Source organism: Clostridium sp. DJ247, from assembly GCF_014231265.1.
Map to the genome: position 1 here is coordinate 1 of NZ_JABAIW010000036.1, position 56,091 is coordinate 56,091.

Annotated in this window: 54 protein-coding genes, 1 tRNA gene, 2 pseudogenes, 1 riboswitch and 1 other annotated feature; of the genes and pseudogenes, 16 read left to right on the forward strand and 41 right to left on the reverse strand. The window is 30.5% G+C overall.

The genetic code is table 11. The features are described from left to right. Positions 1-95: 95 nt before the first annotated feature. The 12 genes from HGI79_RS14495 to HGI79_RS14550 all read right to left on the reverse strand — a co-directional run bounded on the left by HGI79_RS14495 (position 96) and on the right by HGI79_RS14550 (position 11,723). Positions 96-992, reverse strand: a complete 897-nt coding sequence (locus HGI79_RS14495; RefSeq protein ID WP_185651413.1) for an MBL fold metallo-hydrolase — start codon at positions 990-992, stop codon at positions 96-98. Positions 993-1,017: 25 nt separating this feature from the next. Then, positions 1,018-1,977 carry a CehA/McbA family metallohydrolase gene (locus tag HGI79_RS14500; protein WP_185651414.1) on the reverse strand — a complete coding sequence of 320 codons (960 nt, stop codon included), beginning with the start codon at positions 1,975-1,977 and terminating at the stop codon, positions 1,018-1,020. A 31-nt stretch (positions 1,978-2,008) separates the two neighbouring features. Further along, positions 2,009-2,464, reverse strand: coding sequence for a hypothetical protein (locus HGI79_RS14505; RefSeq protein WP_185651415.1), 456 nt, complete (start codon positions 2,462-2,464; stop codon positions 2,009-2,011). 241 nt (positions 2,465-2,705) lie between these two features. After that, complete coding sequence (locus tag HGI79_RS14510; RefSeq protein ID WP_185651416.1) at positions 2,706-3,548, reverse strand: ABC transporter permease; 843 nt, start codon at positions 3,546-3,548, stop codon at positions 2,706-2,708. A 42-nt stretch (positions 3,549-3,590) separates the two neighbouring features. Continuing rightward, complete coding sequence (locus HGI79_RS14515) at positions 3,591-4,745, reverse strand: extracellular solute-binding protein (RefSeq protein ID WP_185651417.1); 1,155 nt, start codon at positions 4,743-4,745, stop codon at positions 3,591-3,593. 47 nt (positions 4,746-4,792) lie between these two features. Then, positions 4,793-5,776, reverse strand: coding sequence for an ABC transporter ATP-binding protein (locus HGI79_RS14520; protein WP_185651418.1), 984 nt, complete (start codon positions 5,774-5,776; stop codon positions 4,793-4,795). 71 nt (positions 5,777-5,847) lie between these two features. Next, positions 5,848-6,681, reverse strand: coding sequence for an ABC transporter permease (locus tag HGI79_RS14525; RefSeq protein WP_185651419.1), 834 nt, complete (start codon positions 6,679-6,681; stop codon positions 5,848-5,850). 14 nt (positions 6,682-6,695) lie between these two features. Beyond that, on the reverse strand, positions 6,696-7,376 hold the full coding sequence (locus HGI79_RS14530; protein WP_185651420.1) for a glycerophosphodiester phosphodiesterase: 681 nt from the start codon (positions 7,374-7,376) through the stop codon (positions 6,696-6,698). A gap of 506 nt (positions 7,377-7,882) precedes the next feature. Then, complete coding sequence (locus tag HGI79_RS14535; RefSeq protein WP_185651421.1) at positions 7,883-8,902, reverse strand: ABC transporter ATP-binding protein; 1,020 nt, start codon at positions 8,900-8,902, stop codon at positions 7,883-7,885. Between the two features lie 26 nt (positions 8,903-8,928). Further along, positions 8,929-9,723, reverse strand: a complete 795-nt coding sequence (locus HGI79_RS14540; RefSeq protein ID WP_185651422.1) for an ABC transporter permease — start codon at positions 9,721-9,723, stop codon at positions 8,929-8,931. Next, a complete protein-coding gene (locus HGI79_RS14545) occupies positions 9,704-10,561 on the reverse strand; it encodes an ABC transporter permease (RefSeq protein ID WP_185651423.1) in 858 nt (285 codons plus the stop codon). Before HGI79_RS14545 ends, HGI79_RS14540 begins: the two co-directional genes overlap by 20 nt. Continuing rightward, a complete protein-coding gene (locus HGI79_RS14550) occupies positions 10,548-11,723 on the reverse strand; it encodes an extracellular solute-binding protein (RefSeq protein ID WP_185651424.1) in 1,176 nt (391 codons plus the stop codon). The genes HGI79_RS14545 and HGI79_RS14550 overlap by 14 nt, the downstream gene beginning before the upstream one ends. 297 nt (positions 11,724-12,020) lie before the next feature. Here HGI79_RS14550 and HGI79_RS23310 point away from each other — a divergent pair, with 297 nt between their 5' ends. After that, positions 12,021-12,260 carry a SelT/SelW/SelH family (seleno)protein gene (locus tag HGI79_RS23310; protein WP_185651425.1) on the forward strand — a complete coding sequence of 80 codons (240 nt, stop codon included), beginning with the start codon at positions 12,021-12,023 and terminating at the stop codon, positions 12,258-12,260. A gap of 155 nt (positions 12,261-12,415) precedes the next feature. On the opposite strand, the gene HGI79_RS14560 is transcribed toward HGI79_RS23310, so the two are convergent. The 3 genes from HGI79_RS14560 to HGI79_RS14570 form a co-directional block, all read right to left on the reverse strand. Beyond that, positions 12,416-12,502 (reverse strand) — tRNA-Leu (locus HGI79_RS14560). A 179-nt stretch (positions 12,503-12,681) separates the two neighbouring features. Further along, positions 12,682-14,055: a VanW family protein gene (locus HGI79_RS14565; RefSeq protein WP_185651426.1), complete on the reverse strand. Its 1,374-nt coding sequence runs from the start codon at positions 14,053-14,055 to the stop codon at positions 12,682-12,684. 59 nt (positions 14,056-14,114) lie between these two features. Continuing rightward, positions 14,115-15,254, reverse strand: a complete 1,140-nt coding sequence (locus HGI79_RS14570) for a VanW family protein (RefSeq protein WP_185651427.1) — start codon at positions 15,252-15,254, stop codon at positions 14,115-14,117. A gap of 304 nt (positions 15,255-15,558) precedes the next feature. Between HGI79_RS14570 and HGI79_RS14575 the strand changes: the two genes are divergently transcribed. Beyond that, complete coding sequence (locus tag HGI79_RS14575) at positions 15,559-16,539, forward strand: alpha/beta hydrolase (protein WP_185651428.1); 981 nt, start codon at positions 15,559-15,561, stop codon at positions 16,537-16,539. A 45-nt stretch (positions 16,540-16,584) separates the two neighbouring features. Further along, entirely contained in the window at positions 16,585-17,826 is a 1,242-nt protein-coding gene (locus HGI79_RS14580) for a competence/damage-inducible protein A (RefSeq protein ID WP_185651429.1), read from the forward strand. Positions 17,827-18,520: 694 nt separating this feature from the next. Here the strand turns inward: HGI79_RS14580 and HGI79_RS14585 are convergent. The 9 genes from HGI79_RS14585 to HGI79_RS14625 all read right to left on the reverse strand — a co-directional run bounded on the left by HGI79_RS14585 (position 18,521) and on the right by HGI79_RS14625 (position 28,846). Next, positions 18,521-19,693 carry an NADP-dependent malic enzyme gene (locus HGI79_RS14585; protein WP_185651430.1) on the reverse strand — a complete coding sequence of 391 codons (1,173 nt, stop codon included), beginning with the start codon at positions 19,691-19,693 and terminating at the stop codon, positions 18,521-18,523. Between the two features lie 112 nt (positions 19,694-19,805). Next, on the reverse strand, positions 19,806-20,453 hold the full coding sequence (gene nth, locus HGI79_RS14590) for an endonuclease III (protein ID WP_185651431.1): 648 nt from the start codon (positions 20,451-20,453) through the stop codon (positions 19,806-19,808). A gap of 444 nt (positions 20,454-20,897) precedes the next feature. Then, positions 20,898-21,596, reverse strand: coding sequence for a 1-acyl-sn-glycerol-3-phosphate acyltransferase (locus tag HGI79_RS14595; RefSeq protein WP_185651432.1), 699 nt, complete (start codon positions 21,594-21,596; stop codon positions 20,898-20,900). Positions 21,597-21,659: 63 nt separating this feature from the next. Continuing rightward, entirely contained in the window at positions 21,660-22,631 is a 972-nt protein-coding gene (gene queG / locus HGI79_RS14600) for a tRNA epoxyqueuosine(34) reductase QueG (protein ID WP_185651433.1), read from the reverse strand. Between the two features lie 61 nt (positions 22,632-22,692). Next, positions 22,693-23,283, reverse strand: a complete 591-nt coding sequence (epsC, locus tag HGI79_RS14605; protein WP_185651434.1) for a serine O-acetyltransferase EpsC — start codon at positions 23,281-23,283, stop codon at positions 22,693-22,695. A gap of 91 nt (positions 23,284-23,374) precedes the next feature. Continuing rightward, positions 23,375-24,286 (reverse strand): cysteine synthase A, encoded by a 912-nt coding sequence (gene cysK / locus HGI79_RS14610; protein ID WP_185651435.1) that lies wholly within the window; start codon positions 24,284-24,286, stop codon positions 23,375-23,377. Positions 24,287-24,450: 164 nt separating this feature from the next. Then, positions 24,451-24,697 (reverse strand) — a binding site (T-box leader). 246 nt (positions 24,698-24,943) lie between these two features. Next, on the reverse strand, positions 24,944-25,657 hold the full coding sequence (gene sleB / locus HGI79_RS14615; RefSeq protein WP_395939550.1) for a spore cortex-lytic enzyme: 714 nt from the start codon (positions 25,655-25,657) through the stop codon (positions 24,944-24,946). A gap of 685 nt (positions 25,658-26,342) precedes the next feature. After that, positions 26,343-27,566 (reverse strand): NRAMP family divalent metal transporter, encoded by a 1,224-nt coding sequence (locus tag HGI79_RS14620; RefSeq protein WP_185651437.1) that lies wholly within the window; start codon positions 27,564-27,566, stop codon positions 26,343-26,345. A 17-nt stretch (positions 27,567-27,583) separates the two neighbouring features. After that, a complete protein-coding gene (locus tag HGI79_RS14625) occupies positions 27,584-28,846 on the reverse strand; it encodes a magnesium transporter (protein ID WP_185651438.1) in 1,263 nt (420 codons plus the stop codon). A 257-nt stretch (positions 28,847-29,103) separates the two neighbouring features. Beyond that, positions 29,104-29,272, reverse strand: a riboswitch (M-box (ykoK) riboswitch). Between the two features lie 377 nt (positions 29,273-29,649). Between HGI79_RS14625 and HGI79_RS14630 the strand changes: the two genes are divergently transcribed. Further along, on the forward strand, positions 29,650-31,497 hold the full coding sequence (locus tag HGI79_RS14630) for a YgiQ family radical SAM protein (protein WP_185651463.1): 1,848 nt from the start codon (positions 29,650-29,652) through the stop codon (positions 31,495-31,497). A 789-nt stretch (positions 31,498-32,286) separates the two neighbouring features. Here HGI79_RS14630 and HGI79_RS14635 read toward each other — a convergent pair. Further along, positions 32,287-32,472, reverse strand: a complete 186-nt coding sequence (locus tag HGI79_RS14635) for a Chromate resistance protein ChrB (protein WP_185651439.1) — start codon at positions 32,470-32,472, stop codon at positions 32,287-32,289. Between the two features lie 404 nt (positions 32,473-32,876). Between HGI79_RS14635 and HGI79_RS14640 the strand changes: the two genes are divergently transcribed. The 3 genes and pseudogenes from HGI79_RS14640 to HGI79_RS22870 form a co-directional block, all read left to right on the forward strand. Next, the gene (locus HGI79_RS14640) at positions 32,877-33,734 is read left to right on the forward strand and encodes a DUF6345 domain-containing protein (RefSeq protein ID WP_185651440.1); all 858 of its coding nucleotides are present in this window, start codon (positions 32,877-32,879) and stop codon (positions 33,732-33,734) included. Positions 33,735-33,764: 30 nt separating this feature from the next. Then, a complete protein-coding gene (locus tag HGI79_RS14645) occupies positions 33,765-34,829 on the forward strand; it encodes a hypothetical protein (RefSeq protein ID WP_185651441.1) in 1,065 nt (354 codons plus the stop codon). 286 nt (positions 34,830-35,115) lie between these two features. After that, a pseudogene (locus HGI79_RS22870) lies at positions 35,116-35,564 on the forward strand (hypothetical protein); the annotation flags it as partial. Between the two features lie 395 nt (positions 35,565-35,959). On the opposite strand, the gene HGI79_RS14650 reads toward HGI79_RS22870, so the two are convergent. The 4 genes from HGI79_RS14650 to HGI79_RS14665 form a co-directional block, all read right to left on the reverse strand. After that, positions 35,960-36,565, reverse strand: coding sequence for a hypothetical protein (locus HGI79_RS14650; RefSeq protein ID WP_185651442.1), 606 nt, complete (start codon positions 36,563-36,565; stop codon positions 35,960-35,962). A gap of 173 nt (positions 36,566-36,738) precedes the next feature. Further along, the gene (locus HGI79_RS14655) at positions 36,739-37,638 is read right to left on the reverse strand and encodes a YegS/Rv2252/BmrU family lipid kinase (RefSeq protein WP_185651443.1); all 900 of its coding nucleotides are present in this window, start codon (positions 37,636-37,638) and stop codon (positions 36,739-36,741) included. A gap of 129 nt (positions 37,639-37,767) precedes the next feature. Further along, entirely contained in the window at positions 37,768-38,199 is a 432-nt protein-coding gene (locus HGI79_RS14660; protein WP_185651444.1) for a CBS domain-containing protein, read from the reverse strand. 65 nt (positions 38,200-38,264) lie between these two features. Then, a complete protein-coding gene (locus tag HGI79_RS14665; protein WP_185651445.1) occupies positions 38,265-38,942 on the reverse strand; it encodes a TVP38/TMEM64 family protein in 678 nt (225 codons plus the stop codon). Between the two features lie 199 nt (positions 38,943-39,141). Here HGI79_RS14665 and pssA point away from each other — a divergent pair, with 199 nt between their 5' ends. Further along, positions 39,142-39,663, forward strand: a complete 522-nt coding sequence (gene pssA / locus HGI79_RS14670) for a CDP-diacylglycerol--serine O-phosphatidyltransferase (protein ID WP_185651446.1) — start codon at positions 39,142-39,144, stop codon at positions 39,661-39,663. 19 nt (positions 39,664-39,682) lie between these two features. Here the strand turns inward: pssA and HGI79_RS14675 are convergent, their stop codons facing one another. The 4 genes from HGI79_RS14675 to HGI79_RS14690 all read right to left on the reverse strand — a co-directional run bounded on the left by HGI79_RS14675 (position 39,683) and on the right by HGI79_RS14690 (position 43,924). After that, positions 39,683-40,021 carry a hypothetical protein gene (locus HGI79_RS14675; RefSeq protein WP_185651447.1) on the reverse strand — a complete coding sequence of 113 codons (339 nt, stop codon included), beginning with the start codon at positions 40,019-40,021 and terminating at the stop codon, positions 39,683-39,685. 70 nt (positions 40,022-40,091) lie between these two features. Then, positions 40,092-40,964 (reverse strand): L-serine ammonia-lyase, iron-sulfur-dependent, subunit alpha, encoded by an 873-nt coding sequence (gene sdaAA, locus HGI79_RS14680; RefSeq protein WP_185651448.1) that lies wholly within the window; start codon positions 40,962-40,964, stop codon positions 40,092-40,094. Positions 40,965-40,966: 2 nt separating this feature from the next. Beyond that, positions 40,967-41,650 carry an L-serine ammonia-lyase, iron-sulfur-dependent subunit beta gene (gene sdaAB, locus HGI79_RS14685; protein WP_185651464.1) on the reverse strand — a complete coding sequence of 228 codons (684 nt, stop codon included), beginning with the start codon at positions 41,648-41,650 and terminating at the stop codon, positions 40,967-40,969. A 618-nt stretch (positions 41,651-42,268) separates the two neighbouring features. Beyond that, positions 42,269-43,924 carry a nucleoside kinase gene (locus tag HGI79_RS14690; protein WP_185651449.1) on the reverse strand — a complete coding sequence of 552 codons (1,656 nt, stop codon included), beginning with the start codon at positions 43,922-43,924 and terminating at the stop codon, positions 42,269-42,271. Between the two features lie 157 nt (positions 43,925-44,081). On the opposite strand from HGI79_RS14690, the gene HGI79_RS14695 reads away from it, so the two are divergent. Together HGI79_RS14695 and HGI79_RS14700 are read left to right on the forward strand one after the other, a co-directional pair. After that, positions 44,082-44,753: a DUF421 domain-containing protein gene (locus HGI79_RS14695; RefSeq protein ID WP_185651450.1), complete on the forward strand. Its 672-nt coding sequence runs from the start codon at positions 44,082-44,084 to the stop codon at positions 44,751-44,753. A 22-nt stretch (positions 44,754-44,775) separates the two neighbouring features. Beyond that, positions 44,776-45,156: a DUF4363 family protein gene (locus HGI79_RS14700; RefSeq protein ID WP_313885218.1), complete on the forward strand. Its 381-nt coding sequence runs from the start codon at positions 44,776-44,778 to the stop codon at positions 45,154-45,156. A gap of 157 nt (positions 45,157-45,313) precedes the next feature. On the opposite strand, the gene fba (HGI79_RS14705) is transcribed toward HGI79_RS14700, so the two are convergent. Together fba (HGI79_RS14705) and HGI79_RS14710 are read right to left on the reverse strand one after the other, a co-directional pair. Beyond that, positions 45,314-46,177: a class II fructose-1,6-bisphosphate aldolase gene (fba, locus tag HGI79_RS14705; protein ID WP_185651451.1), complete on the reverse strand. Its 864-nt coding sequence runs from the start codon at positions 46,175-46,177 to the stop codon at positions 45,314-45,316. Positions 46,178-46,347: 170 nt separating this feature from the next. Next, positions 46,348-46,523: pseudogene (locus HGI79_RS14710) on the reverse strand (nucleoid-associated protein); the annotation flags it as partial. Positions 46,524-46,773: 250 nt separating this feature from the next. Between HGI79_RS14710 and fba (HGI79_RS14715) the strand changes: the two are divergent. Continuing rightward, on the forward strand, positions 46,774-47,706 hold the full coding sequence (fba, locus tag HGI79_RS14715) for a class II fructose-1,6-bisphosphate aldolase (RefSeq protein WP_185651452.1): 933 nt from the start codon (positions 46,774-46,776) through the stop codon (positions 47,704-47,706). A gap of 36 nt (positions 47,707-47,742) precedes the next feature. Here the strand turns inward: fba (HGI79_RS14715) and HGI79_RS14720 are convergent, their stop codons facing one another. The 5 genes from HGI79_RS14720 to HGI79_RS14735 form a co-directional block, all read right to left on the reverse strand. Then, the gene (locus tag HGI79_RS14720) at positions 47,743-48,780 is read right to left on the reverse strand and encodes a nucleoid-associated protein (protein WP_185651453.1); all 1,038 of its coding nucleotides are present in this window, start codon (positions 48,778-48,780) and stop codon (positions 47,743-47,745) included. Positions 48,781-48,805: 25 nt separating this feature from the next. Continuing rightward, the gene (locus HGI79_RS14725; RefSeq protein WP_185651454.1) at positions 48,806-49,303 is read right to left on the reverse strand and encodes a hypothetical protein; all 498 of its coding nucleotides are present in this window, start codon (positions 49,301-49,303) and stop codon (positions 48,806-48,808) included. 294 nt (positions 49,304-49,597) lie between these two features. Then, positions 49,598-49,729: a hypothetical protein gene (locus HGI79_RS23315; protein ID WP_278046718.1), complete on the reverse strand. Its 132-nt coding sequence runs from the start codon at positions 49,727-49,729 to the stop codon at positions 49,598-49,600. Positions 49,730-50,076: 347 nt separating this feature from the next. Beyond that, the gene (locus tag HGI79_RS14730; RefSeq protein WP_185651455.1) at positions 50,077-50,712 is read right to left on the reverse strand and encodes a hypothetical protein; all 636 of its coding nucleotides are present in this window, start codon (positions 50,710-50,712) and stop codon (positions 50,077-50,079) included. A gap of 2 nt (positions 50,713-50,714) precedes the next feature. Then, positions 50,715-51,890, reverse strand: coding sequence for a hypothetical protein (locus HGI79_RS14735; RefSeq protein ID WP_185651456.1), 1,176 nt, complete (start codon positions 51,888-51,890; stop codon positions 50,715-50,717). 405 nt (positions 51,891-52,295) lie between these two features. Between HGI79_RS14735 and HGI79_RS14740 the strand changes: the two genes are divergently transcribed. Continuing rightward, on the forward strand, positions 52,296-52,463 hold the full coding sequence (locus tag HGI79_RS14740; protein ID WP_185651457.1) for a hypothetical protein: 168 nt from the start codon (positions 52,296-52,298) through the stop codon (positions 52,461-52,463). Here HGI79_RS14740 and HGI79_RS14745 read toward each other — a convergent pair. After that, complete coding sequence (locus tag HGI79_RS14745) at positions 52,451-53,188, reverse strand: LytTR family DNA-binding domain-containing protein (RefSeq protein ID WP_185651458.1); 738 nt, start codon at positions 53,186-53,188, stop codon at positions 52,451-52,453. The genes HGI79_RS14740 and HGI79_RS14745 overlap by 13 nt on opposite strands. Before the next feature lie 227 nt (positions 53,189-53,415). On the opposite strand from HGI79_RS14745, the gene HGI79_RS14750 reads away from it, so the two are divergent. Genes HGI79_RS14750 through HGI79_RS14765 form a run of 4 tightly spaced genes read left to right on the forward strand, consistent with a single transcriptional unit; the run spans position 53,416 to position 56,005 of the window. Beyond that, the gene (locus HGI79_RS14750; protein ID WP_185651459.1) at positions 53,416-53,979 is read left to right on the forward strand and encodes a class IV adenylate cyclase; all 564 of its coding nucleotides are present in this window, start codon (positions 53,416-53,418) and stop codon (positions 53,977-53,979) included. Between the two features lie 22 nt (positions 53,980-54,001). Further along, complete coding sequence (locus tag HGI79_RS14755) at positions 54,002-54,880, forward strand: DUF5685 family protein (RefSeq protein ID WP_185651460.1); 879 nt, start codon at positions 54,002-54,004, stop codon at positions 54,878-54,880. Further along, on the forward strand, positions 54,864-55,472 hold the full coding sequence (locus HGI79_RS14760; RefSeq protein WP_185651461.1) for a DnaJ domain-containing protein: 609 nt from the start codon (positions 54,864-54,866) through the stop codon (positions 55,470-55,472). Before HGI79_RS14755 ends, HGI79_RS14760 begins: the two co-directional genes overlap by 17 nt. 17 nt (positions 55,473-55,489) lie before the next feature. Beyond that, positions 55,490-56,005 (forward strand): hypothetical protein, encoded by a 516-nt coding sequence (locus tag HGI79_RS14765; RefSeq protein WP_185651462.1) that lies wholly within the window; start codon positions 55,490-55,492, stop codon positions 56,003-56,005. Positions 56,006-56,091 lie beyond the last annotated feature (86 nt).

Below are 56,091 nucleotides of genomic sequence, written 5' to 3' on the forward strand. Positions count from 1 at the left end.
CTTTAGACTGATTAAAAGTTTTTAACGTGCCGAAGTTTGGCAGCATATTCGGTCGTATAAGTTAAATTTCGGGCGTGGTTATCTATAGCTTATCCCTAATCTATAATTAAGCCATCATAAGCCACTATTATTTGAAATTTACTGTATTTTTTTACTTCTTGTTCTAACAATGCATGTGTTAGATGATGTTTGTGATTAATATGAGTCAAATATACTTTTGTGTTTTTATCTATTGTGCCATTAGCATTAAATACTTCTAGAACTCTTATTACACTTATAAGATCTAAATGACCAAAAGGTTTTTCCTCTTTTCTTCTTTCCCCTGCAAAAGTACATTCTATAATTAATAAATCTATGTGTTTTTCTTTTAAATATTCTATTGTCTCATCTAATGGATATCCTGTATCAACCCCATAGAATAGAGTCCTGCCATCCTCTAAGGTTATTAAATAATTATTAGAATTTTCATTAATTCCAAAACTATAATGAGCACCCTTTAATGGAACAACCTTCATGTTTTCTATTTCATAAACTTTATAATATTCTAATGGTATGAATTCTATGATCTTGTCTTTTATAACAGGTGAGTTAGCAAAATTACTCTCACCCATTCTAAAGGATTTTAATTGTTCCATAACCCATTGATATGCTCTTTGACTTACATATATATTTATTTTGTGATCGTTATCTCCATTTACCATTTCCTTTAACAACAGCTCAGATAAACATAAATGATCACTATGTGTATGTGTTATTAGTATATGCTTAAGTTCAGTCATGTCTATGTTATGTTTCATTGATGCTGCCATTACATCAGGCCCAAAATCAATTTGAACCATTTCATTTATTCTAAACAAACTTCTAAGCTTTAACTCTTTGCCACCAACTTTTCTTGCATTATTGCAAATTTCACAGCCACATAAAGGATTTGGTATACCCTCTGCAGCTCCAGTGCCTAAAAACATTAAATTACTATTTATGATTTTATTCATAATTTCCCCCGAAATAAAAAGATTCTTATTTAAAATATATTGGATTGCTAATTGCTAATACATGCTTATTTATATCATCAAGGATTTCTGCTCTTATCCATTTTCTTTCGTTATTTTCATGGATTTCAATGTTAACTTTATTATTTTTACTGTATTTAACTTCCTTTACTTTTCCACAATTATCAACTAAATTTATTATTATATTTTCTTTAATGGTTGTCCAGTTTATATCAAATAAAATATTATATGGATTATCATTTCCTTCTGACTCAATGGTTTCACCAATATTATATATTTGCATATGTTTTTGAATTTTCATATTAAAACAAGGTCCCTTTGACATAACCACTCTTCCTGCTTTTATTGCTTCCTTAATTGCATCTTCAATATGCTTTGATGTATCTATTAATAACCAATTAAAAGCATTACTTTCTTCAAAATGTTCTTTTTTATGAAAATCTCCGCCATAAACAGCTGTAATTTTTCTTCCTTCATCAAGTCTATTTATCCATAAATTTTTATTTTTTTCCCATTCATTAAACTTATCAGTTACACCATGCCATACTTCTATGAAATCTATTTTGCTAAAATCCACATCTATAAAGCTGTAACTGCCACCAGTACAGGCAGGATCACCAAGCCCTCTTGGGTGAGCAATTCCGATTATTCCATTGTATTTATGAACATAATCTGCAAGATCATTTAAGGATTTAATGGTAAGACTTTCCCATCTATAATATGGAGCTCCAACTACAACTATATGTCCATAAAAAGTTGTATACTCAATACCCTTTATTATGTGAACTCCTGTCTCTTTGGAAATATCATGGGCACTTTCTGCAGCAGCCATGGTGTTATGATCTGTCAAAAACATAGCATCTACAGAGGTTCTTCTTGCAGCATAAGCCATGTCTCTTAAAGTGTCCTTTCCATCCGAATTTAGTGTATGTGTATGTGTATGTACTTTAATCCATTTAAAACTCATTTATTATATTCCTTTCTGAAGATTTCTTTATTTACTCAATATAGGCTTTTAAAAAAATTTTCATATTATCAGTAAACACTCCATGAAAGGATATAACTATTTCCCACTGTCCAGCTTCTATTGGAGCTTTTATAAACCCCTGAGTGCTTTCCTTTTGTGATATAATTATTATTTGTTTTCCCTCATGCCTATGAGCACACCCAATATATTGACTTTTATTATAAAGAGACAGAGTAGCTAAGTTTTTCAACTTTTCCTCTCCTCTTATAAATTTTTCTTTTAATAAATTACTTTCTTCAGATGTAAAGCTGTTGCCATGATTTTCAAAAGCCTGTATTATATCTTCCACTTTGCTTACTATCTTGGGAAAATAATCAAATTCCAACTTTAAAATTTTTTTATCTTCATTAACAATAAACTTCAGGCTTCTGTGGGTTTTTGTCTCACTTTTGTTTATTGTTAGTACTGAATTTAGAATTTCCTTCACATTTTTCACACCTTACCACTTTATTTTTTACTTAAGGTATCTAAAAAAATAACAAGTCAATTTTAACTAGAGAATTTTGCGTAAGACACGGCGGCGGATTCCGTAAATACTTGGACTGTTAACGGGTTCTGTCAACTTAATATTGAGCAAAATTACCCGTTAAATTGACTATTTATTTTCTTGAAGACGCCTAAAACAAGACTACCACTATAAAATATAATGGTAGTCTCACTGTTTAGATTTAAGAAGATGTCCATTTATCTTCCTTCATCATTGAAGAAATATAGGAAAATCCTACAATGGCTGAAAGAAGAAACATCATCACAGACATAGCCGCAGCTCTTTGAAAATTAATGTACACACTAAATTCTTGCTGTAGGGCTACCCCTAGCATTCTTGGAGCATTAGTTCCCATTAAAAAGGGAGTTGTAAACTCTCCAATGTTACCCATAAACACAAAGGTTGAGGTTATTAGTAATGACCTAAAAGAAAGCGGAAATATCATATGAACCAATATTCTTATTTTATTTGCTCCAACATCTCTTGCACTTTCAACTATTGAATTAGGTATATTAGTCAAATCAGAAAGTATCAACATGGTAGCAAAGGGAATATTAAACCACAAATTCACCATAATTATGCCTTGAGCCGTAAACATCAAATTAGGTTTATAATCTATTCCAAATAACATTAAAAATCTATTAATTACTCCTGTATCCTTAAATATTAGTATTAAAGCATATAAAGCAACTATTCTGGGTATAAACTTAGGAATAATATAAATTTTTTCCATCAACCTAGCTAATTTACTTGTACTAAATCTTAAATAAAGCGCAAACAAATATGAAACACCAACGCATAAGATAACCGTCATTATTACAATATATAAAGTATATCTTATATTATTAATTTGACTTTTATCAGTAAATATACCAATATAGTTAGAAAAATCATATTTATTGCTGTTTTCATTATAGAAACTAAGAATTATAGAATTAATAATTGGTATTATGATTACTATTAACATAATAGTGAAAGATGGTAACACAAATAATAGTGCCTTTAGTTTATTATTTTTCTTCATAAAACTCTCCTTAAATAGCTCTATTAAAAACTATTTAAAATTCTATTTTAGAGCAGCAACTTCATCCTGCCAACGCTTATAAACAGCTTTATCCAGAGCACCGATAGTATATGGTCTAAATGTTTTAATTTCTAAACCCGCAAGCATTGTCACAGTTTCTTTTGGAAGCTTTGAACTATCTATTACAGGTATAGCTTTCTGTGATTCTACGAAAATCTTTTGTCCATCAACTGAATCAACAAAGTTTAAGAATTTTGCTGCTGCCTCTTGATTCTTGCTCTTAGATGGAATAACTAGTGCTTGTACACCACCATTTAATGAAGGAGTAATTTGTGTAATTTTTGTTGACTTTGGTAAAGTGCCTTTATCTAATTGATTAAGTGTCATATCAGCCCAAGCTGGTATCATATCTACTTGTCCATTTGCTAGTAAGTCTAGAGTTCCTTGATTCTTTGATGGATACTGAACTTTTCCAGAAGCCTTATACATATATGGGTGTAATTCTTTTAATAAATTAATTCCAGTATTCCATTGTTGTGTCCACTTTTCATCATTTGATAAAATGGCTTCCTCTGGCAAACTATTGTATATTGAAGAAATTACAAATGAAGCACCAGAACCACCTGTTGATGGATCATTATAAGCAAATCTTCCTGGGTTTTTCTTTATCCAATCATATAACTCTTTATCTGTTTTTGGAACATCCTTTATTTTGTCTGAATTATATGCTAATACAACTGTTGTTCCTCTAAATACAAGAGCTTTATCTTGTGCTACAGAGGATTGGAATTTAACATCTTTTAAATTTGGAATTTTATCTTTACTCAAAGAAATTACAGAATCTTTTCCTGCTTCCTTGAATAATCTAGCAATTTCATTATCTGATACTTCTACAACGTCTATATCTGTTTCTTTTTGACCAGCTTTTTCTGAAGCTATTAACTTATCCACAGCAGCTTGTGAACTTGGTCCTGAAGCTATAAATTGAAGGTTAACCTTAACATCAGGGTTTTTAGCACTAAACTCTTTAATAACCTTTTCCCAAGTTACCCTTACGTTGTCTGAACCTCCTGAATAAAAATTAATTGTAGTTGTTTTAGCTGAGGTACTCTTTGTAGAACCTTGACAACCAGTAAGTATTAATGAAACTGACATAACTGCTAGCATTGTAAAAGATAGAATTTTTTTTCTTAACATACTTTTCTCTCCTTTTAAAATTATTTATTATTAAATTTATTTGAAACCTATTTATTAAAAGTGTGATAGCTTTTAAAGCTTACTGAAACTTTTTCCCCCTGTGAAAAATCCTTTGCTTCTTCTCTTGGCAAAAATGCTTTTATTAATCCCTTATTCGTATTAAGACTGATTTCAACAAAATGACCTAATATCATAATGCTTTCAATATTACCAGAATAATCACCATTATTTTCTTTATTAATAATTGTATTTTCTGGTCTGGCAGCAATAATTTTGTTATCTACTTCAACAAAGTTCATGTTTCCAATAAACTCCGCCACAAATTTTGACTTTGGGTTATCATATATTTCTTCAGGAGTTCCAATCTGTTCAAATATACCTTTGTTCATGACAACCATTCTATCTGAAAGAGTCATAGCCTCCTCCTGATCATGAGTTACAACTATAACAGTTATACCCAGCTCTGTTTGTATCTTTTTTAACTCTGCCCTCATTTGAACACGTATTTTTGCGTCTAAAGCTGAAAAAGGTTCATCAAGTAATAATAATGAAGGTTTTAATAATAGTGCTCTTGCAATAGCTACCCTTTGCTGCTGACCACCTGATAACTGTGATGGATATTTTTTTTCTATTCCATCCATCCTAACTAAATTCAAAGCTTCTTTTACTTCTTTTTCAATTTGTTTTTTATCAATTTTTCTTAATTTCAAACCAAAGGCTAAGTTCTCATATATGGTCATATGGGGCCAAAGGTTATAACTTTGAAACACCATTACTGTTGGTCTTTTCTCTGGAGGAAGGTTTACTATATTTACGTCATCTAATATTATTTCACCTGAATCAGGTTCTACAAATCCGCCAATAGATCTTAATATTGTAGTTTTACCACAGCCAGAAGGTCCAACCATTGTCAAAAGCTCACCTTCATATATATCAAGGTTAATTCCTTCAACACCATCTCCATTAGGATATTTTTTTGTTAACTGCTTTAAAGATAACTTGATTTTAGCTTTGCTATTTTTTTTATTCATAAATACCTCTCCAATAAATAATTATTTTATCTTATGACTACCCGCTCTAATTCTTCCATCTGCTTCAAGTTTTACTTTATGTTAAACCCTTTTGATAATCCTTCAGCACCAACAAATTTTCTTAAAAAGACTAAAAGTATTATAGTTGGTATAATTAATATAAAGGCAAATACTGCACCAGCAGTTGCAGGATAATCTATTATTACTGAATACATTATAACTGGTATTGTTTTTATATTAGGTATTCCTACAAGCAGAGTACCTTGAGCTTCTTCTAATGATTCCAAAAATGTGAAAACTGAAGCTGTAATAATTCCTGGCATTGCTAAGGGTAATGTAATATATCTAAAGGCTTGCCAAGGAGTTGCTCCCACATCTCTGGCTGCTTCTTCTTGCTGCCTATGCACACTTTTAAATGCTCCCGCTGGTATCCAAGTCATAAACATTATGGTATTTACAATATGTATTAAAATAACTCCCAACATGGTTCCCATAAGATTTAATTTAAAAAATACAACACCAATCATTACATACAAACCTATTTTAGGAAACGCATTTGATATTAAAAAGGAAAATAAAAATACTCTTCTAAGTGGAAACTCGTATCTTGCAAAGGCATATGCAGCCGGAATACATATGATTATTGATAGCACGGTGGTTATTATTGCAATTATAAATGAGAGTATCATAGACCAAGCTAAGTTATCTTGACTTAATACAAAACTCCACCATTTAAATGAAAATGCCTGTGGAAAAAAGGATGGATATTGATAGTTATCTGCAAATGCTAACATTGCAAGGTTTGTAAGTGGTAAAAAGAAAATTATTATAAAAATTCCGAATAAGCAATAGCTAAAAAAATTTTTCTTTCCAAGTGCATAATACAATCTTTTTATACTATTCATAAAATCACCTCCAGTTATTTATTGTTTGAGATTTCAGATATTAAACTTTTTAAAACATCCACTCTCTTTGTTGTTATAGAACTAACATTTAAATTTATCATTCTCTTCATATCCTGAATATCATCAACTGTCCATACAGAAGATAACATTCTTTTTTCTTTACAAACATTTATAATTTCAGGAGTTACCAGTCTATAATTAACATTTATCCCCATAATGTTTAGTGATTCTAATTCATTAAATAATTCAATTAAATATTCTTTATTATTTAATTGAGTTATGTCTAGCTTAGGTGCACCCAAGTTTATGAAATAATTAGTTCCTCTAAGAGCTTCTTCATTGTCAAGTATGCATTGAAAATCTATTCCAGTAAAAAACACTCTATCTTTTATACCATACTCTAAAATAGTTCTATTAAGTTTTCCCAATAATTTTGCATCTTTAATATCAATATTTAGTAATACCTCTTGCTCTTTTTTTATTATTTCTAGGACTTCATCAACATTAGAATACTTGACCTCTACCTTTGGCTTATCATGACTAATAACTAAATTTCCGCTTTCGTCAATATTTAAATCAATTTCTATTATATGTGCTCCATATTTTATTCCAACTTCAACTGCCTCTATGCTATCCATTGTTGTTCCCATACAACCTGCATGAGCAGTTATATTTATTCTATTTTCACTTATCATAATCTCACCTACAATCTTAATATTTTATAGCTGTCTGACAGTTATAATTTTATATATGCAACGTTAAGCATATTTATAAATTGAGTTAACTTGATGTTAAATATCAGTATATAGGTACGGAACTTTTAAATTTAACTTATACGTAGGGATATATTACCAATGTTGAAGTCACATTTAAATATTTTTTATTAGTCTTAGCGAAAATTTGAGAAAAAATCTTAGAACTTTTGATATGTCTGAGGTACGAGTTTATCAAAGTTCTTTTGTATTATTATGAAACTCCTCTTCCTTTCGTCAGAGGAGTAAGCGATTCGCACAAAATCATAGATTTTGGCTCTCTGCTTAAATTTGAGCTTTAGACTAATTAAAAATATTTAACGTGACGAAACATGGTAATATATCCGGTCGTGTAAATTAAATTTCGGGCATGGTTGTCTATATTAAAATGGCTGTGTTAAAAGTCAAAATACATGCAAGATTTTGACTTTTGACACCACCCCTTTAAATTAATTTTGAAAAATATGAAGCTTATCCTTAGAAAAACATATATATGCTTCTTCTTTCATAAACTCTTCACTCATGTCTACAAATACCACAGAGTTTTTTAATTTAACAGCATGTCTATAAAAGCTGCCATTAAACATTTTTTCAACTACAGTACCTTTAAATTTTGCATCTTCATTCTTTTCACTAGAAAGTTGTGCATCACCAGCCTTAAATACTGCTTTTACTTCAGTATTTTGTCCAACATAATCTGTTATAAAAATATCTCCAATATATACTTTTCCTTCTTTAACATAGCCCTCTAGTATATTTGAGTTTCCTAAAAATTCACCAACAAATAGTGTTTCAGGTTTATTATAAACTTCTTTTGGTACTCCAATTTGTTCTATATTACCTTTATTCATAACAATTATTGTATCTGACATACTCATTGCCTCTTCTTGATCATGAGTTACATATATAGCTGTAAGCTTTAATTTCTTTTGGATATATCTTATTTCATATCTCAATTTTTCTCTTACCTTTGCATCAAGGTTAGATAGTGGCTCATCCATAAGAATTATATTGGGCTCTACTACAAGTGCCCTAGCTAAGGCTATTCTCTGCTGCTGACCACCAGATAACTCTGATGGATATCTTTCCTTAGCAATACTCTTCTCTATTTCTACCATATCAAGCATGTCAAAAACCTTTTTTTCTATTTCTTCTCTAGGAAGTTTTTTAAGCTTAAGTCCATATGCCACATTATCAAAAATAGTCATATGAGGCCAAAGAGCATAATCCTGGAATACCATACCTGTACCTCTTTTTTGTATAGAACAATTGGTTACATCCTTATTATTAAATATTATTCTTCCTTCCGTAGGCTCTATAAATCCAGCTAACACTTTCAGAAGTGTAGTTTTTCCGCAGCCACTTGGCCCTACAATTGATGTCATAGTTCCCTCATTAAGCTTAAAGCATATATTATTAAGAGCATAGAAATTATTATATTTTTTTGAAACTCCTATAACTTCTATCATAACCTCACCTCATTTATTTGAAAAATTTATGCTGCTCCAAAGCCTGCAAGATATTCTGCCTTTAAATACTTTTCCATTAAAAAAAGCATTATTATACCAGGTAGTGCTAATAGAATGGCTACTACAGATGCTATCTGCATCTCATAACCTGCAGCAGTATTATACATAAAAACTGACAAAGTCTGTACAAAGGGTGAACCTATAAGTAAGGTTCCTGTAAATTCGTCTAAAGAGAACAAAAACACAAGTATTGAAGAAGCTAATATACCAGGAGCCGCCATAGGCAATGTTATTCTAAAGAAAGTATTAATTTTACTGTAACCTAAATTATAGGAAGCTAATTCTAAACTTTCTGGTATAGATTTAAATACAGATACCATAATCCATAAACAATATATTAATCCACCAGTTAAGTGTATAAGTACCACTCCTGTCAAAGTTCCTACCAAGTTATATTTATAAAATTTTTCCATAGTATTTACGTATACGGGCATCTGTGGAAATGCTTGTGGTAATAAAAATATAAGCATTAACAATGGCTTTAAAGAAAATTTTTTTCTTGAAAGAATATAAGCAAGAGGAATTACCATTACAAGGCACACCACCGTTGTAATAAGCGCTATTATTATTGATAGCCATAGTGCATTCAATATATTTCCATCACTTATTTTTTGCCAGTAAAATATACTCCATTTCTGAGGCAGTGCAGAAGGCCAGTACCATTCCTTTGCAAAGGACCATATGAATAAGGAAGAAAGAGGTCCAAAGATAAAAAATACTATAATTGTTCTAATACTAATTTTAAAAAGTTGTTTTTTCATCTGCAAGCACCTTCTTTATATAATAATAAGCTGCACCTAGTGAAAATATAAAAGAAAACATTCCAAGAGCATTAGCTGTACCATAATCATTCATATCAGTAATTCTATGATAGAGATCAACCATTATCATTTTAGCTCCTTCTCCATTTCCTAACATTAGTGGTATTGAAAAGGAAGCCATCATTGATGTAAATATTAAAATTCCGCTTACTGCTATTGAAGATTTGCACATTGGAACTAATATATCTTTAATCTGCTTGAAAACACCAGCACCTAAATTTCTTGCAGCATTTATATATGAATCTGAAACTTTTTTAAAAGGCGCCATGACTAAAAGCAGTGCAAAAGCAATATTTTTCCACACTAACGCAATAATAATACCTAAAGATGAAAAGGCAATTGCAGGAGCATTGTTTTCATCTATTATTCTCAAGAATGAAAGAAATGAATTTAAGGTACCATGCGGAGCAAGAAAGGTTCTCATGGCATGGCCTACCACTACAAAAGGGACAAATAACGGAATTTTGAATAAAAATTCTACAAGCCTATCATTTTTTAACCTTATATAGGCTGCAGCTGCGATTGCAATTATCATTGTAATAGCTAATGCAGCTATGGAAATAAATAAAGTATAAAATATATCCTTATAATAAAAATCAATTGCAGTAGAAAAATTTTGAAAACTTAAGCTTCCCTCTGAATTTTTAAAGCTATTAATAAAAACCTTTAAAAAAGGAAGGGTAAACACCCATATTATAAGTAATATAGGTGGTGATACAATAATACCCATTCCTGTCTTTGAAAATATGTTTTTTGCTTGCACTTTAGTTCTGTTCATAAGCAGAAGTAATATCCTTTAAATACTGTGGAAGAGGGAATACTTTTGAATTTTGTTTAATATTTTCTGGTGTTATATCTTTAAATAATTTTTCTTGAGCTTCAGGTGAACATTCTTTTAATACTACAGATGGATCTATTCCTGGATACCAATTAAATTTTTCAACTATTTGTTTTGCTTGTACCTTTGGGGATGCTAGAAATTCCGCATATTTTATAGCCATATCTTTATTAGCAGCTTTACTAGATACTACAATATACATAGGTTGACCTGTCAAACCTGGTTCTAAAAGTGTAACTTTAGTTTTGGGATTTAACCTACCATCAGCCTGCCAGGAATAGAACATATCTATCCATACAGGTCCCATATCTATTTCGCCACGGTTTAACATATCTAGAGTTCCATTATTTCCATTTGTGATAACCACAGGTAAGGACTTTAATTGCTTAATAACACCTGGCCATTCTTTTTCAATTTCTTTATCATAAGGTCCTTTAGATAGTTGTTCATACTTTCCTGTTTTTGCATATATATAAGAGGTTGTAAATCCAACTCCGCTCATACCATTTTTTACACCATTATATCCAAACCTTTTAGGATTTGCTTTTATCCACTTTTCTAAGTCATCAAAATTTTTAGGAACTTCTTTTACTTTTTCTGGATTATATGCAATGGCAACTTGGCTTTGAAATAATGGTATAGCATAGCCATCAATATTAGTACCTAGACTATTTTTAGCATTTTCTCCCACAACATTACTTGCTATATTGGTTTTATCAACATATTTTAAAAGTAAACCTTCCTTCATTAGGCTTTCCATAGCACTTTGATGCACTATAGCAACATCAATATCATATTTTTCAGAGTTAGCATTCTTCTGTGCTTTTAATTTATTAAGTATTTGATTACTTCCTGCATCTCCTGGACCTGTTCCAACTACATTAATTTTTACATTTTTATGTTCTTTGATAAAATTAGGTCCAATATCCTTTTGCTGAAGCTCACTCATATTTGTATCTCCAGCAGTTGCTACGTTTAACTTAATTTCCTGGCTGTTTTCATTTGAAGATGTAGCCTGTCCATTTTTACACCCGGTTAAACTACCAAAAATTGAAGTTACTGTCAAAGCCATTAGAACAAAATTTAATATTTTCTTTTTCATATTAAACCTACCCTTCTCTTAATTTTTTGACTGTCTGACAGTTATAATCTTACATATTTAATGTTAAGCATAGCTATAAATTTAGTTAACTTGAAGTTAAATATAGATACCCATGCCCCAAATTTAACTTATACGACCAGATATATTAGCTACAGATGGATTAATTTAATTACCTTTAGATGGGATCTAATGCCCTGTTCATCAATTTATCTCCTAAACCATACTTACGATATTCTTTTATTATAATTCTATTTAAAGGTTATAATAATATTATCAAATTTATAGGAGGTTTTTATTATGAATAAAGTATTAAGTATTGAGTATTGTACTTCTTGAGGATATCTTCCAAAGGCAGTTGTCCTTGCAGAAAGTTTATTAAAGGAACATAAAAACAATATATCATCACTAACCATAATTCCATCTTCTGGCGGAGTTTTTGAGGTAAAATTAAATGATGAACTTATTTTCTCTAAAAAGAGTTTAAACAGATTCCCTGAAGAAGGCGAAGTTGAAAAATTAGTGAGGGAAAAACTTTAATTTTTCCACATAAAAAGAGCCAGTGGATTAACCTATTGGCTCATTTCATATATTGTAAACTTAGATTCATAATATATTACTATAGATAGTTAACTCTATAAGTTAACTTATATTTCAACCTAGTCGTTAAAACCTTTGATTTTTCTTGCTTTAAGTGGTGCGGATAACAGGATTCGAACCTGCACAAAGTCTCCTTCACTAGAACCTGAATCTAGCGCGTCTGCCAATTCCGCCATATCCGCATATTTAACATAAACTTCCAACAAATATTATACCATATTTTATACAATACACAAATATATGCATGAGTTCTTTGTTAACTTTTACAAAATAAAAATATACAGTATACCTAATATGCTTTAGTATATAACTTTGCAAATATATACTAAATAATAATGACACTGTATATTTCTCATAAACCTTATTTTTTTGTTCCTCTTTTTATTTCCGCGTCTACTGGGTAATAAAAGTCATCTGCTATAACATCTTGACTAATTACCTGTCCGTTTCTAGTAGTGGTCTTTATAACTTTTACTTTATATCCCGTATAAGGAGGTTGAACCTGCTCAGTTTGTCCAACTGGTAAAGTTGGATCATCTATGTATTTTACACCTGGTTGAATTGTTTGATAAACTTGAGATCTTAAATCTGTCACAGTATCTGCTAAAGAATCATTGGAGTATATATTAAACACTACACTACCACCTGCTGTACTACCTTCAATATATAAAGGATAGTCTAGAGTGTTTTTAAATTTATAATCTAGGTTACCCCAATCCACAGTGGCATCCATACCTAAAGGTACGTAATGAGATGGAAGAGTATGATGGGCTCTTACCGTAGCTTTAATATTTGATTTAAGCACTGCATTATATAAAGTTGTTGATACCTGGCATATTCCTCCCCCAAGCCCTGAGTCTATTTGATTACCTATAATAACTGGAGCCGATTGATATCCTCTATCTGCAGTTCTTTCTCCTACCACGTCATTAAAACTAAAAGTGTCTCCTGGCATTAAAACTTTGCCATTTATACTTCTTGTAGACAATACTATATTATTTGCCCTTTCAGGCGAAGATATTGATGCATAATCTGTAGAAAAAGTACCTATTCTTGAATTAACAGAGGATAACTTATCTTGAGTAATCTTGGCACCTACAGTCTCAATGGGAGCTTTTATGGTAATGTCTTGTCCAATAGATCCATTAACATTTGATAGTATTTCTTTATGAAGCGCATCTTTTTGTAGTTTTTTACCATTTTGTTCTGGTGTTATAGCAAAACTTCCTTTAGTTCTCCTTATTTTAGCATCTACAGGATCCTTATTTACATCCTTTTCTATTCCACTAATGAGGTTGTTTATAGGCTCTGGATTATATGAAAACTTTAATTCATACTGTTTCTCACCTGAACCTTTTATCAATTTATACCTCTTAAACAAACTTAAATTTTTACCATAATTAAAAACTTCGTCTATAGTCTCATCAATATTATATTTAGGATTTATCTGTGAATAATCTAAAGTATAGGCTTTACCTGGAGTACTTATATGTATTTTCTTTTTCATTACAGCTGATACTTGATTTTGCTCCAAGATTTTTTTAGCTTCACTCTTAGTTTTTCCCGATAAATCTTCACCCTGTACCTTTACTCCCGGATATATTAAGTTAGACCAAGGTTTTATAGCAATGTATTGATAAGATATAAATCCTACAGCTCCTGCTGTTAAAGCAGCAGCTACTATTATTATTCCTAACGGCAGTTTCTTCTTTGTGCTTCTCTTTCTCCTTGCCAAAGGTTATCACCCCTCTACTTGTACCTACTCATTATACTACAAAACTTAGTTTATTAAAATTAATTTATCCTGTTTATACTAGAATATAAATTAAATACAACGTTTCCTCCTGCTGTATATGCCTGAATATATATAGGGCTTGCTAATGTATTTTTAAATTTAAAATCTATGTTTCCATAATCTACGGTAGCGTCCATACCTCCTTGTACATAATGTACAGGCAGCGTATGATGGGTTATTTCTAATGGTTTTAAACTTGCATCTAATATAGAATTATATAAAGTAGTTGATACTTGGCATATTCCTCCACCAAGTCCTGATTCTAACTTGTTTCCTATGATTACTGGTGCGGACTCATAGCCTTTGTCCTCAGTTCTTTCTCCAACAACATCATTAAAGCTAAAAATATCACCTGGCATTAATATTTTTCCATTTATACTTCTAGTTGCAATTATTATATTGTTTGCTCTTTGCGGAGAGGATATAGAACCAAAACTTGTACTAAATGTTCCTATTCTCCCATTTATACTGCTAAGCATTTCTTTTTTTATCCTAGGTGAAACTACTTTGACAGATGCTTTCAAATTTATATTTCCACTTAATTTAGTATCTATGCTAAATACTAAGTCTTTTCCTAATTTATCTTTATCTAATGTTCTCCCGTTTACTTCTGGAACTATATCAATCACACCAGAACCAATTTCTAAAGTTGCATCTATGTAATTCTTGCTTATATCTTTGCCGATTGTATTGATAAGGTTATCTAATATAGTTTTATCATATGTAACTTTTAATGTATAATTTTTAATCTTTGGATTTTTTATCAAAAAGTATCTGCTGAATAAATTTAGCTGTTTCCCATAAAAATAAGCTGCTTCTATTGTTTCATCTATATTATATTTTAGATTTAATTTTGAATAACTTAAAACATAATTTTTATCTCCAGCAGATATGTTTATCTTCTTTTTTTGTACCTGCTCTGAATATAAGTTTTTAAGTATTGTACTTGCTTCCTGTCTAGTCTTTCCTGATAAATCTATGCCCTCTATAGTAACACCTGGGTATATATAGTTATCCCAGTACTTTAAATCATTGTAGTTATATGTTACAAAACCACAAATAAAACTTCCTACCATAGTTAAAAATATCATTATCATAAAAAAATGATTATTTTTAGAAGCATTCACTTGTATATTCATTTTAATCACCTCTATTAACCTCTATTAACCTTATGCTATTATACTATAAATACTACTAAATTTTACAGAAGCAGTTATTAGTTTTAAATATTTGTTGAAATATACAAATATACAGAATAAAATTAATTTATAATACTGATGATATCTAGTAGTTAGCTACGTTTATTTGTATTTGGCAAACTGATATACATATATTTACCACGAATAAAATACATAATTTTAATATAAAAACATATTTGTAAAATGTTATAATGTATATAAACATTTGTAAGTTATTTTTTTATTCATGGAGGGAAAATTATAGATGTATGAAGTTCCTGCTGTCATAATAAGAATTAAAGTAATTAAGAAGAGCTTCGTTGTTTTTCTTACTTTATTTGTTATCTCATTTAATGCATGTGGCTTTTACATTGCTAATATGATATATAGCGAAGCTTGTAGACAGCAAACTAGTAAGGGTATACCAAATTTACACCAAATATACCGAAACACATTTGATGACAAAAGATTTTCTAAACTTTCAAAAGAAGAGGTGGAAATAACCTCTCTCTTCGGCTATAAGCTTAGTGGAACCTATATACCTAATCCTATTAAAACTAATAATACTGTAGTTATTGTTCATGGTTTTAGAGGAAGTAGGTGGGAATCTATGAAATATGCTGATTTGTACATTGATAAAGGGTTTAATACTCTTATATATGATTCTAGATATAGTGGTGAAAGCGGTGGAAATGATGTAACCTTCGGCTTTTATGAAAAATATGATTTAGATAAATGGATTGATTGGGTATATAACAAAAATAAAGGTGGAATAATAGGGGTACATGGTGAGTCTATGGGCGCTTCTACTCTTTTACTTCATTCTCAACTAAATGAGAAAAGTAAACGAGTAAAGTTTTATGTTGCTGATTGTCCCTACTCAGATTTGAAAGCACTTTTCATATACAGACTTGAAGAAGATTATCATATAAAAAATAAGTTAATTGGTAATATACTAACCTTCTATACAAATATAATAGCAAATATCCGATCAGGTTTTGCTTTCTCTGGAGCTTCACCAATTAATGCAATAAAAGATGTAAGAACTCCTATCATGTTTATTCATGGGGATAGTGATAAGTATATACCTTTTTCTATGAGTGAAGAAATGTACTCACTAAAGAACGGTCCTAAGGACATATATATAGCTCCATATAGTGGACATGCGCAAGCCTATTTGTATAATAAGAAAGTATATAAAGAGAAGCTATATAATTTTATTGATAAATACATAAAATTAAAATGATATTAGGGTTCCAGTGTGGAAACTTATTTAAAAGGGAGGTAAAAAATGAAAGCTGAAATACTATCCGTAGGTACAGAAATATTACTTGGAGATATTGTAAATACTAACGCTCAATATCTAGCAAAAAGACTAGCAGATTTAGGTATCTTTGTATACCATCAATCAGTAGTTGGAGACAACGTAGAGCGATTAAAAACTGAACTTGGTGATTCCTTCAATAGAGCTGACCTTGTTATTACTACTGGAGGTCTTGGCCCTACTCCTGATGACCTTACTAAAGAAACTGGTGCCGAATACTTTGGTAAAAAGATGTTTCTTCATGAGGATTCCTTAAATAAACTTAACTCGCATTTTTTAAAAGACGGTAAGGTAGAACTAAAAGGGAATAATATAAAACAAGCCTACTTTCCTGAAGGTTCTCATATATTGCCAAATAATCATGGTACTGCACCAGGTTGTGCTATTGAAGAGGATGGAAAAGTCCTTATAGTATTACCTGGACCACCTAGAGAGATGAAACCTATGTTTGAAGATTATGTGGTTCCTTTTTTAAGTAAATATAGTAGTGGAATTCTTGAATCTAAGGTCTTAAGAATTTCTGGTATAGGTGAAGGCGTTATGGCTGAGCAGTTATCAGACATTATAAATAATAATGTTAACCCTACTGTTGCTCCTTATGCCAAAGAGTGGGAAGTAACCTTAAGAATTACTGCTAAAGCTAATACTACTGCGGAAGCCTTAGAGCTTATAGTTCCCGTAGAAAGTGAGATACGCAAAAGACTAGGTATACATATATATGGCGAGGGCGAAACATCTCTAGAGGCGGTTTTAGCTGAACTACTTATATCTAAAGATTTCACTATCTCCACTGCTGAATCCTGCACTGGAGGTCTTATAGCCTCAAAACTAGTTAACTATCCAGGGATTTCTTCAACCTTTATGGAAGGTGCTGTGACTTACAGTAATGAAGCTAAAATAAGAAGACTAAATGTAAAAAAAGAAACACTTGAAAAATACGGTGCTGTTAGCGAAGAAACTGCTAGAGAAATGGCTGAAGGAATAGCGAAAACCTCTCAAACAAACGTGGGTATAGCTACCACAGGAATTGCAGGCCCAGGTGGTGGAACACCAGATAAACCAGTAGGACTTGTGTATGTTGGACTATATATAAACGGAGAAACTAAGGTTAAAAAGCTTCAACTCTCAGGTGATAGAGACAGAATACGACGAAGAGTCACTATAACAGCTCTAGATTGGCTTAGAAGAGAATTATTAGATATGAAATAGTATTACAATATATACATGCCCTTAGTAAAAATTTAACTTATACTCCGAGATATACTACCATGTTTTGTCACGTTAAATATTTTTTATTAGTCTAAAGCTCAAATGAGAGAAAAACCTAAGAACTTTGATAAACTCGTACCTCAAACATATCTAAAGTTCTAAGGTTTTTCTCTCATTTTCGCTAAGACTAATAAAAAAATTTTTAAATGTGACTTCAACATTGGTAGTATATCTCTACATATAAGCTAAATTTTCATCATGAACCCTATGCAGTACTTATATTTTATAACTTTCTTAATTGTATACATATGTTATCTGTAATAAGAAATTTTTAAATACTTTTTTAACGAAGCTTCATCAAAACCTATAAAAAGCTGCAGATGAAACTTAACTTATACGTAAGAATATGTTGACAAAACTGAAGCACATTTAAAAACTTTTTTATCAATCTTAGTGAAGTGTTTTAGAAAATCTTAGAGCCTTATATATGTTTGAGCGTAGCGAGTTTATATAAGGTTCTTATAAATTTATAAGGAAACTACTCTTCCTTACATCAGAGTAGTAAGCGATTCGCACAAAATCTCAGATTTTGGCTCTCTGCTTAAACACGAACTTTAGACTGATTAAAAGTTTTTAACGTGACGAAGTTTGGCAACATATTCGGTCGTGTAAGTTAAGTTGACCTGTAGGAACCTTATATTCTAGCTACTCCCATTTCTCTTGCTATTCTTTTCACTTCTACTGCTACGGAATCACATACTCTTTTATCAAAAACACCTGGAATTATGTACTCTTCCTTTAATTCCTCATCTGTTATCAAATTAGCTATACCTGCAGCTGCTGCAAGCTTCATTTCATCATTTATTACTTTAGATCTTACCTCTAATGCTCCTTTAAATATTCCTGGAAACACTAATACGTTATTTATTTGATTTGGAAAGTCTGATCTTCCTGTGGCTATCACTCTTACTCCTGCTTCTTTTGCTAAATCTGGCATTATCTCTGGAGTAGGGTTTGCCATAGCAAAAACTATGCTATCTTTATTCATAGATGATGCCATTTCTTTTGTGAGTACTCCTGCTGCAGAAACACCTATGAAAACATCCTTACCTTTTACTATTTCTTGAAGTAGTCCTTGTTCTTTATTCTTATTTGTAACTTTAGCTATTTCTTGCTGAGCATCATTTAAACTTAAATCGCCTTCTACTAAAGCTCCATTTCTATCACACATAGTAATGTTTTCTGCACCTGCTTTAAGCAAGAGCTTACATATAGCAATACCAGCTGATCCTGCTCCATTTATTAATATCTTTGCATCTTTAATGTTCTTTTTGACTAATCTTAGTGCATTGTAGAGTCCAGCAAGAACTACTATGGCTGTTCCGTGTTGATCATCATGGAAAACAGGAATATCTAATTCTCTTTTTAATGTTTCTTCTATATAAAAACACTCAGGTGCTTTTATATCCTCCAGATTTATTCCTCCGAAGGTAGGTGATATTAGCTTAACAGTTTTAATTATTTCCTCTGGATCTTTACTATCAATACATATAGGGAAAGCATCTATTCCCCCAAATTCTTTAAATAATAAAGCTTTACCTTCCATAACTGGCAGTCCTGCACCTGCACCTATATCTCCAAGACCAAGTACAGCAGTACCATTAGTAACCACTGCTACTGTATTTCCTTTTATAGTATAGTCATATATAGCATTTTTATCTTCTGCTATCTTTAAGCATGGTTCAGCTACACCTGGTGTATAAGCTATTGATAAATCATGTCTAGTATTTAGGCTTATTTTACTTTTCACCTCTAATTTACCTCTATTATCTTTGTGTACCTTCAAAGCTTCTTCTTTAATGTTCATACTAAGTTTCCTCCCCCTATTTATGTATAAGTATTATTAATTAACTACTAAAATTAAATTTTTATCCACATTTGTACTCAAATTCTATTAACATATTAACAGTAAAACAGCTTTATTTGTGTGTATTATCCTGCAGTCCACTAAAATATTCACAATTAGGTGCCACTGGGCACTGTTCACAATTAGGTTTTCTAGCCTTACATATTTGTCTTCCATGCCATATTAAATAATGATGGGTATCACTCCACTTATCTCTAGCAATATTTTTCATAAGTTCATTTTCCACTTTCTCTGGTGTATTTCCTTTAGCAATACCTAATCTATTTGATACTCTAAATACATGAGTATCAACTGCTATAGCCGGTACTCCAAAAGCATTGGAAAGTACTACATTAGCAGTCTTTCTTCCTACTCCTGGAAGCTTAATAAGCTCCTCCATTGTATTGGGCACCTTTCCTTCATGATTTATTAGTATTTCCTTAGTTGCTCCTAATATATTTTTACTTTTATTTTTGTAAAAGCCACAACTCCTAATTTTCTCTCCTAATTCTTCTTCAGTAAGAGTTATCATCTTCTCTGGAGTATTATATTCCTTATATAACTCTTCAGTAACCTGATTTACCCTTACATCTGTGCATTGAGCTGATAATATAGTTGATACTAGTAATTCATAAGGTGATCTGAAATTAAGAGCACATTTTGCATCAGGATATGTATGGCTTAAGGTTTCAACTATCTTTTCTGTATCTTTCTTTTTCATTCTCATCACCATTCTATATAAATGTTAATTAAGTACTATCTCCACATCTCAATATAGGCATTGGCGGTGAAAATTTAACTTATACGTAGGGATATATTACCAATGTTGAAGTCACATTTAAATATTTTTCTATTAGTCTTAGCTCAAATTTGAGAAAAATCTTAGAACTTTAGATTGTTTGAGCATAGCGAGTTTATCAAAGTTCTTTTATATTATTATGAAACTCCTCTTCCTTTCGTCAGAGGAGTAAGCGATTCGCACAAAATCATAGATTTTGGCTCTCTGCTTAAATTTGAGCTTTAGACTAATTAAAAATATTTAACGTGACGAAACATGGTAATATATCTCGGAGTATAAGTTAAATTTTCACCTATGTACTCTATACAAATATGTTGCACTTTTAACAAAAAATAATACCCTTCTAGTAAAGATGGGTACCATATATTACTTGTAAAATCCTCTATATTCTTCTGGCATAAGTTCCGCAATTTTTTTCATCATAAAATTTAAGGCTTTTTCTTCATACTCATGCCTATCTTCACCAACACTCTTTTTAGGAATATCTATTCTTTTCCCAATATTTAGAGTTACTTTAGCATGATGAAACCTTTCTGATCCCATATCCGCGTTATTGATTGGCATTAGCTTTTCACTACCGTATATAGCCAAAGGAACAACTGAAGCTTTAGTTAACTTTTGTATCAAAATTACTCCCTTTCTAGCTTCAATCATGCTTCCAGTCCTACTTCTTGTTCCCTCTGGAAATATTAATATATTATTACCCTCCTTTGAGGTTTTCACAATTCTTGATATAGCATCTTTATCTGCTGTATTAGGCCTTATTGAAATGGTCTTTGTTATATTCATTCCTATATTTGTCCAAGGGTTATCTGATAGTTTAACTCCAGCAACAAAAATTATATCTTGATCTTTTAAAGCTTTATTGATTACTAATGCATCTGAATTACTTAAATGATTGCAAATAAACAATATAGGCTTTTCAACTTCCTTTAAGTTCTCAATTCCTTTAACTTCTATATCAGCATATTTTCTTAAATATCTATTTACTATTGCTCTACATATGGATTCTACTAATCCTTTTGGAAGAGTATTCATAACTTTTACCACTGCAGAAGAAATCATCTAAACGTCCACCTTTCATCAATACAATAAGTAATATATTTATCAATATATTACTAATATAAATTATAGTTTGAAAATCTTTAAAAGTCTATCATAATAATTCTTTACATAAGATGACTTAATTTCCCCTAAATTTATACATTTATTTTGGCTCATTATATTTATTAAGGCATTTCTCTGCAGTACATTCTTTCCTCTCCAGCCACAAGATGTTTGAGCATACTTCTCTTTAAAAGTTTTTTTATCAATATTAGCTAGTTCTTCAAGCTCAACATTCTCCATAAAGCTAAAAGGCTTAAATTGTTCTAATTTAGAAAGCTGCACCTGAGCATTATAGGGGCAAACTCTCTGACAAGTATCACATCCAAACATCCTGCCGCTAAGTTTACTAAACCAATGATCTTCTATATCCTTTTTTTGTGTTATATAAGAAAGACATATATTAGGGTTGTTTCCACCTTTTATAGATCCTGTAGGGCAAGCTTTTTCACATAGATTACATTCCCCGCATTTATTTTTAACAGGCTCATCAATTTCTACTTTAATATTAGTTATTATTTCTCCTAGAAATACGTAGGAACCATATTTTTCAGTTATGATCATATTATTTTTTCCTAAGAAGCCTACTCCTGCTTGCACTGCAATATATCTTTCTGGTAAAGAGTTACTATCTACAAAATAGATGGCCTCTCCACCTAAACTTTCTATATAAGCACATATTTTTTTGAGATACTCCGAAACTACTAAATGATAATCTCTACCACAGGTATACTTGGAAAAACCAATGTGATCTAAAAAATTATTATTAAATAAATAAGGGAAAGCAATAGATATTATTGTTTTCCCATCTTTCATATATAAAAAAGGATTTATTCTTTTTTCTATTTCTTGCTCTTCAAACTCATTTACTAATTCTTTTGTTTTTCTATGCTCAAAATAATCTTTTAATTCTGTAAAAATTCTACACTTTGTAAAGCCAACAGTATCCAATCCGAGACTTTTACAATATTTTAATATACTAGATTTATAGTTCAATTAACTCACCTACTAATCTCATCTTACAATAAAGCTTAAATTATGGGGGGATCTTAATATATTATATAACCATATCATTATATATCTTTCGCTTCTGCCCGTTATAGTCCTTTATTTCTATTACGGAACAATAGGCTTTGGGTATAACTTTAGCTGGTATACCTACTGCTGTACTATCTGCAGGTATATTCTTTAATACTACTGAATTAGCACCTATTTTAACTCTGTCACCAATTGTTATAGGTCCTAATACTTTTGCTCCAGCTCCTATTGTAACATTATTTCCTATAGTTGGATGCCTTTTCCCCTTATCTTTACCAGTACCACCTAGAGTTACTCCATGATACAAAGTCACATTATCGCCTATTTCAGCGGTTTCTCCAATTACAACACCCATACCATGATCAATAAACAGCCCTTTACCTATTGTTGCTCCTGGGTGTATTTCTATACCTGTAAAAAATCTAGAAGTTTGTGATATTAATCTAGCTAAAAAGAAAAACTTTTTCTTGTATAGAGCATTAGCAATTCTATAGTGTATAACTGCGTGTATAAAAGGATATAACAAAACTACCTCTAAAGCATTTCTAGCAGCCGGATCGTTGTTCATAGCATTCTTTATATCATACTTAAGCAAACTAAATGGATTCATATTGTTCCCCCTCCGTAAACTAAATAGCCCCTTAACTGTTGTAAATACAAGTTATAGATCTATTATAAGACCTACAGCAATAAGATAAATACTATTCATAAAGCCCCATGGATAAATATTTTTCTCCTCCATCTGGTGCTACAGTAACTACTCTTTTTCCTTTTCCTAATTCTTTAGCAACTTTTATAGCCGCTGCTATATTAGCACCTGAAGAAATACCTATTAATATACCCTCTTCTTTACCCACACGTCTTGCAAACTCAAAGGCTTCTTCATCTGTTATAGTTAAAACTTTATCTACTACTTCTTTTTTGTAAATATCCGGAATAAAACCTGCACCTATTCCTTGAATCTTATGTGGAGCCGGTTGTCCACCAGATATAACAGGTGATTTTGCTGGTTCAACAGCTATAACTTTTATATCCTTATTATGCTTCTTTAGATTTTCTCCAACTCCAGTTATAGTACCACCAGTACCTACACCAGCTACAAAAGCATCTAAATCACTTAAATCTTTTAGTATTTCTTCTGCTGTGGTATCATAGTGCTTAGTTGGATTTGCTATATTCACAAACTGCTGTGGTATAAAGTATCCTTCTTTTCCTGATGCTATTTCTACTGCCTTTTCAATTGCACCTTTCATTCCTTTAGCACCCTCAGTAAGAACAAGTTCTGCACCATACGCTTTCATTAAATTTCTTCTCTCCACACTCATTGTTTCTGGCATAACAATTATTACTTTATATCCTTTTAATTTCCCTATCATAGCAAGAGCGATTCCTGTATTACCGCTTGTAGGCTCTACTATAGTATCTCCTGGCTTAATAACTCCTTCTCTCTCAGCTTTTTCTATCATACCAAGAGCCGCTCTATCCTTTATACTTCCACCTGGATTAAACTTTTCAAGCTTTACATATACCTCTGCTGAATCTTCATCTACAATATTACTTAATTTAAATAAGGGTGTTCCCCCTATCATGTCTATAGCATTATAAAATATCATGTTTGTATTCCTCCCTAAATCTTATAAATTATTAAAAATTTTATACTTAACAAAATGTTCTGTAATTTGTGGTTAATACATTAAATTAATTACATATAATCATTAATAATCTTAAAGTTGATCTACATATTTTTTTATTTAAAACAAAAAACCCCATCTCCAAATATAGAGACGAAGTTGACTTCGCGGTTCCACTCTAATTAGATCCTTATGCCTAAAGACCTCTCCTCACCATCAAGCACATAGTAATGCTCTATCACTATAACGGGTGAACCCGATGTAGCCTACTTAATTCTTCGGTACATAACTCCAAAGGGCACTTCACTAAAAATTCATTTAGAAACCTTCCAGCAAATGGCTTCCTCTCTAAAAAACTTCATTAAAGCTACTTTCCTTTTTCAAAGTATTTCCGAGTGTTTTAATACGAATTATATGATTTTATTATACAACTATTTTAAAATTTGTCAATATATTTTCAGTATAAATAAAACGACTTTATTTTCCAAATAAGTCGTTTTATTATAATTATTTATCCGATGACTACCCGCTCTAATACTCCCACCTTCTCCAAAGTGGCAGTAAAGAGCGGCTACGTCCCTGGATTCGTTCAACTAAGAATCAGCTAGGATCAAAACCCCATCTGATTCAAGTTTCACTTTATCTGCAAAACCTATGTTTACCAATGATTTTTATTAATGGCCTAGACCATATCCATCCGCTAGTTGCAGTTGATGGATTAAAGTAATATACAGCTCCTCCTGAAGGATCCCATCCGTTCATTGCATCTCTAGCAGCCCTTATAGAACTTTGTTGCATTTGAGCGTGTACTTGCCCATCTACTATGGCAGTAAATGCTCCAGGTTGATATACTACCCCAGCTATAGTCTTAGGAAATCTAGGATCTCTTGTTCTATTTAATATTACTGCTCCAACTGCCACTTGACCTGCATAAGGTTCTCCTCTTGCTTCACCGTTTATAAGTCTTGCAAGTAACATTATATCCTGATTATTACTAGTATATTTTCTTCTTGAAGCTGTTGCAGCAGAATACTGACCTGCGTTAATACCTAAGGCAGTAAGAGTTGAGTTTCCCGCTACTCCATCCACTTTTAATCTATTCTTGCTTTGAAACCTTCTTACTGCAGTAAAGGTTCTGTATCCATATACTCCATCTAGACTGCCTTTGTAATACCCCCAAGCTCTAAGTCTTCTTTGTATTTCTACAACTATATTGCCTCTTGACCCATAATAATAGGATATTGTTTTTACCGCATCACTGTAAGGAGATACAAACACAGCAGTAGTGACATATGTAAACATAATAATAAGTACATATACTATTTGTATTTTAAACTTAAGAATTCTCCTCACCATATCACTCCCTTTATTAGCATTTTATTTTAACTCTTCACATATCAATAGTGTATACACAAAACTAATAAAAATACGTTGAAATTCGACAAAAATAAAAAACGCAGACCAAATTAATCTGCGTTTTTTTATATAGGTACGGAACTTTTAAATTTAATTTATTCCACCTAGCATATTACTAGATTATTCCACTGATAAATAGTTTAAGCAAGTCTAAGCCTCAAATTAGTAGAAAAGCTAAGTACTTTGATAAACTCGCTTACGCTCAAACAGTATCAAAGTACTAAGCTTTTCTACTAATTTGAGGCCAAGACTTGCTAATAAACTATTTAAATGTGGCACAATCTAGTAATATGCTATGCTACATAAATTAAATCTAAAAGTTCTAGATCTATATCTATAGAGTTCTTGCAGGTCAACTTAACTTATACGTAGAATATGTTGCCAAAACTGAAAGCACATTTAAAAACTTTTTTATCAGTCTTAGTGAAGTGTTTTTGAAAATCTTAGGAGCTTTGATATGTTTGAGGTACGAGTTTATCAAAGCTTCTTAGATTTTCATAAACACGAACTTTAGACTAATTAAAAGTTTTTAACGTGCTGAAGTTTGGCAACATATTCCGAAGTATAAGTTAAGTTTCAAGTCTAGAACCATATATAAGTTTTAAGATTTGACTGTGGAAAACTATACGAAGTTTGCTCCTATAGCTAGAACTGTTAATACTATAATTAATAAAACTGTAAATTCTGCTATGAAGTTTTGTAATGTAGTGTTAACGTGTTTTCCCATAACTTCTTCATCATTTACAAGCTTTATCATAAATATTAACACCACAGGACATAATACACCAGCTAACTGCTGTGTGAATAAAATAATATTAATTAACGAAATATTAGGTATAAGTATAATAATAGCGCTTACTGATATCATTAATAAAAATAATCCAAAAAAAACAGGTGCTTCTTTTATTTTATTATCCAAACCACTCTCGAAACCAAAAGCTTCACATACTGCATAAGCTGTACATAGAGGTATGATGAAGCAGGCTAGAAAGGATGCTCCAAAAATACCTACAGCGAATAGTATAAATGAATAATTTCCAGCAAGAGGTCTTAGTGCAGAAGCTGCATCCTGTGCCGTATCTATACCTATTCCTGCTTTATATAGTGTCTCCACTGTACAAACAGTTATAAATAATGCAGTTAATATACCCCAGAAAGTACCTATATAAACATCTAATTTTTCATATTTATAGTCTTTAACTGATATTCCTTTATCTACAACTGAAGATTGTAAATAAAATTGCATGTAAGGAGTTATAGTTGTTCCTACCATACCTATAAGCATGACAAAATATCCTTTGTCAAACTTTGCATTAGGTCTTATTATACTAGTGGCCACATGACTCCAATCAGGTTTTACAAGAAACGCAGTAACTACATATCCGAAAAAAGTTATTGTTAAAAACAAAAATATTTTTTCTGCTTTAGAGTAATCTCCCTTAGTCAGGAGAAACCAAATAAGTATTGTCAATATGGGAATGGAAATGTATTTACTTATATGGAATAACTCTAAGCTAGCAGCTATACCTGCAAACTCTCCTATACACACGCCAAGATTAGCCACTAGTAATACCAGCATGGCAAAAAAGGCCCATTTAACGCCAAATCTTTCTCTTACTAAATCTGATAGACCTTTACCTGTTACAACAGCCATTCTTGCATTCATTTCCTGAACTACAGCTAAGCCTATTGCTATAGCAAACATCCCCCACAACATGGAATATCCATAGTGTGCACCAACTACTGAGTATGTGGTTACCCCACCAGCATCATTTCCTGCATTGGCAGTAATAAGTCCTGAACCTATTATACTTAATACTATTAAAAATCTATTTTTATTTTTCATATTAGATCGCCTTCTTCCTAACTAACCTTTTTAAATCTCTTTCTCCATGCTGGAACTAATATATCTCCAACTATATCACTCATAATTACAACACCACATAATTTTTCATATTCATCTACTACGGGTAGGGAAAGAAGGTCATATTTAACACATAGTTCTATAGCTTCCTCAATATTTTCTCTATCATTTATATTTACTAAATCACTAATCATTATCTCTTTTAATTTATCTTTAGCTTTTGACATTATAAGACTTTTAAGTGATACTACACCTTGAAGTCTTTCTTGTTCGTCAACAATATATATATAATGAGATACTTCATCCTCTGGATTGGTTTCTCTTAAAAGTTCCATGGTTTCTTGTACTGTTATATTTATATTAAAAGCTATGAAGTCCTTGTTCATTATACTTCCAACAGTTTCCTCTTCATATTCCATAAGGGTCCTTACCTCATCAGCATCCTCTTTTTCCATATTAAGAAGTATTTTTTCTGCAGTTTCTTTATCTACTTCATCTAATATGTCTGCAATTTCGTCATTAGGCATGCTATCTAAAACTTCATCTCTTTTTGACTGACTTAAGTTTTCTAAAATGTCTGCTTGTATATCAGGCTCTATTTCTTCTAAAATATCTGCAGCCAAATTTTGATCTAAGCTTTCAAATACCCTTTTTCTATAGTTTATATCCATATCTTCAAGTATATCCGCTAAGTCTGCTGGATGAAGTTTTGACAATTTCTTGTAAGGAACTGACAATTTGAGATTGTTATTTACCATTTCTAGAGATTCAACATTGTCCCATACTATAAGACTGTCAGAAGGTCTCTTATTAAATAACTTATAGCATTGCTTTACTGTAGCTTCTATACCTAATCTTCTACCTAATGCAAGTACGCCTGTATCTACAGCAACCACTCTATATTCTCCTGCTATTTCAGCCATTCTTAGATCATTAACTCTTACTAATTTTTTTCCATTTATATCTACAATCTGTCTATCTAGTAAATGTTTTGATAAGAGATAAGAATATTCTTGAAGCATTATTTCTCTCACACCTTCTCCTATTATGATGACTTTGTCATCATCTTCATAGAAAGCTATGTGTTTAAATTCACAATTAATGATTTCACCATCTGTTTTTATCTTATATCCTATAGCTCTTGGCATACCATTATCCGTAACTACATAAATATCCTGAAGTTTTCCTATAGGTTCGTTAAATTGATCATAAATTTTCTTGTACAAAACCTTGCTCAAAAAGAAACCTGATAACTTTTTCATAAATATTCCTCCCATCATTTATAGAGGAATACTTACGAATTACAACTTAATTATCTAAAAATCTTTTACATGATACATATATTATTAAGCTTAGTTGTTAGATTAGCGTAAATATTCCTCTATATAATTTAGTATTAAATTTTAACCGACCACTACTAGGGCCACCTTCCATGTGTTAACACCACCTAATGTAAAAGTTATTATATTAAAAAGAAATAAAAAGAAGCCTTTTAAACAAAAAGACTCCCAATGCAAACTAAAACTTTTATAGTCTGAGTTTTAGCACTATATAGCTTTAGACATTTACAGTCCAGCTACATTAAGTAAAACCTTGATTCGGTAATACCTGTTGACCCATTGGCATCTCTCGATGTTTCCGGGCAGTAGCGTATATCTATATAGGAGCCTCACCTAACATAAGTATTAAATTAACTTTTCTATTTTCAACTTTCTTCTACACTATTAATTATAGTACAATTTTATCAAAATGCAACTATAAATAGTGAATCTATTTAAATTTCTTTATTATGCTGTTTTATTTTCAGATTATTTAATATTACTAACACACACTCACAATTACACCAGTTTTTTATATACTTCAGGTGACAATTTTACATATATTAACATAATGAATCCTTCTTAATATATAATATGCTGAAGTTAGTTTTTTGTACATAGACTATAAATTTAATACACACTAAATTTCTTTATTCATATTTTTAATCTGTTATGTTAATATTAAGGTTATGTTTAAATAAAATTAGCATTAGAAACTCAATGTATAGAATGGAGGATGTAGATTGATTTTAAATAATAAATTTTTACCAGTAAATAAAGAAGATTTAAGAGCCCGAAATATATCTGAACTAGATTTTATAGTAATAACTGGTGATGCTTATGTGGATCATCCTTCTTTTGGTACTGCTATAATATCCAGAGTTTTAGAAAATGAAGGTTTTACTGTAGGAATAATAGCTCAACCTGATTGGCATAACGTAGAAGACTTTAGAAAGCTTGGTAAACCTAAGTTAGGTTTTTTAATAAACTCTGGTAATATCGATTCAATGGTTAATCACTATACAGCTTCAAAAAAGAGAAGACACGATGACTTATACTCTCCTAATGGCAAATCAGGTTACCGACCTGATAGAGCTGTTATTGTTTATTCTAATAAAGCAAGAGAAGCTTATAAGGACGTACCTATAATAATCGGAGGAATCGAGGCCAGCTTAAGAAGATTTGCTCACTATGATTATTGGGATAATAAAGTAAGAAGGAGTATATTATTAGATTCTAAGGCAGACTTACTGCTATATGGTATGGGAGAGAAAACTGTTATACAGGTAGCTAACCTTCTTAAATACGGCATGAGCATCTATAAAGTTACTGATGTGCGTGGAACAGTGTATCCTGCAAAAGAAATATTAGGTTTAACTAATTTTGTAGAAGTACCTACCTTTGAAGAAGTATCCACAAATAAAAAGGCTTATGCGGAAAGTTACAAGCTCGAATACTATGAACAAGATGCTATGAGAGGAAAAATATTAGTACAAAAACATGGCGATAAATACATTGTTCAAAATCCTCCTCAATTTTCATTGACAGAAGAAGAAATGGATATGGTGTATAATCTCCCTTATACAAGAACTTATCACCCCATGTATGAAGCACAAGGAGGAATACCCGCAATAAAAGAAGTTAGTTTCTCAATAACCAGTCATAGAGGTTGCTTTGGTGGTTGTTCATTTTGTGCACTTACTTTTCACCAAGGAAGAACTATTCAAAATAGAAGCCAACAATCTATTGTAGATGAAGCTAAGCTTCTAACTACACTGAAAGATTTCAAGGGATATATACATGATATAGGCGGTCCTACTGCAAACTTTAGACATAAAGCATGTAAACAACAAGAAGCTGCTGGTGTATGTAAGAACAGACAGTGTATGTCTCCTACTCCATGTAAAAATCTTATTGTTGATCATAAAGAATACTTAAGTTTATTAAGACAAGTGCGAAAGCTTCCTGGCATTAAAAAAGTTTTTATACGTTCTGGCATAAGATATGACTATCTTACCTATGATAAAAATACTGATTTTTTTGAAGAACTTTGCAAGCATCATATAAGCGGACAATTGAAGGTTGCTCCAGAGCATGTAAGTGACAAAGTTTTAAAACAAATGGGAAAACCTAAGAGAGAAATATATGATAGATTTAGAAAAAAATATTTTGACATAAATAAAAAGCTAAATCAAAATCAATACTTGGTACCTTACCTTATGTCAAGTCATCCTGGTAGTGATTTAGATGCTTCTATTGAACTGGCACAGTATATTAAAGAGATGGGATATACACCTGAGCAAGTACAGGACTTTTATCCTACACCTGGAAGCCTTTCCACTACTATGTACTATGCAGGCATAAACCCTTTAACAGGTGAAAATGTCTATGTACCAAAGGAACAAAAAGAAAAAAATATGCAAAGAGCTTTAATGCAGTTTAGTATTCCTGAGAATTATAATCTTGTTAAAGAGGCTCTTATGAAAGCTGGCAGAGAAGACTTAATCGGAAATGGCCAAAAATGCTTAATACCTAGTACTGCACCTAGACCATCACGAAATAGAAAACCAGGTACTAGAAAGCCCAAGAAATAGTGGTGCACAGCCGAAACTTAAATTATACTCCGGCATATGTTAACAAACTTCAGCACGTTAAAAACTTTTAATCAGTCTAAAGTTCGTATTTTAGAAAACCTAAGAACCTTCGATAAACTCGCTGCGCTCAAGCAATCGAAGGTTCTAAGATTTTCTAAAATACTTCACTAAGACTGATAAAAAAGTTTTTAAATGTGCTTTCAGTTTTGTTAACATATCCCTACGTATAATTTAAGTTTCTAACTTGTAACCATATATAGCTTATTTTCTATTACTAGTAATTTTATACTTAGTTTTATTTACTATACAAATTTTTACAAAATCAACAATAAAATGCGAAACATAGAGATTTTTAATTTTATAAAGTAGTATCATCAAGTATAAATGCAGGTTTAGGTTCAATAATCCCTTCGGGGTTAACCAATTGATGAAACCTTTTGCAAACACCACATAAAAGCTTTCTCCATAGCATTTTTTTATTATCTTTAAGTCTATAATTTGCATCTTTTTAATTTCACAAATATTATTATACTGACTTTTATAAAAAGATTTAACACTTATTTTCAAGCTATTGCTTATTGATTTTTCGAGGCGGTAAATTTAAGTATAGTAATCTTGACTTGTGCACTAAATTGAGAAATTCTAACTTGGATTATCATCCAAGAATTCTAGGAGATGTCATAGGGCATTTCCGCGATAAACATTTGTACAAATAATCAAATTTACATATTCTTGCGCACAAAACGATCTGGATATAGATTCAATATTTCGAAATTTGGACTTATCTGCCTAATATTTTCCTTTTTTAGTACACAAGTCTAGTCTTTTAGTTTCTTTTTCAACTTCTTTATTAAAATCCTTACATTTTTCTAAAAACTCTTTATATTCTTCATCTCTGGCAGTATTAAAAAAATCTATAATATATTTTTCACTTTTGTCTTGTATAAAATTTATAGTTTTACAAAATAGAACCAAAGCGAATCAAATATAAAATTCCAACATTTCTTATAATTTTTGTGATGTCATAATACGGTGAATGCTTTTACATTTTTTTATTTTAATTGCCTTGGATTATCTAATCATGTTTTTGCTTGGACTTTACAAAGGATTGGCTTAAATATTACTTACGATTCTGTTTGCAGAATATCCACGGTTTTAAGGATTTCTGCAAATAGATTATTCGGAAGTTATTTTTCAACGATCCCTAAAAATACAGCACAAACAATTAATAAACTAAAAAGCGAAAAATAATGCGGAAATATTTCGGAATATAATTCCATTTATGGTATTGAAGCCCCCCGTTTTTTGTTATAAAATGACGAGGTGCATGTACCGGTACAAGCTAATTTTTTAAAATATTATACGAGAGGTGTTATGAAATGAAAGGATTTAGAATTTTAATAATAGCAATGCTATTACTATCTTTCTCTAGTCAGTCAGTGTTTGCGGCAAATCAAATAAAAGTTGGAGCTTCAGTTGAATCCGCATACCAGTCACAGGGTAATTGTGCCCATGGTGATAGAGTCACGAATGTATATGTAGACAATTTTATTAATGAAATTACATATGATCCGTTGTTTGGTGACCCAGTGGCAACTAAACTTTTTAAGTGGCAGGATAATGATGCGTGGGAAGAGGATTTACTACATTCTGGGATGTATGGTATTTCATACGATAATGTTGATGATGTTGATTTTATGGTATTTTCAGGTCATGGATACAGTCAAGGGTTACATGGTGTACCATACAATTCTTGTCATTATTATACTCTAAATAGTAGCAGTAATTTTCATCCGTCAGGTGATGAGGGTGAACGTGATGGACAGGCTAATGCAGATTCCTACGAAATATGGTGGGGATATGATTCCGACGGTGTAAACCCAATAACAAAATGGGTTACAACTTACAGCTGTAACTTTTTAAATACCTCGGGTAGTTATTGGTCTAGCATAATGCAAGGCGTTCATTTGGTTATGGGATTTGGTAGTGTTATGTATATTATTGGAGATGAAGGGAAAATGTATGGTAAAAAGTTAAGAGAGGGAGCAGAGATAAAAACGGCATTCTTTGACTCTGCAATGCAATATCAGCCACAAAATAGTACACCTACAGTAGTTAGGGTTCTAGGTGCAGCAATAAGTGAACATGATAAAATAACTCAATATAGTACTAAACCTTCTGCAATAGAAGGAAGCGACACATATTATTATTGGACTATTACAGTTCAACCAAACTAATTTTTAATATAATATGAGAGGAGTTCCAAGATGGTAAAAAATAGAAAGATATTCTTTTTAGTAATATGTACACTAATAACTGCTATATTAATATCCTTTATGGTATATATAAATAAAGATAAAGCTGACAAAATAACAAAAATAGATTTTCCTGTTGTGGGAGGAGATATACCTAGTGACGTAGATTATGAAATTGCCGAGAATGTTTCATTTGATGACGCTAGATTGAAAGGTGCAGGCAAATTATCAGATGCAGTGTATAAATTAAAAAATAATAAGATTGAAAAAAGCAAAATATCTGACTTAAAAAAAGTATTTAAGCTAGAACAGGCTGAAGAAACTGACATGGGTGAGGTTTTGACATATCAAAATAAAGAGGGGACTTTGGAAATATATGAAAATGGAACATTTGTTTTTAATGTGAAAAATAAAAATTTTGATAAACCAGTAAATCTGAGTGATACTAAATGTAAAGAAATTGCAAGTGAATTTTTAGATTCAAACAATTTGCTCCCTAATGACTTTTATGAAAGTGGAATATCACATGAGACTAGGACGGCAGTTAATAATCCAAACGATTCTCTAGTAATTAGAAAACATGTGTATTTTAATAGAAAAGTTAACGAAAAAAAAGTCTATGGTGTTTCTAGGATTATTGTTTCTTTAGGCGTCGATGGTAAAATTGAGTCAATTAATTATTTAAATAGGGATATTGAAAGCTTGAAAGGTGATAATATTTCAATTAAGTCTTATGACGAGGCACTAGCCGACTTGAAATTGCATAAAGGAACAGTTAGGATGAACGAGGATACAAAGAAAGTAAAAATAAACAATGTAAATATTGTTTACTGGGAGGATTCTTCACCAACAAGTAAGCAATCTCACATACAGCCAGTATATCATTTTAAAGGCGATGCTATAAATAGCGATGGAAAAAAAGATATTTTTGAAGCATTTATTCCAGCAATTCCTGAAAATATGACACAGAGCATTAAGTCAAATTATAAGCTAATTCCAGGTGATAAAAAGCCTATAGATAGTAATTCTATAAAAGATTTTTCTAATAAACCAATGAAGGATATAAAATTGAAGTAATCATCTTAGCTTTTGATTAGTTGAATATTTTTACTATATTTCACAAGATACGCTAAGGTTAAATAGTAACTCTAGCGTATCTTGCATTTATACCTTTGTTTATATGTTAACAAAGATATAATTGTTAATTTCTAAGTATCTTTTTAAAAAAAGTATTGATATTTATGTAGTTTGTCCAATAATCTTAGCTATTTTTATTTATATAACTTGACTTGTGCACTAAATTGATAAATTTTAACTTGGAATATCACCTAAGATTTACATTACCAAATTGAAGGTAAAATAAAAGCATATAGAGGGTCTAGACTTTCATAATTCTCATACTGATGGCAATAAGCCTATGTGGTCTCACTGCGTAGCCACTTCACATTATAGGATTTCTGAGTATTCGCTACCGCTAAATTTCAGGCTTTACCTTACAAAAGAATTTCTAGGCAATAAAGCTAAAAGGTTATTTAAGAACAAACAGGAGCTTGCTATGCTGCTCTTTGATGAATTTTAAGTTGAGTCTTTGCAATCCATAAAGCGTTTCTGGAGCATGGTATATATGACATACACATTTTTGGAACTTTATAGAGTTGAAAATGGTAAAAACTCAAATTTTCAATTCTAGAAGATATCATAGGACATTTCCACGATAAACATTTGGTATAAATAATTAAATTTACATATTCTTGCGCACAAAACGATCTGGATATAAATGCTACATTTACAAAGCTAGGCTTAGCTGCGTAATATTTTCCTTTTTAATGCACAAGTCTAGTATAGTAATATTAATTTCTACAGTTGGTTATCTATGGTAGAGTTCCAGACTTGAAATTTAACTTATACGTAGGGAGATGTTGACAATGTTGCAGTCACATTTAAATATTTTTTTATTAGTCTTAGCGAAAATTTGAGAAAAATCTTAGAACTTTAGATATGTTTGAGTGGAACGAGTTTATCAAAGTTCTTTTATATTATTATGATACTCCTCTTCCTTTTAGTCAGAGGAGTAAGCGATTCGCACAAAATCACAGATTTTGGCTCTCTGCTTAAATTGGAACTTTAGACTAATTAAAAACATTTAACGTGATGAAGTATGGTAATACATCCTGGAGTATAAGTCGAATTTCCAATCTGCCCCTATGCTAACTCTCCCTCACAAGCTGTCTTTTCTTTTTAACTTTACTTAAGGCGTATATTAGAGTTATGCCCCACAGCATATCTCCTAGTATATTTTCGTGCAGTATTTTAATTCCAATAAACCACGAAATAATATCTATAATAGTTGCCGCAGAGGATATTATTACTAATGATATAGCTATTTTACTTATAGTATTTCTAGCAATTAAGCCTACAGCACCAAATAATACAATAGTGTTTAAACCTACATAAATCCAATATATATATATATCTTTATAAAATAGCATAGTATATCCATGGGTATCTAATATTTGCAGTAAACTTGGACATTTATATATAGCTGTACAGTACAATAACACCAATATAGCTACAACTATAAATATGTATGAATAGTTTAAAGTATCTACTCTTATAAAGATGTATAATACTGTTAAAGCTAACAATGGAATACTAATAAAATTCAAGAAAAAAAGTGGTTTAAGCAAATAAAGGTACTTTATGTTATAAGCTAGTGATAGCACCAGTAGAGAAGTGTATCTAAGTATCATAGCTAATATTATACCAATGGTGACAATCTTGATTTTTGTAGGTGAAAATTTTGTTAAAAACAAACCCTCCATCATTAAAAAGATCATCATAAACAACAAAAAAATATAAATATAATAATTTAACATATTCTCCTCATTTCATATTGCTACTATTTATATTTATTATTGCTACTAATTTTATATTACTAATTTTTAAAATAAAAAGATGCCTACATTAGCATCTTTAATATGTACTGTTATTTTATTAATTTATCATTATTTATACCTAAAACTTTAATACCTTCTTTTATACATTCTATAACTAATGGAAAATCAGGTCCTCTTTCTCCATCTATATCAGTAACTATATCTTCATGGCACTCCACTTCTATCCTATTAGTTTTAAAGTATATCAAACCTACAGCATCGTCTAAATGCTCTCCTTTTAACATTTTTATAAATAGAGCTATAATATCTTTTATCATTCCTGCTTTTATTATGATTACATCTAATAATCCATCATTAATTTCTGCTTTATATGCAAATTTTAAGTTCCCTGCAGTCTGTCCATTGAATATCAACATTAAATACATATGACCATCGAAAATTGCGGTTTCTGATTTTACCTTTATTTTCAGTTTCCTAAAGCTTGGTAGTTGTTCAATTCCTTTAACATAGTAAGCTAGTTTACCCATAGTATTCTTTAGATTTACATCAGTTTTTTGAGAAACGTCAGTAAAAAGTCCCGTACTTGCTACATTAATAAAATACTTATCATTTATCTTACCTACATCAACTCTTTTAGATTCACTAGTTAGTATCTGTTCACAAGCAGCTTCAACATCTTCAGGCATTCCAATAAATTTTGCAAAATCATTTGCTGTACCGACAGGCAATATTGCTATAGGAAGATTTATATTTAATTTTTTCATGTTATTTACAGCGTTATCTACAGTACCATCCCCACCTGCTACTAGAATATATTTATAAGTTTCGTCTATGCCTTGAAAAGCCTCACTCATATCATATTCAAAGCTAATTCTATAAGGTACTACTTCATATCCATATTTCTGATGTACCATTATTACTTTGTCAATATCAGTTATTATTGTATTTTCACCTGAATACGGATTGTAAATAAATTTTACCTTATTCATATAAAACTCCCCTACTTTAATAAACTTTTCCATACTCTGTAATTTTAACTATTATATTATAACACCTTATATAATAAATCCACAAGATTACTACTGCATCTTGTGGATTTGTTAATAAATTATTTAATTTTAATATTCTGGTGTACTTGGTTCTGAAATGCTGCTTAGTGCATACTCAGCTTCCCTATTCAAATTAGGACGCACTGCTAGATCTCCTAAAGCTATTACTCCAATCAAAGTATTGTTATTTTCTACTATTGGAATTCTTTTTATTTGTCTTTCGCTCATTAGTCTTGAAATTTCATCGATAGTCATGTCTGGAGAACCTGTTACAGGATTTGAAGACATTATATCTCTAACATATTGATTTCTAGGATCCTGACCTACTGCTACAGTTCTTAATGTAATATCCCTATCTGTAACAACACCAACCACTCTTCCACTTTCGCATACTGGCACTACTCCTATATTATGCTCTTTCATAGCACTTGCAGCTTTTTCTACAGTATCATCAGTGCCTAATGTAATAACTGCTTTTGTCATTATATCTCTTACTTTCATAAAAACACCCTTTCATTATTTAATTTACGGAATTATTATTCCCCTAATGATAGTGTTTTTACTCCTTATTTATTTATATTTTTAGAAGGTTTATAAATTGACATTGCACTTACTGCAAAAATTACTATTAAAATTATTGGTAATACAAACTTAATTGAAAATGGATGTTCTATGTTTTTACCCATAAAAGAATAGGCTATCATCTCTGGAAACACTCCAATAAGGCTTCCTAAAATAAAATCCTTATACTTCATTTTAGTAAGTCCTGCAGCATAACTTAGTGGATCATATGGAAATATAAAACATAATCTCATAACTAACATAATTTTAAAGCCATGTTTTTCGATATTAGAATCTAAATTCATAGCTTTTCTTTTAAGTATCTTATCAACAAAGGATCTTCCTAGCAACCTTGCTAGAAAAAATGCTAAAGTTGCTGATGTAAAGCATCCTATCATACTTAAAATAATAGCTTTATGTGGACCAAAAATATTTCCAGCCAAGATAGACATTAATGAAACTGGAATAATTAAAACCACAGGTTTTAATGAGTATACAATTATGTACATTATAGCTGCAAATTTTCCATAACTTAGTATGTATATTCTTAAATCCCTGAAAATATGTCTTCTTAAATCTCTCTCGTTTAAATGTAGGCCGTATTTGAGTATAATATATATAAGAACTATAATTATAAGCATCATTAATATATATTTGAATATATTTTTATTATCTTTATTCATATAGTCTCCAATCCCATACTTGTTTCTTGATAGACACAATAAATTTATTTTAACAAAAAATTTATAATTTTTCTATAAAAAAAGTTAATTATACACTTAAATATTTATTTGAAATGAGTTATAATATACTTAGTATTATTCTGTTTTTTTTTATTTATAATTATTATTGGAAAATAATTGTTACTTAGGAGTGATTACAATGGCTAAAATAGCTAAAAGTGCTTTACCTAATGCTTTTACTTTTGCTAATCTAGGTTGTGGCATAATGTCTCTAATGATGACTTTTCAAGAAAACTATAAATGGGCCGCTATTTTTATATTACTTGCATGTTTAGCTGATAGATACGACGGAAGAGTAGCAAGATATTTAAACGTATCTAGCGAGTTAGGGAAGGAATTAGACTCCTTAGCAGATTTAGTATCTTTCGGTGTAGCTCCTTCTATTCTTACATTTAATATTTACGGATTTTTTAATTTAGGACTTTTAGGATATTTATTAGTTTTATTATTTCCCATAGCAGGTGCTTACCGATTGGCAAGATTTAATGTTACCCAATTTAGTGGAGAATTTTTTGGAATTCCAATTACTTTTGCAGGTATGTTTATGGCTCTATATTGTTTGGTGACTATGAATTACCTAGCACCCATAGGTGTTACCGTTATAATTATGGTTGCTCTATCTTATCTTATGGTTTGCAAACATAGATTTAAAAAATTTTAAAATAGGTGTGAATACACACCTATTTTTCATTATTATCAAACTTTAATTCTTCTTCAATTTCTGTTTGTATATGTTGACTTTGAACCCGATGTTCCATAATTTGAGATTTTAACTTACAGTAATCCATATAAATATACCCTGATTTATCAATAACATTTATTATATCATCTATTATATCACCTAATTCATTTGCTCTTTTTAATGCATGTTTTATATCGCTTTTACTAGATAAAGCAATGCCATTCATTTCACCAGCACCTCCTATAAGGAGTCTATATGAATTTGTTAGCTTACTTAATAGATCCGCTAAATTATTTATATCACTATAGTAGTGTTCAATAACTTTTCTCTGAGGCATATTAAATAATCACCCTATTAACTTTGCTATCATAATATTTATACTACTGGTTTTAATATTTTATACCCACTTATTCCCCAAGTATCTGCTTTTTCAGCCTCAAACCCTCTTCCGTTACTGCTAATCCTCCTAATGCTGTCTCCCTAAGCTCACAGGGTAGCTGCTTTCCTACTTTGTACATAGCAGAAACTGTATCATCAAAAGGTATTTTACTGTATACTCCACCCATAACCATGTCTGCTGTGGTTAAAGCACTTACTGCACCTGCGGCATTCCTTTTAGCACAAGGAACTTCTACTAACCCTGCAATAGGATCACATATAAGCCCAAGAATATTTTTTATAACTATAGCAGCTGCATGTAAGGCCTGCTCTGGCGTTCCATCCATCATTTCTACCACTGCTGCAGATGCCATAGCTGCTGCCGAACCACATTCCGCCTGACATCCTCCTTCCGCACCAGCTAAGGTAGCATTTTTAGCTATTATTACTCCTACCCCAGTAGCTGTAAATAAAGCCTGCACTAATTCATCTTCTGTTTTACCTAATTTTTCTCCAGCACTTATTATAGCTGCTGGTATAATACCGCAAGATCCTGCAGTAGGTGCTGCAACTATTTTTCCCATGGCTGCGTTAACTTCTGAGCAAGATAGTGCTCTTGCCATAGCCTTCACCATAAGACTTCCTGTTAATGTTTCCTGTGACTTTACATACTTATTTAATCTATATGCATCACCACCTATGAGCCCACTTACAGAAACAACTTCATTTTCCAAGCCATATTCTGCTGCATTTTTCATTACCTTTAGATTCTTTCTCATTTTTTCAAATATCTGTTCATAACTTAGTCCAGTTGTTTTTACTTCTTCTTCAATTGCATACTTCCATATACTTGTGTCTTTATCCTTACAAATCTTTATCAGTTCATATCCATGGTTAATCAAGCTTATTCTTCCTCTCTTACTGGATTTATAACTCTAGCTCTATATATCTTAGGTGTACTATCTATTTCATCTATTATAATCTGTGTAATAATATCATCCACTTCAAATACCATGGCTGCTTCAGAGCCCTTTCCACTGGTTCTGTAAACCCTCATGAAGGCAATATTTACTCCATGTTTATACAGTATAGAACTGACTCTTGCAACCATTCCTGGAATATCTACATGTTTTATTAAAATAGTAGGATAAGCCCCTGTAAACTCTATTTTATCACCATCAATTTCTGTAACTATTACATTTCCTCCACCTATAGATGATCCAACAACTTCTACAATGCTGTTATCTTCTTTCGTTATAATAAATTTTACCGTATTAGGGTGCACGTCTCCCAAATCCGTTTCTATAAACTCTATTATAATTTCTTTTTGTCTTGCTATTTCTATAGAATTTTTTAAATTCTCATCCCAGGGACTCATACCTAGTATACCTGCTGCTAAAGCTTTATCAGTTCCATGTCCTTTATATGTTTTTGCAAAGGATCCATGTAGTAAAAACTGTACCTTTACAATGCTATCACCTGCTATAGTACCAGCAATTTTACCTAGCCTCGCTGCTCCAGCTGTATGAGAACTTGATGGTCCTATCATTATAGGTCCAAGTATATCAAAAACGCTATATTCCCTCACTTCTAACACCAACTTTCCATATTGAAAGATATAGATCCCCATGCCCGAAATTTAACTTATACGACCGGATATATTACCATGTTTCGTCACGTTAAATATTTTTAATTAGTCTAAAGCTCAAATTTAAGCAGAGAGCCAAAATCTATGATTTTGTGCGAATCGCTTACTCCTCTGACGAAAGGAAGAGGAGTTTCATAATAATATAAAAGAACTTTGATAAACTCGTACCTCAAACATATCTAAAGTTCTAAGATTTTTCTCAAATTTTTGCTAAGACTAATAAAAAAATATTTAAATGTGACTTCAACATTGACAATATACCCCTACGTATAAGTTAAATTTAAGCTGTGGTATCTAATAATGCTGCTTAAAAACCGACAATAATCTACATATTTCAAGTATTAATATTATTATATATTAAATTATAATAATATCACACTCTTTTGAGGGTTTTTTATACAGAATACAATACCTATATTAAATATATACTCATTTTTCATAATTTTCTGTGTTTTTTAACATCCCTATTATAATACTTTCACCAATGTTAGATAATATTATATTTTGCCATAAACATAAAAACGCACCATAATCATATTATGGTGCTTGAATTAGGTATTACTCCTTATAAAAACAACTTCCTCCAACAAATTCTCTTAAAATGGAATTTTCAGGTACAAGTTTCTTGTCTATATCCTTAAAAAATCCTAAAAAACTTTTTAATCTTAATGCCTCGCAATACACATTACTTGTTATGTCTACCTTTTCTAATTCCTTTAGAGCATATTGTTTTAGTACACATAGCTCATATACTAAAGTTGAGTTAAACATAACATCTGCATTTTCCTGAAAAACAAATATATTTTTCTCTTCTCCTCTTCTAATAGAAGGCCACATCTTTAATGTTTCCTCTGCTGCATATCCCCTAAATAGATAGTCTCTCACTATTCTTCTAACTATTCTTACATCAGTAGTTTCAATTCTATTATGGTTATCTAAATTTAATTGTGTCAATGCACTTATATATATTTTAAACTTATTTTCCAAAGGTATTGAAGCTGTAAGCATTTCATTAAGCCCATGTATACCTTCTATTATAAGTATACCATTTTTAGGTAGTTTTATCTTTTGTCCTTTCCATTCTCTAACACCATCTTTAAAATTAAATGTGGGAATATCTACCTCTTCACCTTTTAATATATGCTCTAAATTCTTATTAAATAATTCTAAGTCTAAGGCATATATTGATTCGAAATCATAATTCCCCTGCTGATCTTTTGGTGTATATTTCCTATCTACGAAATAATCATCTAAGCCTAAAGGTATTGGTATTAGTCCGTTAACTCTAAGTTGTATACCCAATCTTCTAGCAAAAGTTGTTTTTCCTGAAGAAGACGGACCTGCTATTAAAACGATTTTAGTATCTGGCCTCTCACTAATCATATCAGCTATATAAGCTATTTTCTTTTCATGTAAAGCCTCTGCAACCCTTAATATATCCAATATTTCTCCACTTTCAACCTTATCATTCAGTGACCCTACATCAGCCACGCCTAAGATATTGCCCCATTGTTCTGTCTCATAAAATATTTTTTTAAGTTTTTTATGTTCCACAAATTTAGATATGTTAAATGGATCTTTATCTGTGGGATACCTAAGTAAGAATCCCGGTTCATAATATACTAAATCGAATACTTTTAATACTCCAGTAGAATATGCCATAGCACCATAGAAATAATCGTATCTTCCATCTAGCTCATATATTTTAACAGTATCTGCATTTATATGTTTTAATAACTTTACTTTATCCTTCATATTATAATCTGAAAAAATTCTTATTGCTTCTTCCTTTTTTATATATACTTTCTTAATAGATATATCTTTATCTATTATAGCTTTCATTCTTTTCTTAATTCTTGTTATATCCTCTGCACATAAGGGAGCTTTTTTATGGATTTCTCCAAATAAACCTTTACCTATAGAATGCTCAATAGTTATCTTAGCATCTGGAAACAAGTCTAGTACAGCTTTTATAAGAACAAACTGTAATGTTCTTGCATAAGCTTTATGTCCTGCACGGTCTGTCATATCTACAGCTTCAAAATGCCCATCTTCATGTATATGATATGAAAGTTCATGATAGTTATCATTCAGTTTGCCAAGAACTATTGGAATATTTCTTTCTAGTTGATTCTCTTTAACTATTTCATGTAAACTTATTCCTCTATCAACTAATACTTCTTTGTTATTTATCTTAATTCTTAGTTTATCCATATTGCTCATCTCCCTATTTTTTTGATGTAGTATTATTATACGTAGTTTTAATTAAAATGTTCAAAGTTTTACTCATATTTTTTTCATCAACCTAAGAATATAATTGTATAAATAGGGAACGATTAATTTAGTAATAACCATATTAAGAGGTGAGTTTATGTTTATATCATTAATTAGAACTATTATATTATATTTAGTTGTTATTATATCAATGCGTCTTATGGGAAAAAAGCAAATAGGTCAACTAGAACCCTTTGAACTTGCTATTGCAATAATGATCTCTGAATTAGCTTCTCTGCCAATGCAGGATACTAGAATTCCACTTACTCACGGACTAATCCCTATAATTACCCTGTTAATACTACAATCTACCCTTATTTTACTACAGTTAAAAAGCGAAAAAATGAGAGGAATAATAAATGGTAAGCCAAGTATTCTAATAAAAGATGGTAAAATAGATATCAATATACTTAAACAGCAAAAATTCAACTTAAATGATTTAATGGAAGAATTAAGACTACAAGGTTATTATAACCTTGAAGATGTATATTATGCCATATTAGAAACTAGCGGCCAGCTGTCAGTTATACCCAGAACAGAACATTCAAATGTTACTAAGTCAGATTTAAAGATAAAAACCACTCAGGATAAATTACCTATAACAATAATATTGGATGGCAAGATAAATCATAACAATCTAAAAATTTTAAATAAAAATGAGGATTGGCTTTATAATTTGTTAAAGAATAGCAATATTTCTTCTGCTGATCAGGTTTTCATAGCTCTCTTAGATTCAAAAGGTAAGTTTTATTTTCAACCTAAAAATTAAAAATAGAGAGGAGAACAACTAAGTGAAAAGTATATTAACTGCCTTTATTATATTTATAATTATGTTAACAACAATGTTCTTTTCTACAAGATATCTCAGTAAAGTATGCAGTAACCTAAAAAATCTAAATACGCAAATAGAAAGAGATATAGATAAAGATGATTGGAATAGTGCCTATAACCATTCACTTAAATTTTTAAATCAATGGGATAAATACTCAAAAAGGATTTCTATATTTGTTAACCATACTGAAATAGATAATATTAATAACGAGCTTTGGAAAATTACACAATACACCAAGGTTAAAAATAAAGATGAATCATTAGCTTCTAATCATGTAATAAAATTTTATCTAGATCACATAGAAGATTTAGAAAAAGTTAACCTTCAAAATATATTTTAACTTATATTGAAAATTAATCATAACATAGAAAAGGATGGTGAATTCACCATCCTTTTCTATGTTATACAGTAAATTTGCTATTCTAACTTATAAAATCCATTAAAGATTCCAAATTTTATTAGCCATAATAACATTTTACTGACTCAAAATGTTTTAATTAAGCTTTGTTTACTGAACCAAATAATTCCATCTTTTCTTTAACTGTAGCTTTTATTGCTTCAAAACCAGGAGCTAATAATTTACGAGGGTCAAAGCCTTTTCCTTGTACATCCTTACCTTCTTCTATGTACTTACGAGTAGCTGCAGCGAAAGATAATTGACATTCAGTGTTAACGTTAATTTTTGCAACACCTAAAGATATAGCTTTTTTGATCATTTCTTCTGGAATGCCTGTACCACCATGTAAAACTAATGGAACATCTCCTGTAGCTTCTTTGATTTCAGCTAAAGCATCAAAAGCTAGTCCTTTCCAGTTTTCTGGGTATTGACCGTGAATGTTACCAATACCAGCAGCTAACATTGTAACTCCTAAATCAGCAATCGCTTTACATTCAGCTGCATCAGCAATTTCACCTGCACCAACAACTCCGTCTTCTTCTCCACCGATTGAACCAACTTCTGCTTCTAAAGAAAGTCCTTTTTCTTCAGCTATTTTAACAAGTTCTTTTGTTTTTGCAATGTTTTCATCGATAGCATAATGAGAACCATCAAACATAACTGAAGAGAATCCAGCTTCAATTACTTTAAAAGCACCGTCATAACTACCGTGGTCTAAGTGTAATGCAACAGGAACAGTTATTTTTAATTCTTCTAATAAACCATTAACCATTCCAACTATAGTTTTGTAACCACCCATGTATTTTCCTGCACCTTCAGATACACCTAAGATTACAGGTGAGTTGTTTTCTTGAGCTGTTAATAAAACTGCTTTAGTCCATTCTAAGTTGTTGATATTAAATTGACCAACAGCATATTTCCCATCTCTAGCTTTGTTTAACATTTCTTTTGCTGAAACTAACATAAATAAATAACCTCCATAAAATATGTATTTTGTATAGACTTTTTAGAGAAAATAATTTATAATTTATTTTTTCTCTTCTTAAGGCATATTATAATGCATAATTATTAAAAAATAAATAAAAATTTTTACTAATTAATCTTTAAATTAGGTGATTGTCACCAAGTTAGAGCTTATTTTTCAATATAATTGGTACTATACTTTATTATCATATTTATTGTTCCATAGCCATTCCTCTTTATTTCAAACCTTGTTCCATCATTATAAGGGTCCACATTTATATACAAATCAATATTCTTATATATTTTAAGTCTTATTCTTTTAAGTTTTTTTCTACCCATTGCTTATCTATACTTATATTGTTATTTATAACTTGAAATTTAAATACTCATATCAAACTTAAATAAATCCTTATTTACAGGATATAATACTTTTATAGATTATTGCAATATATTTTGAATTCAGTTATTAACTAAAATATATTCTTATTATGGAAAGTTACATAAGATATAAGATTATAGCAAATATTAATTCATAGTTATAAATATATTACTGTATATAACTTAAAATATTATAGTAATTGGAAGGTGGAATATACGATGGCATTAGTTACTACTAAGGAAATGTTTAAAAAAGCTTATGAAGGAAAATATGCTATAGGAGCTTTTAACATCAACAATTTAGAAATAGTTCAAGGTGTTATCAGAGGAGCAAAGGCTAAAAATTCAGCTGTAATTCTTCAATGCTCAACTGGAGCAATAAAGTATGCTGGTCCAACATACTTAAAAGCTATAGTTGATGCAGCAATAGCAGAAACAGGTATTGACGCTGCTCTACACTTAGACCACGGTCCAAGTATAGAAGATATCAAAGCTGTTATCAATATTGGTTTTACTTCAGTTATGTTTGATGGTTCACACTATGACTATGAAGAAAATGTAGCAAAAACAAAAGAAGTTGTTGAATATGCTCACGCTCATGGAGTAGTTGTTGAAGCTGAACTTGGTGTTTTAGCTGGTGTTGAAGATGACGTTGTTGCCGCTGAGCACATATACACTGATCCAGAACAGGCTGTAGATTTCGTTAACAGAACTGGTGTTGATTCTTTAGCTATAGCTATAGGAACTTCACACGGTGCATTTAAATTCCCACTAGATTTTGAACCTCAATTAAGATTTGACATATTAGAAGAAATTCAAGCTAAGTTACCTGGTTTCCCAATAGTTCTTCACGGTGCTTCAGCAGTTGATCCAAATGCAGTTGAAACTTGTAATAAGTATGGTGGAAACATAGCTGGTGCTAAAGGTATTCCAGTAGAAATGTTAAGAAAAGCTTCATCAATGGCTGTATGCAAAATAAACATGGATACTGACTTAAGATTAGCTTTCACTGCTGCTATAAGAAAAGTTTTCGGAGACACTCCTGCAGAATTCGATCCAAGAAAATACTGTGGAGCTGGAAGAGACGCTGTTCAAAAAGTTGTTGAAGCTAAAATTGAAGAAGTTCTTGGTTCAGTTAACTCTTTACAATAATTAATAGATAAAAAAATGTGGCAATGCCACATTTTTTTACTTTTCAATATAACTAACAACGTGCTTTATTACTATATTTATACTTCCGTCTCCAACTCTTTGTATTTCAAATCTATCATTATCGTTGTATGCATCTTCATTTATATATAAATCTATATCCTTGTCTATTTTAAGTCTTATTCTTTTAAGTTTTTTCTCTACCCATTGCTTGTCTATGCTTATATTCTCATTTATACCTTGAGCTGATATATACTGTTTAAAATTTTCTTGAATGTGCGGCTTATTTTCAAACATATCATTAGTAAGTTGTTCAATATTAATAGAATCTTCTTCTTTCAACTTTTTCTTTATAGCACTCCTAAATACTTCAGCCTCATCTGCATTTTCTTGAAAGCTTACTCTAGTCCATTCCTCTGCAGCTTTTACAAAGCTTTTAGTCATGTCTCTTTCATTTTCTATTATAGTACAACCAAGATATTTACTTATGAAATAGTTAGATCCATAACTACCTTTATCCTTACTTCCGCTTTGTTTATCAATAACCAGGAGATTTACTATTTGTTCCTCTCTTATGGGTTTGATAAAGGCACATTTCTGTATTTTTTGCGAACTAACTGGTAATCCTGTAAGTTCAGGTATTATGTTAATTCCTATTTTGTTATCTATAAAATCAACAGAATGTGTATAATTTTTAATGTAATCTAGTTTCAATATTCCTAACATAGGTCCCTGTTCAGTGGATATAGATACTGTTATTAAGTCACAGGATGGTATGTTTCCATCTGCCTTCATTAGTATAAACATCTGCCTAGCTAGTTCTTTAGATACATCAATAATGTTGTTAAGCCCATTTAAATACTCTTGAGAGACTTCCTTTACTATATTTCTCTCTTGATTAAAAATTGCATATTTAAGCTCTTCATCCTTAAAACATCTTTCTATATGCTTTAATATAAAACTATATGTATCCTCATTTAACTCAAGAGTATATTCATTTAAAATAGGTTCATCTGTGTTATTATCTAATATGTGAATTACAGCTTCATTTAAGTTTATTTCTTTTATATATTCCAAGTTTTAGTTTCTCTCCTTTTTAATACTAGCTTCTCTTAACGCTTCTAGGATTGTACTTATAGCACAAATCAACAAACTCTTCATCAGGAATAAAGTTAACTTTAACTCTTTGTGCTCCCTGCTTTATCACTGCTGTATAAACTTTATTTTTTAACTCCTTAGGGTATAAATTAAGTTCTTGCTTTGGTAAATTGGCTATTTCCTTTAAATATTCACTATTTTCTGGTGCTAAAATTTCTACTTCTCTAATATTAAAACTAATTGCTGTGTTTCTCTTGCTCATAGCAAATATTTCATCTATATCTATATCCCCATTAGTGAATTCATATTCATATTCTATGTATAAATATCTTTTAAAGTAAAAAGCTGCCGCAGCTAGAATTATAAAAAATATGCTTAGTGTAATACGTCCAGAGCCTATAATTAATATTCCAAGTGCACCAAATATATAAGTCAGTATTTCTACTGCTTTATATTGAAAACTTTTGCTTATGGTTATTAGTTGTTCGTAGAAGTTATCCATATGTTATCCCCCCATGTAATAGTATACATTTGCTACTTGACATAAATGTAATAATTCATATCAAGCTTAGATAAAACCTTATTTACATGATATAATACTTTCATAAACTATTGCAATATATTTTAAATTCAGTTATTAACTAAAATCAATTTATAATACCCAACGAATCAAAGTTTCAGCTATATTTTATTCAGACCTACTTAAAAATTAAGATTAGGTTTCTTGGTCTCGATATAGAAGTTAAAAGCAAAGAAAAAAGCATACTCTGTAAATTACAAGAGTATGCTTGAAAATTTAAGCCTGTCCAGAAATACTATATGCATAGATAGGAATTCTTTGAGCCATATCTAAATCAAAACTTCCATATGAATTTACATGATTATATATTAAAGGAGTTAATGTTCTAAAGTCTTTAGCAGTCATCATTAAGAATGTTATGAATTAGAAATTTTTTTCTTACTCCATAAGATTTTAACTATTTTATCTAGTAAAAATCCTAATAGAAGCCAAAACAATATAGTTATTGTATAAGTCAAAATGTCTAAAAAAAATCTAGGTACATTAGCTGTACGGTTAAAAAAGTGTAAATTTTCCATTATCCATAATGGTGGACTTGTAACGAATAATAATATATTTTTATCATCATAACCTAAAAAGTTAAATACACATACACTTATAGAAAAGAATGTAAACCAAAAACTAAATTTTTTATAATAATTCATGCGATTAATTCCTCTTGTACTTTAATATTTTTGCAAATAGAATATATTGATTTAATCCGCTCTAAACTGAGTCCATTTCCAAGGTTCTGAAGCACTTGATCCACCGCGCTGTACTTTAGGACTTACCTCAATCCAAGGCTCATCTTCACCAAGATTAGCATGTTCAGAAACATATGAAGTATAAGAAATATCAAAATGTGTAGGTGTTCCGGATGAAGTTCCAGTGCTTGATTTGCCCCATACCCATACATTATTCCATTCATAAGCATACTCTACAACACCGTCACAACGAATATCAGAAATTTCACTTACATTAACATATGTACCGGGATTTGATTCATAATTCAATTGATCATACATTGTATAAGTAATGCCCGGATCAGCGTCAAGTGAAGCAAGAGTTGATAAAATGGAGCTTCTATAAGAATCCACACTGGGATTATTTCTCCAATAGGCACCAGATTTACCATCTATAAATGAGGCCCATGTACTAATCTCGATGGTATGATTATATCCTTTAATTTCATAGTATTGATTATCAGCTTTATAAACTCCTGCATGTTCAAAAGGATTAAGAGTTCCCCCTTCCCTATATACAGCAATAGGTGCAGTTAGAGCTGATGCTGGGGTAGCGAATATCATTAGACTGGAAAAAATTATAGTTGCTTTTAATAAAAATTTCTTCATGGTTATTTTTCCTCCCATTTCTTTTGAACATCACCATTTATTTTGTTATTAATATCTATAGTATCTGTTGCACTTTTAATCTCGTTTAAGATTTCTTGATCTTTACTATTAGATTTAATTTCATTTAGCAAGGGAATTGCAGACGGGATGTTTGCCAATTTTGCTGCTTTAATTCCAGAAATAATTGTTTCTTTGGATTGGTTTAGACTTAGCATAGATAAAACTGTATTTTCATTTTTACGTAATGCAAAGTTACAAATATCTTTATTATTGTGAGCACCATATACAGATGTAATTGCTTTAATTTCGTCTAAACCACCGGATAAGCCTAATGCATAAATAGCACTTTGATATACTTCATAATCATTTGTAGTTTCAGCAATCTTTTTTATAGCATGAATATATTGTTTTATAGATCCATTTTTCGCAGATTCCACCATAGCATGTCTTAAAACAATACCTTCATATTTATCTGCATTAGAAATAATAATTTGTAAGCTGGTATTTAATTCTGGATCTTCTGTTCTTCTCATTGCGGTAAGAGCTGCGCCTCTTATTTCTGCTGGTTCAGATTCGTTATTAACAATAGAAGCCAGTTGAAGTTTTGCATGATTGATTTCTCCCGATTTACGTAATTTCAACAAAGCATATCTCCTAAGATTTTTATCTTCGCTTGTATCGGTTGCAATTAATTTTAAATCTTCGATAATTGAAGCTGAATCAACTACTTTTTCATTACCTAGCATTGTCATACCATCTAGAACAAAGATACGAAATTTCGAATCATATTTTTTATCTTTAACTACTTTTATGGCATCTGACGGAGGGGTGTTTCCCCATTTTTTCTTAATGTAAGGTACAACTATCATAGCAGATTTTTCAAAATTATCTTTGTCAATTTCAGCAATTTCTGCTGCTGTTTCTAATAACTCCTTACTATTAAGTTTTGAGAGATAGTCTTTTACAGATTGATTTTGTTCATCTTTATTACCTGACAGTTTTAATGATTCAATTTTTTTTATATGTTTAAGAGTTTTGATATCTTGTAAATCAGGCAAACTAAATTCTTGTGGTGCACTTGCAAATGCACTGCTAGTTTTCGAAACTGAAAAGGCTACCCCTGACAATAGCAAAGCTGCCATAGTTATACTTAGTGTTTTGTTTGATAATTTATTCATAATATGAATCCTCCTTCTAAAATAGTTTTCTTAGCTATCCTTTTTTAACATACACTTAATTTCTTGTAAGTCGGTGGATATATATGTTAATTATGCATAATTTAATATGAAAAATATTAACTATGTAAATTATTATAATGTTATACTACATTATAATAATTTATCTTACACAATTGTAAGTATTCTAACTTTTGTATAATTGAATGTTCGACAGTTTTTATTATAAATATTTCAAAAGTAAATTCAATACAATATACATAAAAGGGAAAAAAGTGAGTATAACAGGAATATATATACATAATTCCTGTTATACTCATTTTTTTCCCTTTCATGTTATTTATATTTACATTTTTACAGTTTCATAGTATTTCTTATAATATAAACAATAATTAAGGTAAATTATAAATGTTAAAGAATCTAGCAAATAAAATAACATACTATATAGAAACAAATAGTGATATTAAAAGTACTGATGATTTAGAAAAGATAAACTATTCTCTTCAGGCTATCTTAAATGAAACCTTTAAAATAGTAGTATTAACATTAAAAGAACATATAATTTATAAAGTCTGATTAAACTTTTTTATTATAGTATCTTTAAAACTATAACTTAAGAGTGCTTTTTCCTTACAACAATTAAAACTAATTTCCCATGACTTATTAGAAAGGCTTTCAATTTTGTTTATAAAATCAATGTTAACTGCAAAGGATTTATGACTTTGCAGTATATTATCACTATCAATCATTTCTAGAACTTTCTTTAATGGCAGCTTTTTTACCTTATAATTTTTATTCTTAGTATATATAGTCATTACCCTAAGATTTACTTCAATAAAAATAATTTCATCTACCTTTAACCTTATACTGACACCTTTATGCAAATTAAAAACTATATGTTTGTCCTTATTTTCTGAAGAATTTTTCATGTAACTTCCTGAAATAAGATGTTTTGTGATTTCAATTACTTCATCTTTATCATAGGGTTTTATTATATAGTCATAGCAGTGAATCTCTTTAAAGGCCTGAATCATATAATTTACATGAGTTGTTATAAAAATTACCCAGCTAAATTTATATTTTTCAATGTTTCTAAGTTCCAAAGCTAAATCCAAACCTGAAGAATTTTTCAATGAAATATCTATATAAAAAAAGTCTATTAATACTTCCTTAGAAATTTTTAAAGCTTGTTCTTTGCATTCTGCTTCATATGTATTTATATTTTTTTCCGACTCATATATCATTTTTACAAGATTTTCTCTTTGCTTCTCATCATCCTCAACTACTAGTATGTTAATCATATCATTCCTCCAATTATACTATAATCTTGTATTACAGGTTAAGTTTACTCAATTACACTTAAAATTTCAATATTTATAATTTTACAAACTTATTCCAGAAGAATTACATTTTTAACATATATAATTTTCTAAAATAAGAATTTCCCTTTTAAACTTACACATAACATAAAAACTTATGATATAATTCAATATAATAACAGTACATTATATAAGCAAGAGGTGATACCTTGAAAGAATTTGAAACAAGAATAGTAAATATCGATGTAGATAAGATAAGACAAAAACTAATCAACATAAATGCAGTGAAAGTTAAAGAAGAAAATCAGATAAATAATATATATGATTTTAATGATAGAAGGTTGTTAAATAAAAAAGGATATGCAAGAATAAGAATAGTGGAAGATATCCTTAACAAATCTACCCATTATTTTATGACTACAAAGCGCCTAATAAGCCAAGAAAAATATAAAGTAATGGATGAGAATGAAACAGAAATACTGGATGCTATTGCTGGTGACAACATATTTAAATCTCTTGGTTTAGAGCTTATTCAATCTATAAAAAAATATAGGGAAAGCTATAAATATAAGAACACTTTAATAGAAATAGATATAAATGAGAAATCCTTCTGTCCTTTTCCATACATAGAAATAGAAACCTTTAATGATGAAGAATTAGAAGAAGTGGTTAAATTACTAGGTTATACTATAGAAGAAACAACTTCAAAGACTATATACGATATACTTGCTGAAATGAAACATAATACAGAGAATAACTTAAATTCAATATGAAATTAGAAAGTTGAGAATTTGCATGTTTGGTTATGTTACTCCATGTAAAATGGAACTTAAGATGAAAGATTATGAAAAGTTTAAAGCCTATTACTGTGGTCTTTGTAAATCAATTAAAAGTAATATGGGCAATATACCTAGAGTATCTCTTAATTATGATATGACTTTTCTAGCTATACTTTTAGATTCCCTTGATAATAGCCATACTAATTACTATAAAGAGACCTGTATGATTCATGCTTTTAAAAAGAAAATCATAGTTAAAGATAATGATGCTTTAGCCTACGCTGCCTTTTGTAATGTAATACTAAGTTATTATAAGCTTTTGGATAACATAAAAGATGATGGTTCTAAAAAAGATAGAGTATTTTCACTTTTATTTAAAGGATACTTAAAAAAAGTTCCACCTAACTTAAAAAAACAGCTTCATTATATAGAAACCTTATTAGATAACTTAAATAAGCTTGAATTAAACTCTAAGGAAAAATCTATCGATGAGCTAGCTGATCCTTTTGCAGAACTTACAGCACTTATACTTTCTACCTATAAAAATGATGAAAACAAGGATAATCTGTACTGGCTTGGTTACAATTTAGGTAAGTGGATTTATATAATTGATGCTTTAGATGATTTAGAAACTGACATGACCAATAATAAATTTAATGCCATAAATAGTTGCTTCAATAAAGATAAACTTCCATATAAAGATTTTTATGCAAGTATCCAAGATAGAATAGATTTTATATTAGGGACCTGTGCAGCACAGTGTATGCAATCTTTTACTAAACTTGAAATTAATAAAAATAGAGATCTACTATATAATATATTACAGTTTGGTCTATTAGAAAAAATGGATAAAGTATTTAAAAGGAGTGTTTGTGATCATGAGAAATCCATATGAAGTACTTGAAATAAAAGAAAATGCTTCACAAGAAGAAATAAAAAAAGCATATAGAGAATTAGCAAAAAAATATCATCCTGATCAATACGGTAATAATCCCTTAAAAGACTTAGCAGAAAGTAAAATGCGTGAAATTAATGAAGCCTATGATTATCTTACGAAGAATAACCATAATTCATTCTCTTCAAGCAATAATTATAATGCCTCTAATAGAAGTGGCAATAATAACTCAGACATATATAGAAGTATAGAAATAGATATAAATAATAATAATTTAAGCTACGCTGAAGAAAAACTAAATAGAATAAGCACAAGAGATGCTGAGTGGAATTATCTTATGGGATTGGTTAATATTAGAAAAGGATGGTATAATGAAGCCTTTAATAATTTAAATATAGCCTGCAGTCATGACCCTTCTAATATGAAGTACAGAGATGCATTAAATAGGTTAAGGAATATGAATACCTCTTATAGAGAACCATATTATAATAATAGAAGAAGAGATACAGGCTTATGTGATATATGTGGTACTTTGTATTGTCTTGATTGCTGTTGTGAATGCAGTGGCGGTGATCTTATTAGTTGTTGTTAGAAAGGATGGTTACTTAGATGAATAGAAGGATTAATAAAACCTCATACATAGCTAAAGGTGGATTACTTACTGCCTTAGGGGTTATATTTGTATATTTAAGCACCCTACTACCTGTAAATAAACTTTACTTATTGGCTATGGCATCAAGTATTATTCCTCTATCTGTTATAACAACTAATATACAAACCTCTGTAGTAGTATATGCTGCAACAGCTCTTCTATCGCTTCTTGTTTGTGGTATTAAAATTCCTGTAATCCTTTATGCTGTTTTTTTTGGAATATACGGCATAGTTAAATACTATATTGAAAAGCTCAATAAGATTTATATAGAAATTTTGCTTAAACTTATGTTTTTTAATTTAATATTATTAATTCTTACATATATATATAAAGTGTTATTTACGGTTATACCAGCAGTACCTTTACCAATATACTTACTTGTAATATTTGCTGAGATAGTATTTTTAATATATGATTATGTACTAACGCTTTTTATAAGCCGCGTAAACAATTATTTTTCCAAATATAGATAACCATACCCGAAATTTAACTTATACGTAGGGGTATATTACCAATGTTGAAGTCACATTTAAATATTTTTTTATTAGTCTTAGCGAAA

Bases quoted from the DNA above. Each gene is read 5' to 3' on its own strand.
- HGI79_RS14495 (WP_185651413.1), bottom strand. From the start codon at position 992: ATGAATAAAATCATAAATAGTAATTTAATGTTTTTAGGCACTGGAGCT.
- HGI79_RS14500 (WP_185651414.1), bottom strand. From the start codon at position 1,977: ATGAGTTTTAAATGGATTAAAGTACATACACATACACATACACTAAAT.
- HGI79_RS14510 (WP_185651416.1), bottom strand. From the start codon at position 3,548: ATGAAGAAAAATAATAAACTAAAGGCACTATTATTTGTGTTACCATCT.
- HGI79_RS14515 (WP_185651417.1), bottom strand. From the start codon at position 4,745: ATGTTAAGAAAAAAAATTCTATCTTTTACAATGCTAGCAGTTATGTCA.
- HGI79_RS14520 (WP_185651418.1), bottom strand. From the start codon at position 5,776: ATGAATAAAAAAAATAGCAAAGCTAAAATCAAGTTATCTTTAAAGCAG.
- HGI79_RS14525 (WP_185651419.1), bottom strand. From the start codon at position 6,681: ATGAATAGTATAAAAAGATTGTATTATGCACTTGGAAAGAAAAATTTT.
- HGI79_RS14530 (WP_185651420.1), bottom strand. From the start codon at position 7,376: ATGATAAGTGAAAATAGAATAAATATAACTGCTCATGCAGGTTGTATG.
- HGI79_RS14535 (WP_185651421.1), bottom strand. From the start codon at position 8,902: ATGATAGAAGTTATAGGAGTTTCAAAAAAATATAATAATTTCTATGCT.
- HGI79_RS14540 (WP_185651422.1), bottom strand. From the start codon at position 9,723: ATGAAAAAACAACTTTTTAAAATTAGTATTAGAACAATTATAGTATTT.
- HGI79_RS14545 (WP_185651423.1), bottom strand. From the start codon at position 10,561: ATGAACAGAACTAAAGTGCAAGCAAAAAACATATTTTCAAAGACAGGA.
- HGI79_RS14550 (WP_185651424.1), bottom strand. From the start codon at position 11,723: ATGAAAAAGAAAATATTAAATTTTGTTCTAATGGCTTTGACAGTAACT.
- HGI79_RS14570 (WP_185651427.1), bottom strand. From the start codon at position 15,254: ATGAATATACAAGTGAATGCTTCTAAAAATAATCATTTTTTTATGATA.
- HGI79_RS14575 (WP_185651428.1), top strand. From the start codon at position 15,559: ATGTATGAAGTTCCTGCTGTCATAATAAGAATTAAAGTAATTAAGAAG.
- HGI79_RS14580 (WP_185651429.1), top strand. From the start codon at position 16,585: ATGAAAGCTGAAATACTATCCGTAGGTACAGAAATATTACTTGGAGAT.
- HGI79_RS14585 (WP_185651430.1), bottom strand. From the start codon at position 19,693: ATGAACATTAAAGAAGAAGCTTTGAAGGTACACAAAGATAATAGAGGT.
- nth (WP_185651431.1), bottom strand. From the start codon at position 20,453: ATGAAAAAGAAAGATACAGAAAAGATAGTTGAAACCTTAAGCCATACA.
- HGI79_RS14595 (WP_185651432.1), bottom strand. From the start codon at position 21,596: ATGATTTCTTCTGCAGTGGTAAAAGTTATGAATACTCTTCCAAAAGGA.
- epsC (WP_185651434.1), bottom strand. From the start codon at position 23,283: ATGAATCCATTTAGTTTGCTTAAGTATGATATAAAGAATGCTATGAAC.
- cysK (WP_185651435.1), bottom strand. From the start codon at position 24,286: ATGATATTTTATAATGCTATAGACATGATAGGGGGAACACCCTTATTT.
- HGI79_RS14620 (WP_185651437.1), bottom strand. From the start codon at position 27,566: ATGAAAAATAAAAATAGATTTTTAATAGTATTAAGTATAATAGGTTCA.
- HGI79_RS14625 (WP_185651438.1), bottom strand. From the start codon at position 28,846: ATGAAAAAGTTATCAGGTTTCTTTTTGAGCAAGGTTTTGTACAAGAAA.
- HGI79_RS14640 (WP_185651440.1), top strand. From the start codon at position 32,877: ATGAAAGGATTTAGAATTTTAATAATAGCAATGCTATTACTATCTTTC.
- HGI79_RS14645 (WP_185651441.1), top strand. From the start codon at position 33,765: ATGGTAAAAAATAGAAAGATATTCTTTTTAGTAATATGTACACTAATA.
- HGI79_RS14655 (WP_185651443.1), bottom strand. From the start codon at position 37,638: ATGAATAAGGTAAAATTTATTTACAATCCGTATTCAGGTGAAAATACA.
- HGI79_RS14660 (WP_185651444.1), bottom strand. From the start codon at position 38,199: ATGAAAGTAAGAGATATAATGACAAAAGCAGTTATTACATTAGGCACT.
- HGI79_RS14665 (WP_185651445.1), bottom strand. From the start codon at position 38,942: ATGAATAAAGATAATAAAAATATATTCAAATATATATTAATGATGCTT.
- pssA (WP_185651446.1), top strand. From the start codon at position 39,142: ATGGCTAAAATAGCTAAAAGTGCTTTACCTAATGCTTTTACTTTTGCT.
- HGI79_RS14675 (WP_185651447.1), bottom strand. From the start codon at position 40,021: ATGCCTCAGAGAAAAGTTATTGAACACTACTATAGTGATATAAATAAT.
- HGI79_RS14690 (WP_185651449.1), bottom strand. From the start codon at position 43,924: ATGGATAAACTAAGAATTAAGATAAATAACAAAGAAGTATTAGTTGAT.
- HGI79_RS14695 (WP_185651450.1), top strand. From the start codon at position 44,082: ATGTTTATATCATTAATTAGAACTATTATATTATATTTAGTTGTTATT.
- fba (WP_185651451.1), bottom strand. From the start codon at position 46,177: ATGTTAGTTTCAGCAAAAGAAATGTTAAACAAAGCTAGAGATGGGAAA.
- fba (WP_185651452.1), top strand. From the start codon at position 46,774: ATGGCATTAGTTACTACTAAGGAAATGTTTAAAAAAGCTTATGAAGGA.
- HGI79_RS14725 (WP_185651454.1), bottom strand. From the start codon at position 49,303: ATGGATAACTTCTACGAACAACTAATAACCATAAGCAAAAGTTTTCAA.
- HGI79_RS23315 (WP_278046718.1), bottom strand. From the start codon at position 49,729: ATGATGACTGCTAAAGACTTTAGAACATTAACTCCTTTAATATATAAT.
- HGI79_RS14730 (WP_185651455.1), bottom strand. From the start codon at position 50,712: ATGAAGAAATTTTTATTAAAAGCAACTATAATTTTTTCCAGTCTAATG.
- HGI79_RS14735 (WP_185651456.1), bottom strand. From the start codon at position 51,890: ATGAATAAATTATCAAACAAAACACTAAGTATAACTATGGCAGCTTTG.
- HGI79_RS14740 (WP_185651457.1), top strand. From the start codon at position 52,296: ATGTTAAAGAATCTAGCAAATAAAATAACATACTATATAGAAACAAAT.
- HGI79_RS14745 (WP_185651458.1), bottom strand. From the start codon at position 53,188: ATGATTAACATACTAGTAGTTGAGGATGATGAGAAGCAAAGAGAAAAT.
- HGI79_RS14755 (WP_185651460.1), top strand. From the start codon at position 54,002: ATGTTTGGTTATGTTACTCCATGTAAAATGGAACTTAAGATGAAAGAT.
- HGI79_RS14760 (WP_185651461.1), top strand. From the start codon at position 54,864: ATGAGAAATCCATATGAAGTACTTGAAATAAAAGAAAATGCTTCACAA.
- HGI79_RS14765 (WP_185651462.1), top strand. From the start codon at position 55,490: ATGAATAGAAGGATTAATAAAACCTCATACATAGCTAAAGGTGGATTA.